This is a genomic window from Chromobacterium sp. ATCC 53434 (assembly GCF_002848345.1).
In the GTDB taxonomy this organism is placed as follows: domain Bacteria; phylum Pseudomonadota; class Gammaproteobacteria; order Burkholderiales; family Chromobacteriaceae; genus Chromobacterium.
The window spans coordinates 1,679,239-1,736,909 of record NZ_CP025429.1; the positions used below are offsets into that span (position 1 = coordinate 1,679,239).

The 57,671-nt window shown below is 66.8% G+C and carries 38 protein-coding genes (1 of these 38 running past the window's edge); 27 read left to right on the forward strand and 11 right to left on the reverse strand.

Going from position 1 to position 57,671, the window contains the following annotated elements; all coding sequences use genetic code 11:
- Nucleotides 1-20 precede the first annotated feature (20 nt).
- The 17 genes from leuC (at nt 21) to accD (ending at nt 17,673) form a co-directional block, all read left to right on the forward strand.
- Nucleotides 21-1,436 carry a 3-isopropylmalate dehydratase large subunit gene (gene leuC, locus CXB49_RS07830; protein ID WP_101707870.1) on the forward strand — a complete coding sequence of 472 codons (1,416 nt, stop codon included), beginning with the start codon at nt 21-23 and terminating at the stop codon, nt 1,434-1,436.
- A gap of 130 nt (nt 1,437-1,566) precedes the next feature.
- Nucleotides 1,567-1,752, forward strand: coding sequence for an entericidin EcnAB (locus CXB49_RS07835; RefSeq protein WP_101707871.1), 186 nt, complete (start codon nt 1,567-1,569; stop codon nt 1,750-1,752).
- 30 nt (nt 1,753-1,782) lie between these two features.
- Nucleotides 1,783-2,421 carry a 3-isopropylmalate dehydratase small subunit gene (gene leuD, locus CXB49_RS07840; RefSeq protein WP_101707872.1) on the forward strand — a complete coding sequence of 213 codons (639 nt, stop codon included), beginning with the start codon at nt 1,783-1,785 and terminating at the stop codon, nt 2,419-2,421.
- 30 nt (nt 2,422-2,451) lie between these two features.
- Nucleotides 2,452-3,033: a pyridoxamine 5'-phosphate oxidase family protein gene (locus CXB49_RS07845; RefSeq protein WP_101707873.1), complete on the forward strand. Its 582-nt coding sequence runs from the start codon at nt 2,452-2,454 to the stop codon at nt 3,031-3,033.
- Complete coding sequence (locus CXB49_RS07850; RefSeq protein WP_101707874.1) at nt 3,014-3,355, forward strand: hypothetical protein; 342 nt, start codon at nt 3,014-3,016, stop codon at nt 3,353-3,355. The genes CXB49_RS07845 and CXB49_RS07850 overlap by 20 nt, the downstream gene beginning before the upstream one ends.
- Before the next feature lie 12 nt (nt 3,356-3,367).
- Nucleotides 3,368-4,432, forward strand: coding sequence for a 3-isopropylmalate dehydrogenase (gene leuB / locus CXB49_RS07855; RefSeq protein WP_101707875.1), 1,065 nt, complete (start codon nt 3,368-3,370; stop codon nt 4,430-4,432).
- A 153-nt stretch (nt 4,433-4,585) separates the two neighbouring features.
- Nucleotides 4,586-4,816: a hypothetical protein gene (locus CXB49_RS07860; RefSeq protein WP_101707876.1), complete on the forward strand. Its 231-nt coding sequence runs from the start codon at nt 4,586-4,588 to the stop codon at nt 4,814-4,816.
- Between the two features lie 8 nt (nt 4,817-4,824).
- Nucleotides 4,825-5,271 (forward strand): methyl-accepting chemotaxis protein, encoded by a 447-nt coding sequence (locus tag CXB49_RS24340; RefSeq protein WP_369826573.1) that lies wholly within the window; start codon nt 4,825-4,827, stop codon nt 5,269-5,271.
- Nucleotides 5,272-5,525: 254 nt separating this feature from the next.
- Nucleotides 5,526-6,632 carry an aspartate-semialdehyde dehydrogenase gene (gene asd / locus CXB49_RS07870; RefSeq protein WP_101707878.1) on the forward strand — a complete coding sequence of 369 codons (1,107 nt, stop codon included), beginning with the start codon at nt 5,526-5,528 and terminating at the stop codon, nt 6,630-6,632.
- Between the two features lie 126 nt (nt 6,633-6,758).
- Entirely contained in the window at nt 6,759-7,769 is a 1,011-nt protein-coding gene (locus tag CXB49_RS07875) for an aspartate-semialdehyde dehydrogenase (RefSeq protein WP_101707879.1), read from the forward strand.
- 188 nt (nt 7,770-7,957) lie between these two features.
- The gene (locus CXB49_RS07880; protein ID WP_233492983.1) at nt 7,958-10,213 is read left to right on the forward strand and encodes a FimV/HubP family polar landmark protein; all 2,256 of its coding nucleotides are present in this window, start codon (nt 7,958-7,960) and stop codon (nt 10,211-10,213) included.
- A gap of 315 nt (nt 10,214-10,528) precedes the next feature.
- Complete coding sequence (locus CXB49_RS07885) at nt 10,529-12,961, forward strand: FimV family protein (RefSeq protein WP_158300669.1); 2,433 nt, start codon at nt 10,529-10,531, stop codon at nt 12,959-12,961.
- Nucleotides 12,962-13,117: 156 nt separating this feature from the next.
- The gene (gene truA / locus CXB49_RS07890) at nt 13,118-13,906 is read left to right on the forward strand and encodes a tRNA pseudouridine(38-40) synthase TruA (protein ID WP_101710650.1); all 789 of its coding nucleotides are present in this window, start codon (nt 13,118-13,120) and stop codon (nt 13,904-13,906) included.
- Nucleotides 13,907-14,114: 208 nt separating this feature from the next.
- Nucleotides 14,115-14,738, forward strand: a complete 624-nt coding sequence (locus CXB49_RS07895; RefSeq protein ID WP_101710651.1) for a phosphoribosylanthranilate isomerase — start codon at nt 14,115-14,117, stop codon at nt 14,736-14,738.
- A complete protein-coding gene (gene trpB / locus CXB49_RS07900) occupies nt 14,725-15,927 on the forward strand; it encodes a tryptophan synthase subunit beta (RefSeq protein WP_101707882.1) in 1,203 nt (400 codons plus the stop codon). Before CXB49_RS07895 ends, trpB begins: the two co-directional genes overlap by 14 nt.
- Before the next feature lie 10 nt (nt 15,928-15,937).
- Nucleotides 15,938-16,726, forward strand: a complete 789-nt coding sequence (gene trpA / locus CXB49_RS07905) for a tryptophan synthase subunit alpha (RefSeq protein ID WP_101707883.1) — start codon at nt 15,938-15,940, stop codon at nt 16,724-16,726.
- Nucleotides 16,727-16,803: 77 nt separating this feature from the next.
- Nucleotides 16,804-17,673 carry an acetyl-CoA carboxylase, carboxyltransferase subunit beta gene (gene accD / locus CXB49_RS07910; RefSeq protein WP_101707884.1) on the forward strand — a complete coding sequence of 290 codons (870 nt, stop codon included), beginning with the start codon at nt 16,804-16,806 and terminating at the stop codon, nt 17,671-17,673.
- A 48-nt stretch (nt 17,674-17,721) separates the two neighbouring features.
- Here accD and CXB49_RS07915 read toward each other — a convergent pair whose 3' ends face one another.
- Together CXB49_RS07915 and CXB49_RS23325 are read right to left on the reverse strand one after the other, a co-directional pair.
- The gene (locus tag CXB49_RS07915) at nt 17,722-18,432 is read right to left on the reverse strand and encodes an ABC transporter substrate-binding protein (protein ID WP_101707885.1); all 711 of its coding nucleotides are present in this window, start codon (nt 18,430-18,432) and stop codon (nt 17,722-17,724) included.
- A 106-nt stretch (nt 18,433-18,538) separates the two neighbouring features.
- Nucleotides 18,539-18,709 (reverse strand): hypothetical protein, encoded by a 171-nt coding sequence (locus tag CXB49_RS23325; RefSeq protein ID WP_158300670.1) that lies wholly within the window; start codon nt 18,707-18,709, stop codon nt 18,539-18,541.
- Between the two features lie 505 nt (nt 18,710-19,214).
- On the opposite strand from CXB49_RS23325, the gene CXB49_RS23330 reads away from it, so the two are divergent.
- The 7 genes from CXB49_RS23330 (at nt 19,215) to CXB49_RS07950 (ending at nt 31,950) form a co-directional block, all read left to right on the forward strand.
- Nucleotides 19,215-20,387 (forward strand): WD40 repeat domain-containing protein, encoded by a 1,173-nt coding sequence (locus tag CXB49_RS23330; RefSeq protein ID WP_158300671.1) that lies wholly within the window; start codon nt 19,215-19,217, stop codon nt 20,385-20,387.
- A 221-nt stretch (nt 20,388-20,608) separates the two neighbouring features.
- Complete coding sequence (locus CXB49_RS23335) at nt 20,609-22,984, forward strand: hypothetical protein (protein WP_158300672.1); 2,376 nt, start codon at nt 20,609-20,611, stop codon at nt 22,982-22,984.
- Nucleotides 22,933-23,979, forward strand: coding sequence for an IS630 family transposase (locus tag CXB49_RS07930; RefSeq protein WP_101706528.1), 1,047 nt, complete (start codon nt 22,933-22,935; stop codon nt 23,977-23,979). Before CXB49_RS23335 ends, CXB49_RS07930 begins: the two co-directional genes overlap by 52 nt.
- Nucleotides 23,980-24,078: 99 nt before the next feature.
- Complete coding sequence (locus CXB49_RS07935; RefSeq protein WP_101707887.1) at nt 24,079-26,709, forward strand: matrixin family metalloprotease; 2,631 nt, start codon at nt 24,079-24,081, stop codon at nt 26,707-26,709.
- A gap of 239 nt (nt 26,710-26,948) precedes the next feature.
- A complete protein-coding gene (locus CXB49_RS07940; RefSeq protein ID WP_304441844.1) occupies nt 26,949-29,084 on the forward strand; it encodes a type I secretion system permease/ATPase in 2,136 nt (711 codons plus the stop codon).
- A 3-nt stretch (nt 29,085-29,087) separates the two neighbouring features.
- Nucleotides 29,088-30,509, forward strand: coding sequence for an HlyD family type I secretion periplasmic adaptor subunit (locus CXB49_RS07945; protein ID WP_101707888.1), 1,422 nt, complete (start codon nt 29,088-29,090; stop codon nt 30,507-30,509).
- Nucleotides 30,499-31,950, forward strand: a complete 1,452-nt coding sequence (locus CXB49_RS07950) for a TolC family protein (RefSeq protein ID WP_199406804.1) — start codon at nt 30,499-30,501, stop codon at nt 31,948-31,950. Before CXB49_RS07945 ends, CXB49_RS07950 begins: the two co-directional genes overlap by 11 nt.
- 29 nt (nt 31,951-31,979) lie before the next feature.
- On the opposite strand, the gene CXB49_RS07955 is transcribed toward CXB49_RS07950, so the two are convergent.
- The gene (locus tag CXB49_RS07955; protein ID WP_101707889.1) at nt 31,980-33,875 is read right to left on the reverse strand and encodes an ATP-binding cassette domain-containing protein; all 1,896 of its coding nucleotides are present in this window, start codon (nt 33,873-33,875) and stop codon (nt 31,980-31,982) included.
- A gap of 45 nt (nt 33,876-33,920) precedes the next feature.
- Nucleotides 33,921-34,946 (reverse strand): tRNA (adenosine(37)-N6)-threonylcarbamoyltransferase complex transferase subunit TsaD, encoded by a 1,026-nt coding sequence (tsaD, locus tag CXB49_RS07960; RefSeq protein WP_101707890.1) that lies wholly within the window; start codon nt 34,944-34,946, stop codon nt 33,921-33,923.
- A 117-nt stretch (nt 34,947-35,063) separates the two neighbouring features.
- Here tsaD and CXB49_RS07965 point away from each other — a divergent pair, with 117 nt between their 5' ends.
- Nucleotides 35,064-35,480 carry an OsmC family protein gene (locus CXB49_RS07965; RefSeq protein ID WP_101707891.1) on the forward strand — a complete coding sequence of 139 codons (417 nt, stop codon included), beginning with the start codon at nt 35,064-35,066 and terminating at the stop codon, nt 35,478-35,480.
- Nucleotides 35,481-35,552: 72 nt separating this feature from the next.
- On the opposite strand, the gene CXB49_RS07970 is transcribed toward CXB49_RS07965, so the two are convergent.
- Complete coding sequence (locus CXB49_RS07970; RefSeq protein WP_158300673.1) at nt 35,553-36,755, reverse strand: aerolysin family beta-barrel pore-forming toxin; 1,203 nt, start codon at nt 36,753-36,755, stop codon at nt 35,553-35,555.
- Nucleotides 36,756-37,351: 596 nt separating this feature from the next.
- Here CXB49_RS07970 and CXB49_RS07975 point away from each other — a divergent pair.
- Nucleotides 37,352-38,881: a thioredoxin family protein gene (locus CXB49_RS07975; protein WP_101707893.1), complete on the forward strand. Its 1,530-nt coding sequence runs from the start codon at nt 37,352-37,354 to the stop codon at nt 38,879-38,881.
- 60 nt (nt 38,882-38,941) lie between these two features.
- On the opposite strand, the gene CXB49_RS07980 is transcribed toward CXB49_RS07975, so the two are convergent.
- From CXB49_RS07980 to CXB49_RS07990, 3 genes are all read right to left on the reverse strand, one after another.
- Entirely contained in the window at nt 38,942-39,721 is a 780-nt protein-coding gene (locus tag CXB49_RS07980; RefSeq protein WP_101707894.1) for a thioesterase II family protein, read from the reverse strand.
- Between the two features lie 4 nt (nt 39,722-39,725).
- Nucleotides 39,726-41,045, reverse strand: coding sequence for an MFS transporter (locus CXB49_RS07985; RefSeq protein ID WP_158300674.1), 1,320 nt, complete (start codon nt 41,043-41,045; stop codon nt 39,726-39,728).
- A gap of 70 nt (nt 41,046-41,115) precedes the next feature.
- A complete protein-coding gene (locus tag CXB49_RS07990; protein ID WP_101707896.1) occupies nt 41,116-49,563 on the reverse strand; it encodes a non-ribosomal peptide synthetase in 8,448 nt (2,815 codons plus the stop codon).
- A 230-nt stretch (nt 49,564-49,793) separates the two neighbouring features.
- Between CXB49_RS07990 and CXB49_RS07995 the strand changes: the two genes are divergently transcribed.
- Nucleotides 49,794-50,027, forward strand: coding sequence for an MbtH family NRPS accessory protein (locus tag CXB49_RS07995; RefSeq protein ID WP_101707897.1), 234 nt, complete (start codon nt 49,794-49,796; stop codon nt 50,025-50,027).
- Nucleotides 50,028-50,074: 47 nt separating this feature from the next.
- On the opposite strand, the gene CXB49_RS08000 is transcribed toward CXB49_RS07995, so the two are convergent.
- The 3 genes in view from CXB49_RS08000 to CXB49_RS08010 are tightly spaced (each overlapping or abutting the next) and all read right to left on the reverse strand, a layout consistent with a single transcriptional unit that may run on beyond the window.
- Nucleotides 50,075-50,842, reverse strand: a complete 768-nt coding sequence (locus CXB49_RS08000) for a glycosyltransferase family 32 protein (RefSeq protein ID WP_158300675.1) — start codon at nt 50,840-50,842, stop codon at nt 50,075-50,077.
- Nucleotides 50,839-51,609, reverse strand: coding sequence for an SDR family oxidoreductase (locus CXB49_RS08005; protein WP_101707899.1), 771 nt, complete (start codon nt 51,607-51,609; stop codon nt 50,839-50,841). Before CXB49_RS08005 ends, CXB49_RS08000 begins: the two co-directional genes overlap by 4 nt.
- Nucleotides 51,606-57,671 carry the 3' portion of a non-ribosomal peptide synthetase gene (locus CXB49_RS08010; protein ID WP_158300676.1) on the reverse strand. Its footprint extends 4,878 nt past the window's final position, so 6,066 of the gene's 10,944 nt are visible here — the last part of the coding sequence; its start codon lies off the right edge, out of view; the stop codon is at nt 51,606-51,608. The genes CXB49_RS08005 and CXB49_RS08010 overlap by 4 nt, the downstream gene beginning before the upstream one ends.

Genomic DNA, 57,671 nt, shown 5'->3' on the forward strand with positions numbered 1-57,671 from the left:
ACGACCGGAGGAAACGCAACATGACCGCGAAAACCTTGTACGACAAACTGTGGGACAGCCACGTGGTGCGCCAGGAGGCCGACGGCACCGCGCTGTTGTACATCGACCGCCACCTGGTGCACGAGGTGACCAGCCCGCAGGCCTTCGAGGGCCTGAAACTGGCTGGCCGCCCGCTGTGGCGCGTCGACTCGGTGGTGTCCACCGCCGACCACAACACGCCGACCGACCACTGGGACCGGGGCATCCAGGACCCGATCTCGCGACAGCAGGTGGAGACGCTGGACGCCAATATCCGCGAATTCGGCGCGCTGGCCTATTTCCCGTTCAAGGACAAGGGTCATGGCATCGTCCATGTGATGGGGCCGGAGCAGGGCGCCACGTTGCCGGGCATGACCGTGGTCTGCGGCGACAGCCATACCTCGACGCACGGCGCCTTCGGCGCGCTGGCGCACGGCATCGGCACCTCCGAGGTCGAGCATGTGATGGCCACCCAGTGCCTGGTGGCCAAGAAGTCCAAAAACATGTTGGTCCGGGTGGACGGGCGGCTGGGCGCGGGCGTCACCGCCAAGGACGTGGCCTTGGCCGTCATCGGCAAGATAGGCACGGCCGGCGGCACCGGCTACGCGATGGAGTTCGGCGGCGAGGCGATACGGAACCTGTCGATGGAAGGCCGGATGACGCTGTGCAATATGGCGATCGAGGGCGGCGCCCGCTCCGGCCTGGTGGCGGTGGACGACAAGACCATCGCCTATGTCGAAGGACGTCCGTTCGCGCCCAAGGCCGAGCAATGGCAACAAGCCGTCGCCTACTGGAACACGCTGCATTCCGACGACGGCGCGCATTTCGACGCGGTGGTGGCGCTGGACGCCGCCGACATCCAGCCGCAGGTCACCTGGGGCACGTCGCCGGAGATGGTGACGGCCGTCGGCGGCAAGGTGCCGAATCCCGCCGCCGAGAGCGACCCTGTCAAAAAGGCCGGCATCGAGCGCGCGCTGGCCTATATGGGTCTGGAGGCCGATACGCCGATAGCCGAGATTCCGGTGGACGTGGTCTTCATCGGCTCCTGTACCAACAGCCGCATCGAGGACCTGCGCGAGGCCGCCGCGGTGGCCCGCGGCCGCCGCAAGGCCGACAACGTCAAGCAGGTGCTGGTGGTGCCGGGCTCCGGCCTTGTCAAGGCGCAGGCCGAGGACGAGGGGCTGGACAGGATTTTCGTCGCCGCCGGCTTCGAATGGCGCGAGCCGGGCTGTTCGATGTGTCTGGCGATGAACGCCGACCGGCTGTTGCCGGGCGAGCGCTGCGCATCCACCTCCAACCGCAATTTCGAAGGTCGCCAGGGCCAGGGCGGACGCACCCATCTGGTGAGCCCGGCGATGGCGGCGGCGGCGGCGGTGGCCGGCCATTTCGTCGACGTGCGCCGGCTGGCGGACGGCTAGATCGCGACGGTGGGGAGCAAAATCCGGCGCGATATGTCAGACAGCAATGGGAAGGCATCCGGCAGTTCGCTAGAATGCCTGTTCATCATTGTCAGACAGCCCGGCTGTCACTCACTGGAGCGAAAATACCATGAATAAAGCGATTGTTTGTTTGAGCCTGGCCCTGTTGCTGGCCGGCTGCAATACCGTGCAGGGCGTCAAGGCCGATGCCAAGGAAGGCGGCCAGGCGGTCGGTCACGGTTTGCAGAGGGCGGGACAGGCGGTCGGCAACGCGGTGGAAAGAGGTGGCGAGGCGATAGAGCACGCCTCCCACTAAACGCCGCGCCATCCTTGACGGGAGCGCAATATGAAAGCATTCACCACTTTGGAAGGCCTGGTCTGCCCGCTGGACCGCGCCAATGTCGATACCGACGCCATCATTCCGAAGCAGTTCCTGAAGTCGGTCAAACGATCCGGCTTCGGCCCCAATCTGTTCGACGCGTGGCGCTATCTCGACCACGGCGAACCCGGCATGGACAACGCCAAGCGCCCGCTGAACCCGGACTTCGTGTTGAACCAGCCGCGTTATCAGGGCGCGCAGGTTCTGCTGGCGCGGGAGAACTTCGGTTGCGGTTCCAGCCGCGAACACGCGCCGTGGGCGCTGGACGACCAGGGCTTCCGCGCGGTGATCGCTCCCAGCTTCGCCGACATCTTCTTCAATAACTGCTACAAGAACGGCCTGCTGCCCATCGTGCTGGCGGCCGACATCGTCGACCAGCTGTTCCGCGAGTGCGAGGCGGCGCCGGGCTACAGTCTGAAGGTGGACCTGGCGGCGCAGACGGTGGCCACGCCGTCCGGCCAGGCCTTTCCCTTCGACATCACCGAGCATCGCAAGCATTGCCTGCTGGGCGGCCTGGACGAAATCGGCCTGACTTTGCGCCACGCCGACGAGATCAAGGCCTTCGAGGCCAGGCGCCGCGCCGCGCAGCCGTGGTTGTTCGGCTGATACGATCAGTCAACGCATGGGGGTAGCGAGATGGGACAGCGTTATCTGGAGCTTAAGGATTCGCACCGCGAGTTTATTGCTGGACAGAAACTGTTTTTCGTCGCAACCGCCATGCAGGACGGGCATGTCAACTTGTCGCCCAAGGGGATGGACTCGCTGAGGGTGTTGGGGTCGAGCCGGGTCGTTTGGCTGAACGTCACGGGCAGCGGCAACGAGACCGCCAGCCATATCGAACACCATCCCCGCATGACCTTGATGTTTTGCGCGTTTGAGGGCAAGCCGCTGATTCTGCGCCTTTATGGACAGGCGAGAGCGATTCATCGCGGCGATTCGGAGTGGGGCGACTATTACGATTTGTTCGAGCCTTTGCCGGGCTCCCGCCAAGTCTTTCTGCTGGACGTGGATCTGGTCCAAGTCTCTTGCGGCATGTCCGTCCCTTACTATCAGTATGTGGGCGAGCGGGAACAATTGAACGACTGGGCCCGCGCCAAGGGCGAGTCGGGTGTGCAGGCGTACTGGCGAAGCAAGAATGGCGTGAGCCTGGATGGCCTGCCGACCGGCATTATTGAAAAAAGCGGCCTGGTAAGCGCCGATGAAACCAGTCCGCAGTGACGACGACGGCGAGCAGGGCTCCGTGGCGCGGCGCGGCTGGATGGCGTGGCTGCATGGCCATCCGCTGGTGGCTTTTCTGCTGCTGGGCTTGAGTTTTCTGCTGTTCGGCGCCTCCACGGTCAATCTGGCTCTATTACTGCAGCTGAACCTCAAGCTGTGGCTGGACGTGGGTTGGCAGGCGGCGATGGACGGCGCGCTGCGCCAGCTGGGCGAGCTGCTGCTGTCCGGCTATGCCGCGATGGCGGCCTACATCGTGTTCAAGTGTTGCGAAAAGGCGCTGGTGGAGCGTTTGACCCGGCGCGACGAAGATAAACGGAAATAAGGAAAAAAAATCATGAAGATCGCCATCTTGCCGGGAGACGGCATCGGTCCGGAAATCATCGCCCAGGCCGAGCGGGTGCTGGAGGTGCTGCGCCGCGACGGCCTGCCGATCGAGACCGAACACGCGCCGCTGGGCGGCGCGGCCTACGACGCCTTCGGCCAGCCGTATCCGGACTTCACCCGCAAACTGTGCGGCGACGCCGACGCGGTGTTGCTGGGCGCCGTCGGCGGTCCGCAATACGACAAGCTGGAGCGGCCGTTGCGGCCGGAGCGCGGCCTGCTGGCGATCCGCAAGGACCTGGGCCTGTTCGCCAATCTGCGCCCGGCCATCCTGTATCCGGAGCTGGCCAACGCGTCGACGCTGAAGCCCGAGGTGGTGGCCGGACTGGACATCATGATCGTGCGCGAACTGACCGGCGACATCTATTTCGGCCAGCCGCGCGGCATCGCCGTCAACGAGCTGGGCGAGCGCGAGGCCTACAACACCATGCGTTACAGCGAGAGCGAGGTGCGCCGCATCGCCCACGTCGCCTTCGGCATCGCGATGAAGCGGGGCCGCAAGCTGTGCTCGGTGGACAAGGCCAATGTGCTGGAGACCACCGAGTTCTGGAAGGAAATCATGATAGACGTGGCGCGCGAGTACCCGGAAGTGACGCTCAGCCACATGTACGTCGACAACGCGGCGATGCAGCTGGTGCGCAATCCGAAGCAATTCGACGTAATGGTCACCGGCAATATCTTCGGCGACATCCTGTCCGACGAGGCCTCGATGCTGACCGGTTCGATAGGCATGCTGCCGTCGGCCTCGCTGGACGCCAACAACAAGGGCTTGTACGAACCCAGCCACGGCTCGGCGCCGGACATCGCCGGTCAGAACCTGGCCAATCCGCTGGCCACCATCCTGTCCGCCGCGATGATGCTGCGCTACAGCTTCGGCCAGGAAGACGCGGCGCGCCGCGTCGAGGACGCGGTCAAGAAAGTGCTGGCCCAGGGCTACCGCACTGGCGACATCCACGAGGCCGGCTGCGAGAAGGTCAGCTGCTCCGGCATGGGCGACGCGGTGGTGGCGGCGATGTAGGCCGTATCGTCTGCTTGAGGTATTGATGATGAAGCGGCACGGCTTTGAAAGAGGCTGTGCCGTTTTGTCGGCGGCGAAGGCGATGGCATCGATCATGCCGCCATCGGTTTTATGTGGCATGCTGTACTGGTTGAAATCTATGGGGCGCGTCTCATGGAATTTCTCAAGCACCTCGTCAAGATAATCGACAATCTGACGCTGGCAGTGCTGACAGGTGCGATTGCGCCTGCGGTGAAAAGCGTGATCGAAGGCAATCCGGTGCCTGCCTATTGGATAGTTTCGCTTGTGTGCGCATTTCTGTTTTATCTGCTTATGCAGGTTCTAAACCTCTGGCTGCTATATAATTTCATTGATTTCCCGCGCAAGACTAGCGGAGGTGGGTGATGACGGCGATGAGCGCATACTGGCTTGTGGTTTTTGGCGTTGCCGGGCTGGCAGTCTTTTTTGCCGTCGTGGCGGTGGTCTGCGCTTTTCGCGCCCGCTCGCGTTTGGCGGGCGAAGACGCGAGGCGGGAGGCCGACCGACCGGCTGCGGCAGATGTGGCATTGTCGATGCCGGCCACGATGTCCGACGATGAGGCCGGCTTGATTGTCGGCATGACCAGAAGTCTTGCAGCGCAGGCTAATCTGCTGGCGCTCAATGCGGCCATCGAAGCGGCGCGAGCCGGCGAGCAGGGCGGGGGGCTGAGCGAGGGATTGGTGGCCATATCCGAAGAGGCGCGTCGACTGTCCGAGCATGTCGCGCAAGTGTCCACAGAAGCTGCCGCTGCCATCGGCAAGGCGCAACGTTCAGCCAAGGCCGACTCTCCCGAGGCCCTTCATCCGCATGGCCCGGTTTAGGGCAAGGCATCTACTGGCTCCCCATCCGCGACGGCTAGACTTCAGGTATGTCCGCGCTGTTTGAAGCGGCCGCGCCGCCCGTTCATTCCCGCTAAATCCATTGTTCCGCTAACCTTCACAATAAAAACGATTTACCCCATTGCCTGCCGTGGTGGCGCGCTGCACAATGGGCTAAGAAAAATTCAAACGCCGCGTCGGCCTGGGCCGGGGCGGCGATCGCAATTCGGACTTAGGACAGACTCGGGAGATTTCCAGTGAGAGTAGGCTTTGTAGGCTGGCGCGGCATGGTGGGTTCCGTGCTGATGCAGCGGATGCGCGAGGAAAACGATTTCGCGGTCATCGCGGAACCGGTGTTCTTCACCACCTCCAATGTCGGCGGCAAGGCGCCGGACATCGGCCGCGACGTGCCGCCGTTGAAAGACGCCGGCGACATCGACGCGCTGAAGGCGATGGACGTGGTCGTCACCTGCCAGGGCGGCGAATATACCGGGGAGATTTATCCTCGCTTGCGCGCCGCCGGCTGGAAAGGCTACTGGATAGACGCGGCGTCGACGCTGCGGATGCAGGACGACGCCATCATCGTGCTGGACCCGGTCAACCGCAGCCTGATAGACCAGGGCCTGGCCAACGGCGTCAAGGACTACATCGGCGGCAACTGCACCAACTCCATCATGCTGATGGGCATCAACGGCCTGTTCCGCGAAGGCCTGGTCGACTGGGTGTCGTCGATGACCTACCAGGCGGCCTCCGGCGGCGGCGCCAATCACATGCGCGAACTGCTGAAGGGCATGGGCGCGATCCACGCCTCGGTGGCGGACGAGCTGGCCACGCCGTCGTCGGCCATCCTCGACATCGACCGCAAGGTCGCCCAGGCCATACGCGAGGACGTGCCGACCGAGTATTTCGGCGCGCCGCTGGCCGGCGGCCTGATTCCGTGGATAGACAAGCAGCTGGATAACGGCCAGTCCAAGGAAGAGTGGAAGGGCCAGGCCGAGGTCAACAAGATTCTCGGCACGTCCAGCGTGGTGCCGGTCGACGGCTTGTGCGTCCGCATCGGCGCGATGCGCTGCCACAGCCTGGCGCTGACGGTGAAACTGAACAAGGATCTGCCGCTGTCCGAGATCGAATCCATCATCAAGTCCGGCAACGACTGGGTGAAATGGGTGCCGAACGAGCGCGAGATCTCGGTGCGGGAACTGACCCCGGCCGCCGTCACCGGCGGGCTGGAAGTGGGCGTCGGCCGCGTGCGCAAGCTGAACATGGGCGGCGAGTACCTGTCGGCCTTCGTCATCGGCGACCAGTTGCTGTGGGGCGCCGCCGAGCCGCTGCGCCGCATGCTGCGTATCCTGATCGAGCGCTGACGGGTAGAATAGCGCCAAGCCTCGCTCCGGTCATGCCGGGGCCAAAAAACTCAAGGGCACTTCGGTGCCCTTTTCGCATTGCAATGCCGGCGTGGACGACGCCGGCGGTAACGATAGGAACAAGATATGTCGACTTCTCTGCAGATCGCCGTGGTGGGCGCAGCCGGCCTGGTGGGCCAGGCCGTGCTGGAACTGTTGGCCGAGCGCAACTTCCCGGCCGCCCGCGTGTTCGCGGTGGACGGCGCCGAGCACGACGGCGCCACCGTGTCTCTGGGCAATCTGGAGCTGGATGTTCATTCGGTCGACACGTTCAACTTCGAGAACGTCGGCCTGGCCATTTTCGCCGCCGGCGGCGATATGTCCCGGCAGTACGTGCCGCAGGCGCGCGATGCCGGCGCGGCGGTGGTGGATTTCAGTTCCGCCTTCCGCGGCGACGCCGGCGTGCCGCTGGTGGTGCCGGCGCTGAATGCCGCCGAGCTGGAGGAGTTGGGCCGCGCGCCGCTGGTGTCCGTGCCCAATTGCACGGTGACGCCGCTGGCGCTGGCATTGGCGCCGCTCGCGCCGCTGGGCATCGCCCGCGTGACCGTGGCCACTTACCAGGCGGTGTCCGGCAGCGGCCAGAAGGCGATGGAGGAGATGGCCGATCAGACCACCGCGCTGTTCTCGCAGCGCGAAGCGGAAAACCATGTCTACGCCAAGCGCATCGCCTTCAACGTGCTGCCGCAGATCGGCGACGTCGACGACAACGGCGATTCGGAAGAGGAGCGCTCGGTGCGCGACGAGACCGCGCGGCTGCTGAAGTTGAAGCCGGAACAGCTGGAAGTCACTTGCGCGCGGGTGCCGGTGTTCTTTGGCCATAGTTGGGCGATTCAAGTCGAATTGCATGAAGCCTTTGACCTCGAGCAAGTTCAGACGCGGCTGAAGGCCGCAGGATTGCAGCTGGTGGGCCGCGATAAGCATGGCGGCTACGTCACGCCTATGGAAGCCACCGGCAACGAGGGCGTCTGGATCAGCCGCCTGCGCCAGCATGGCAAGGTGCTGAGCCTGTGGCTGTCGGCCGACAATGTCAGGGCCGGCGCGGCCATTCATTGCGTGCGCATCGCCGAACTGCTTGCGGGGCAGAGCGCGCTGATGTGAGTACCCGGTCGGACTTCATGGCCGCTCATTGTCATGAAGTCTGGCTAAACGCCTTGCCAGGGCCTAAGATTGCAGCAGTTACCCAAGGGCTTTGAACAAGCTCTTGTCGGGTGCCCGTCGATAAGATTTCAGATAAAGACAGTACCGGAAGGTAGACAGTGAGAAATCAGGGAAAACTCAAACTTGGCGTGCTGTTGGTCGGTCTGGCGTGCTCTGCCGCCGCCTGGGCCGGGCTGGGGAAAATCTACGTCCGTTCGAATCTTGGGGAGACGCTGCGGGCCGACATCGAAATGACCGGGGTGCCGCCCGGCGAAATGGATGCGGTCCGGGTGGGGCTGGCCAGCATTGAAACCTTCCAGGCGCTGAACGTCGATTACGCCACTTCGCTGTCGTCGCTGCGCTTCGCGCTCAACGCCAGCGCCCGCGGCGCGATCATCCGCGTCAGCTCCACCCAGCCGATCAACGATCCCTATCTGCGCTTCGTCGTCGAGGCCAAGGCGCCGTCGGGCCGCTCGGTGCGCGAATACACGGTTCTGCTCGATCCGGCCAACTACGCGGCCGGCCAGAACATCGTGCAGGATGCGCCCAGCTATGCAGACAGCGACCAGGCCAGCCGCTATCAGGCGGCGCCGGCGGCCAGGCCCGTCCGCGCGGCGGCGCCGGCCGAGCTGCGCGTGCGCCAGGGCGCCACGCTGCGTTCTCTGGCGCAGCGGGTCAGGCCGAAAGGCGCTTCGCTGCGTCAGACGATGGCCGCGCTGGCCCAGGCCAATCCTGACGCTTTCTCCGGCGACGTCAACCATCCGCAGCCGGGCGCGGTGCTGAAAGTGCCGTCGGCGCGCAAGATCAAGTCCTTGTCGGCCGAGCAAGTGGCCGGCATTCTCGGCGACGCCGTCCCGGCGGCGCAGCCGGGCGCCTCAGCCGGCAGCCAGGCCGGCGCCGCGCCGACCGGCAAGGATGTGCTGAAGCTGGCGCCGGGGGATTCGCCCGACAATGCCAGGCTCAACGATCTGCAGCAGCAGATCAACGCGCGCGAGAAGGCGCTGCAGGACGCGACCACCCGCATCGCGGCGCTGGAGCAGCAGTTGCGGGCCATGCAGACCGGCAAGCCCTTGCCGCCGGCCGCGTCATCGGCAGCCGCGGTCGTCGCCGCGCCGGCTTCGGCGGCGGTGGCGGCGCCGGCCAGCGCGCCGGTCCAGGCCGCCAGCGCGCCGAAACCGCAGGCCAAACCGGCGGAAAAGCCCCACCACAAGCCGGCGCACGTGGCCTTGCCGCCGCCGGTGGCCAAGCCCTCGCTGCTTGACCGGGTGCTGGCTTATCTGCCGCTGGTCGGCGGCGGCATCGCCGCCATAGGCCTGTTGGCCTTGCTGGCTGTGATGATTGTTCGTCGCCGCGCCGCGGCGTCCTCGCTGATGGCCGGCAGCGGCAGCGCCACGCTTGGCCGCTCGCCCGCGGCGCCGGGACCGAACACCGCCGGCGCCGGCAATTCCTTCATGAGCAACTTCACCCAGGCCGCCGGTGCTATCGACGCCGGCGAAGTCGATCCGGTGGCCGAGGCCGAGGTTTACATCGCCTATGGCCGCGACCAGCAGGCCGAGGAAATCCTCAAGGACGCCTTGCTGAAGGATCCGTCGCGGCACGAGGTCAGAATGAAGCTGATGGAGGTGTACGCGGCCCGGCCGGACCCCGCCAGTTTCGAACGCCTGGCCAAGGAGATGCATGTCGCCTTCGACGGCAAGGGCGTGATGTGGGGCCGCACGGTGACGCTGGGCCGCGCGATCGATCCGGAGAACCCGCTGTATCAGACCGAGCCGGAGTCCGAGCAGGAACTGGCGCCGGCGACGCCGGGGGTGATGATAGACCTCGATCAGGAATTGTTCGGCGGCGACCAGCCGGCAGCTGCTCAGCCGGCCGAGGCGCCGGAAGCGGCCGCCGGCGCGCCGGAAGAGGAGGACCCGCTGGCGGCGCTGTTCGACACGCCGGCCGGCGGCGCCGAAGCGGCGGCGCCCGAAGCCAACGCGCTGGATTTCGACCTGGAGGCGATGCTGCCGGAGGAGGGTGCCGCGGCGGCCGAGGAAGCCGCGACGGAACCGGCGGCGGCGCCGGAGGCCAATCTGCTCGACTTCGATTTCAATCTCGACGGGGCGCCGGCGGAGGCGGCCAAGCCGGAGGCGGAGCAAGCCGAGGGGCTGGAGTCGCTGTACGCGGACATGCTGGCCGAGCCGGCGGAACCCGCCCAGGCCGCCGCCGAGCCGGAGGCCAAGGTCGAGGCCGAGGGCCTGTCGGTGCTCGACGACCCGCTGGCGACCAAGCTGGATCTGGCCAAGGTCTACCTCGACATGGGCGACCGGGAGGGCGCCCGCGAAGTCTTGCAGGATCTGCTGAGTGAGGCGCAGGGGCCGTTGCGGGACGAGGCCCAGGCTTTGCTGGACAAGATCAGCAGCTGATCGCGGACCTCGCGAAAAACCGGGTGTCGGATTAGGCGACGCCCGGTTTTTTTATGCCGCGGTCCGGCGATTTCAGTTTGCAAACCGTATCGGCATCGGCGTCGGTATAATCGTCGCCGGCACGACGGCGGGAATATTGGCACGGGCAATCGCAATTGATATGGGATTGCCAATCGAAAGTGCTATAAGGTTTAATTATATGAATCTGTAGAATGCCGGGCATTAGCGCCTGTTCCGGCTTTTAGGGCGAAATGACGGTTTGTTCCGTCGAATCCGGACGGAATCGTGTACGCGGTAAGATTGGGAACCTCAATGATGTCTGCAAATTTTCGCAAGGCGAGCCTGGCTCTGCTGTTGGCTGGTTTGGGCGGCATTTCCGCAGCGCATGCGGGGCTGGGCCCCATTCATGTGCTGTCGGCCGATGGCGAAGCGTTTGCCGCCGAAATACCGGTGGTGAACGAGGACGTCGAGGATTTCGCCCAGGCCAATCTGGCCGACCGCAATCATTACCCGCTGCTGTCGCCATACAGCACCTCGGCCTCGGTATTGCAGTTCAATCTGGTGCGCGGCGGCGACGGACATATCCAGAAAGTCCTGGTGAAGGGTCCGGCCAGTTTCAATGAGCCATTGCTGCGTTTCGCGGTCGAGGTGCATTGGCCGGCCGGCAGCCTGGTGCGCGAATTCGAGGTCGATTACAAACGCGACGGACCGCGCCGCAAGGCGCCCGTCCCGGCGGGCGGCGACGACGGCAAGCATCACGCGGCGACGCCGGACCAGGGTTCAAGGCTGGACGGCGCAGGCCTCGGCGATCTGCGCGTCAGCTCCCGGCTGGGCGAACCGCTGCTGGCGGAGTTGCCGTTGTTGGGCGGCGTGTTCGACAAGGCCGAGCAGGTGCAGGTGGCGATATCGGCCGATGTCGTGCAGAGCGCGGCGGCCAGGGAGCACCTGCAGCAGGTCGCGTCCATCGCCTACCGGCTGGAACGCTCGGCCGACGGCCGCCGCGTGCTGCAGTTGTCGTCGGCCTTGCCCATCACCATGCCGCGCCTGTCGTTCCGGCTGGAGGTCGCCGCCGGCAACGTCAAGGCGCAGAAAGTCTACGCGCTGGCCTTCGACAAGGCCGCGGCGTCGGCCCATGCGGAGCCGGCGCCGGCCGCGGCCGAAGCGTCCAGCCATTATGGTGTGCGCAAGGGCGACACCTTGTCCGGCATCGCCGCGCGCATGCACGGCCACGCCCGCGGCGAGGATGTCGCCGCCCGGTTGTTGAAGGACAATCCCGACGCCTTCATCCGCGGCGACGCCAACAAGCTGTTGGCCGGCGCCGAGCTGCGTTATCCGGCCAAGTGGCAGCTGCGGGACGGCGAGTCCCGCGAGGCCGCCAAGCCGGCGCAGGCCGAGTCCAAGCCCGGCTCGATGGCCAAGCTGCTCGCCGACGGCCGGCAGGCGGATCATGCCCAGCCGGCGACGGCCAAGCCGCCGGTCAAACCGGCAAGCAAGCCCGAGGCCAAGCCCGAAGCCAAGGCGGTCGCGAAGCCCGCCGCCAAGCCGCAGGCGAAGCCGGCCGCGTCGGCGACGGAACTGGCGGCGGAGCACCGGATGCGCAGCACGCTGCTGGCCCAGGACCAGGCGCTGAAAGCCACCGAGCAGCGGACCCGGGAGCTGGAACAGAAGCTTCGCGAGATCCAGCACGACAAGACCAAGTCCGCGTCCGCCCATCCGGCCGCGCCCGCGGCGGCGGCGCCGCCGGTGGACAAGAAGCCGGCCGAAACGACGAAGCCGGAGCCGGTCGCGATGGCCGAGCCGCCGAAGGCGCCGTCCAGGCCTTCCCGGCGCGACGAGCATGCCGGACCGCCCGCGGTGATCCGCGTGGAAACCGTCCCGGTCGCGCGGGCGGTGGCGCCGGGAGAGAAATCGCCGCCGAAGCCGGCGGCCAGGCCGGTCGGCATGGTCGACCAGACGCTGACGGCATTGAACGACCGCGATGTGCAGATCAAGTTGGGCGGCGCCGCGGCCGCGCTGGCGCTGGTGGCCTTGCTGCTGATGCGCCGCAAGCGCAGCGGTCCGGTCGACGAGGCCGAGCAGCCCGCCGGGGATCCCGAGAAGGGGGCGTCCGCGCTGTTGACGCTGGGGCCGCTGACGTCGCTGATGGGCTCGCTGAAGAAGGGCGACGGCATCGATCTGGGCTCGGTCGACGTGATGGCCGAGGCCGAGGTCTACCTGGCCTACGGCCGCGACGATCAGGTGATCGCCATTCTGCGCGAGGCGCTGGAAAAGGAGCCAATGCGGCAGGATCTGCGCTACAAGCTGCTGGAGGTGCTGGCGTCCCAGCCGGACAAGGAGCCCTTCGTCCGCGAGGCGACCGTCACCAAGGGCCTGTTCGATCCGAACGGCACGCTGTGGATGAGGGTGTGCGAGCTGGGGCGCGACAAGGTGCCGGGCCATCCGTTGTTCCAGGCCGAGGCGGCGCCGGAGACGACGGCGATGCCGGGCGTCGGCGTGCTGGAGCCGGTGCCGGCGGCGCGTCCCGCCATGCCGGAGGCCGAGCCGGCGCTCGAAGCGGCGCCCGCGCCGACGCCGGTTCCACCCGCGCCGACTCCGGCGCCGGCCGCGAAACCGCCGGCCCCGGCGGTCCAGCCGGCCGCCGCCGTCGAGCCGGACAGCGAGAAGATGGAGCTGGCCAAGCTCTATCTGGAGATGGGCGACAAGGAAACCGCGGACACCCTGATCCGCGAGGCGCAGCAGGGCCGCTGATCCGGCATGTCCGCGGGGCCGTTTCGGCCCCGCTTCCCCTCTGTATACGCTAGCCGGCGTTGCTGCCATAATAGGGCGATTCCCCGCCGCCCCGAGCGGGCGGCCCGTCGAATCGCAGTCCGAGATCGCAAAGCCTTCACATTGAGCAGTAACACTATTCGAATCGCGCTGGGTCTGGAGTACGATGGCCGCGTCTTCGCCGGCTGGCAGAGCCAGCCGCACGGCAACACGGTTCAGGACCGCTTGAACCAGGCGCTGAGCCGGATCGCCGGCGACAAGGACATCGTCACCACCGCGGCCGGCCGCACCGACGCCGGCGTGCACGCGGCGATGCAGGTGGTCCATTTCGATACCGACGCGTCCCGGCCGCTGAACGCCTGGGTCCGCGGCGTCAACGCGCTATTGCCCCCGGAAGTGGCGGTGGTGTGGGCGCGCCAGGTGGACGACGCGTTCCACGCCCGTTTTTCCGCCTTTTCCCGCAGCTACAGCTATTTTTTGCTGACCCACCCGGTGCGGTCCTGCCTGCTGGCGGGCAAGGTCGGCTGGTATCATCAGGCGCTGGACGTGGACGCGATGCGCGACGCGGCGGCGCGCCTGCTGGGCCGGCACGATTTTTCCAGCTTCCGCGCGTCGGAGTGCCAGGCGAAGTCGCCGGTCAAGGATTTGCAGCAGCTGGACATCGTCGAGGCGGACGGTTTGCTGCGCTTCGATCTGAACGCCGACGCCTTCCTGCACCACATGGTGCGGAATCTCGTCGGCGCGCTGTTGTATGTCGGCAAGGGCGCGCTGAGCCCGGCCGACATGCAGGCGCTGCTGGCCGCGCGCGACCGCACCAGCGCGCCGCCGACCTTCATGCCGGACGGGCTGTACCTGACCGGCGTAGGCTATCCGGAGACGTTCGCGCTGCCGTCGCGCTGCGAGGCGGCGCGCTTAAGATTACGCTGATGTTTTGATCGTGATTAAGCGTATGCGATGAGTTGTGGCCAGAATCACGATTTGCGGCATCATCCGGCGCGAAGACCGCGCCGAGGCGGCCTGCCGGACGCCGAGACCACCGGCCCGGCGTTCGACGGCAAAAGCCCGCGCAATGAGTGGGTGGAGCAGGCTCTGAGATGGCGCTGATGTTTTAATCGTTATCAAGCGGATGCGAGGAATTGTGGTCAGAATCAAGATTTGCGGCATCACCCGGCCCGAGGACGGCGTCGAGGCGGCCCGGCTGGGCGCCGACGCCATCGGCCTGGTATTTTACGAAAAAAGCCCGCGCAATGTGTCGATAGCCGGCGCGCGCGCGGTGATCGCCGCGCTGCCGCCCTTCGTCAGCGTGGTGGCCCTGTTCGTCAATCCCGAGCGCGAATGGGTGGACGAAGTGCTGGCCGGCTGCGCGATAGACGTGCTGCAGTTCCACGGCGAGGAGACGGCCGAGTTCTGCCGCTCCTTCCGCCGGCCCTATCTGAAGGCGGTGCGGGTGAAGCCGGGCGTGGACCTGATGGAGTGGGCGCGCCGCTACCCGGACGCGCGCGGGCTGCTGACCGACGCCTTCGTCGACGGCGCGCACGGCGGCACCGGCACCACCTTCGACTGGACGCTGTTGCCGGACGATCTGCCGCTGCCGCTGATCCTGTCCGGGGGGCTGGACGAAAACAACATCATCGAAGCCGTGCGCCGGGTGAAGCCGGCGGCGGTGGACGTCTCCAGCGGAGTGGAGGCGGGCAAGGGTATCAAAAATGCCGCCAGAATGGCGGCCTTCATATCAGGAGCAAGACATGGATCGGTATGATTTTCCGGATGCGCAGGGGCATTTCGGCCCCTATGGCGGTGTCTACGTCGCTGAAACCTTGATGGTGGCGCTGGACCAGTTGAAGCAGGAATACGCTCGCGTGAAGGCCGATCCGACGTTCTGGCAGGAGTTCCATCACGAGCTCAAGCACTATGTCGGTCGTCCGAGCCCGGTCTACCACGCCAAGCGCTGGTCCGAGCAGCTGGGCGGCGCGCAGATCTGGTTCAAGCGCGAAGACCTGAACCATACCGGCGCCCACAAGATCAACAACGCGATCGGCCAGGCGCTGCTGGCCCGCCGCATGGGCAAGAAGCGGGTGATCGCCGAGACCGGCGCCGGCCAGCACGGCGTGGCCACGGCCACCGTCGCCGCCCGCTACGGCATGGAGTGCGTCGTCTACATGGGTGCCGAGGACGTCAAGCGCCAGTCGCCCAACGTGTTCCGCATGAAGCTGTTGGGTGCCACCGTGGTGCCGGTGGAGTCCGGCTCCAAGACGCTGAAGGACGCGCTGAACGAGGCGATGCGCGACTGGGTGACCAATGTCGATTCCACCTTCTACATCCTGGGCACCGCCGCCGGTCCGCATCCGTATCCGATGCTGGTACGCGATTTCGTGTCGGTGATAGGCAGCGAGGCTAAGCTGCAGATGCCGGAAGTGATAGGCCGCCAGCCCGATGTGATCGTCGCCTGCGTCGGTGGCGGCTCCAACGCCATCGGCCTGTTCCATCCGTATATCGACGTGCCCGGCGTGCGCATGGTCGGCGTCGAGGCCGGCGGCCACGGCCTCGCCAGCGGCCGTCACGCCGCGCCGATCACCGCCGGCGCCAAGGTCGGCGTGCTGCACGGCTCCAAGAGCTATCTGATGCAGGACGAGGACGGCCAGATCGTTGAGACCCACTCGATCTCCGCCGGCCTCGACTATCCGGGCGTCGGTCCGGAGCACAGCTTCCTGAAGGACATCGGCCGCGCCGAGTACGCGGCGATAGACGACGACGAGGCCCTGCGCGCCTTCCACGACTGCTGTCACCTGGAAGGCATCATTCCGGCGCTGGAGTCCAGCCACGCGCTGGCCTGGGCCGCCAAGACCGCGCCGACGATGGGCAAGGACCAGGTGATACTGGTCAATCTGTCGGGCCGCGGCGACAAGGACATCAATACCGTGGCCGGCCTGTCCGGCATCACGCTGTAAGGGGGCGAGAATGTCACGCATTGCCAACTGTTTTGCCGAACTTGCGGGCAAGAAGGCCCTGATTCCGTTCATCACCGCCGGCGATCCGAATCCCGGCATGACCGTGTCGCTGATGCACGGTCTGGTGGACGGCGGCGCCGACATCATCGAGCTGGGCGTACCGTTCTCCGATCCGATGGCCGACGGCCCGGTGATCCAGCGCGCTTCCGAGCGCGCGCTGATCCACAAGGTGGGTCTGCGCCACGTGCTGGAGATGGTGGCCGAGTTCCGTCGCGACAACGCGAAGACGCCGGTGGTGCTGATGGGCTACCTGAATCCGCTGTGCGCGATGGGCTATGTCGAATTCGCCAAGCGGGCCAAGGCCGCCGGCGTGGACGGCGCGCTGACCGTCGACTGCCCGCCGGAAGAGGCCGCGGAGTTGCAGGCCGCGCTGGACGCCGAGGGTTTGGATACCGTGTTCCTGGTGGCGCCGACGACGCCGCCGGAGCGGGTGGCGGAAATTGCCCGCCTGGCGCGCGGTTACGTTTATTATGTGTCGCTGAAGGGCGTGACCGGCGCCGGACATCTGGACATTGATGACGTAGCGCGTAGAATTACTGCCCTCAGACAACAATTGCCGTTGCCGATAGGCGTCGGTTTTGGCATTCGCGACGCCGCGACCGCCAAGGCCATCGCGGTCACCGCGGACGCGGTGGTGGTCGGCAGCCGGCTGGTACAGGAAATCGAGGCGGCGACACCCGAAACTGCCAGAGAGCAGTTAACTCATCTGGTGGCCGAATTGAAGGCCGCCATCCGCTAGAACATCGACGGGGGCGCAGCGCCCCCGTTGCAATGTGTCGGGAAACATTCCCGGACACCCAGATTCAAGGAGTCAGCATGAGCTGGTTGAACAAGCTCCTTCCGCCGAAGATCAAGCGCGAGAATCGCGCCGACAAACCTTCCGCGGTACCCGAGGGGCTTTGGAGCAAATGCCCGGAGTGCGAAGCGGTGTTGTATTACACCGACTTGGAGAGCAATCTGCAGGTATGTCCCAAGTGCAGCCACCACCATCCCTTGTCGGCGCGCGAGCGCCTGAACCTGCTGCTGGACGAAGAAGGCCGGCGCGAGGTGGGCGAGGAGGTCAGGCCGGTTGACATACTCAAGTTCAAGGACAGCAAGAAGTACCCCGACCGGCTGTCCGCCGCCAAGAGCGACACCGGCGAGGACGACGCGCTGGTGGTGATGCAGGGCAGCATCCATTCGCTGCCGGCGGTGGTCGCGGCGTTCGAGTTCAAGTTCATCGGCGGTTCGATGGGTTCGGTGGTCGGAGAGCGCTTCGTGCGGGGCGTGCAGGCCGCCGTCGAGGCCAAGGCGCCGTTCGTCTGCGTGTCGGCCTCCGGCGGCGCGCGGATGCAGGAGGGCCTGAACTCGCTGATGCAGATGGCCAAGACCAGCGCCGCGCTGCAGTTGCTGAGCGAGCACAAGCTGCCGTTCATTTCCTTGCTGACCGATCCGACGATGGGCGGCGTGTCGGCCTCCTTCGCCTTCCTCGGCGACGTGGTGATGGCCGAGCCGAAGGCGCGCATCGGCTTCGCCGGCGCCCGCGTGATCGAGCAGACCGTGCGCGAGACCTTGCCGGAAGGCTTCCAGCGCGCCGAGTTCCTGTTGGAAAAGGGCGCGGTGGACATGGTGGTCGACCGGCGCGAGCTGAAGCGCAAGATCGCCGACCTGGTCACGCTGCTGATGCGGGAGCCGGCCGTCGTCTGAACGGCACCGTCCCCGCATTGTTAGAAACGCCGCCTTCGGGCGGCGTTTTCATTTGGGTCGGCAGCCTTGCAGCGCGCCGTTGAACTGCGGCAGGAATTGCGGGCCTTCGCGGGCGAGGAAAGCCTTGCCGAAATAGACGCCCATCGGCAGCGTTTCGGCCCGTTCGCTGCGGAGTTCCGCCTGCATGCCGAGCCGGGCGATCAGCGCGTCTATCGCGTAGCCGTTGCCGAGCACGGCGTCCACCCGCCGTGATTGCAGCATGCGCAGCAACAATTCGCTATTGGCCGGGGTGGCGGTCAGGTGGTAGCCGCGGTCCCGCAGCCAGCCGTCCATATTGGAACCGTTGAAGGCGCCGATGCGGGCCTGGCGCTTGAAGTCCGGGCTGGACGGGGACAGCGGGCTGCTTTTCAGCAGGTACCAGCGGCGCTCGTACGGTATCAGGGCGTCGGACAGGACGGCGTAGTCGTCCCGCTCCGCCGATGGCGTGGCGGCGAAAAAGCCGTCGGCCTGCTGCAGCTGGACCAGTAGTTGCGCGCGGGCCCAGGGCAGGACGTCGACGGTGTAGGGGCGCTGCATCTTGTTCAGCGCGCAGGCGACGATCTGCACGACCAGGCCGTCGGCATGGCCGTTGTCGCTGCGGGTGAACGATAGCGGGGGCTGCTGGTGGGTGGCGAGCCGGATGGCGTCCGCGGCGAAAACGCAGGGCGCGGCCAGCAGCAGGCTGGCCAGCAGGAGCTTGTGCGTGAGCGCGTGCGGCATGGTGCGTTCCGGTTGGCGGGGGAGCCCGGCTTCTTTTTAACGAAAGAGGACGGCGGCGGATATTACAAGTAATTTCTCGCCGCCCCGTGACGCGCTTCCGGCGCGCTCAGTCCGCCTGGGCCAGCGCCTCCAGCTGCTCCTGCACCTCCATCCATTCCTCCTCGACGGCTTCCAATCGGGAGGCCGTCCCTCTCTGTCGTTTGATGCTGTCGACCAGCTTCAGCCTCTTGGCGTCGCCGGTTGAACAGAAGGCCTCTGGAAGAGCGGTTGAGAGCAAGGCTGTGCTTTGGTCATGTGATTGCCGTCCATGGGATCTTGTCCCGGCGGGCATGTCGGTTGATCGGCGGCCGACATGGAGGGATTGCATTGATATCGAGGGCATTTTATGGCGTTGTGGCGCCTGTCATCCCTGCGCTCCTGCGTACATGCTCTTTTTGTAAAAGTTAATGTATTTGTTTCTTTTTATTTTCATTCCCCGTCGGCGCAACAATTATTCATATTCGACGGAACTTTTCATTGGCCTTGTCTGGTAATTTTCACACGCCCAGTGGATTGTTGGCGACAAATGCACAAATATAGCATTTGAGTTTGTTTTGTCTCAAATATACTCATTTGTAATTTATATCGAGATGCTGCCCTAACGCGCTGCCGCGCTATCAGTGCCACGGCTAGCGAGAGCGATGCTTGAAAATTTTCCAGAGCATATAAGTTCGCATGATATCGGCTTTTGATGTTGTTAAGTAGTAAAAATCTATGCGTATGTGAATATGGAGAGGGCCAAAATGATAAAGCCAGGAATGAAATCTTCATTGAGTTTCTTGTTAATCGTAATAACATCGTTCACATTAAGATCTATTGCTATGGCAGAGAGTGCTGGTGGAGTGCCGGCGGGCGAAATCCCTCATTTTGATAATGTCAAAGATGTTTCAGTTCCAAGGCCGAAAAGAATCATTGATTTGAGGAACTCTGAGATGAAATCACCTCAGATCCGGAAAATTAGTTTTAGTCCAGATGGCCGGTATCTTGGAATTGCAGTGAGCACTGACCGGATAAGGACTGATATTTTAGTGTGGGATCTGAAGAGTAATGGGCTGCAGTCTAGAATTCATTGCCCCTTTGATTATGGTGATATGCCCGATCATGATTTGCTGTGGAGTGCTGATGGGAAAGTAATTTCCTTTGGAGCTAAAAAGCAGTGGGATCCTCTGAGTGGCGATGCTCTGCCGGATAATCCAGCAATTGGACGTGGTGCAAGGCTAAATAAGGATGGAAGCAAAATGCTGACTATTGTCGGCATTATTGGTGAGCCATCCTACATTCATGTTTATGATACGAAAACCTGGGCGCTGCATCGAATATATGTTGATGGCCTGGCAGTTGTTATGGCTGCTTGGACTACCGATGATAAGATAGTTTCTAGTGCCACTGGCACGAGGGAGACATATGGTAAGGCTATTGATGGACATATTGTTCAGTTTAAAGATGCTGCAATCAGATTGCTAGATCCACTGGGTAAGGAAAAGACTAAGACCGTATGGTTTTCTGCGGAACCGACAGGTAATCCTATTTCGCCTTTGACTTATGGATTTGCAGTGGGGGCAGCAGGGAAAACTAACTTCGTTACTAATCAGATTTTCCTAAATACTGGTAGGGTGATTGATGGCGCTACCTTGTCAGTTCGCCGCTACCACTCTTTTGATGAGGGAAATGCCACTCCTGGGGCTTTTGGTATGGGCTTTAGCCGGAGTGGTAAATTTCTATATTTGAAAGGATCTTCTTTTCCGAGTGGAAGTGGACGAGTGTTAATTAATAATAGCATTGTGGATGTGGTGTCAGGAAAACCATTGGTTCAGTTTGGTGGTGGGCTGGATCATATGGGTGATTTGGCCGTTAGTCCAAATGGTGACATTTTGGCTTTAGGTGATGGCTATTCCGTCATTCTGTTTGATATTTAATAATAATTTGAAAATTACGGAGTCATTGGATGCCACAATCTGCACCGTCTGCACCGTCTGCACCGTCTGCACCGTCTGCACCGTCTGCACCGTCTGCACCGTCTGCACCGTCTGAACCGTCTGCACCGTCTGCAACGCTTAGTGATCTATTTGTCGCTGCGGCGGCTACTTATCATGATCCTAAAGGCCCTGTTTTAGGCAGTCAGTGGATGAGTATTTCAATGGAGGATATTCTGACTAATAATCCTACATTGGCTGACTCTATGGCGAAAGTCGGGTTTTATGGCGAAGTAAGCGTGAATCGGGAAACAGGGGAGGTTATAATTGCGGATCGTGGTACAACTAATGCGCAGAACTTAGTTACAGATACAGAGGTTGCTCTTGATGTATCGCGTGATGCGCAGCCTGTAGCTGATGCCTTTGCACTGGCTGGTTTGGCTGCTGCGATGCAGGACTTAGCTTTGAATGGAGTCGCAGTAAGCGCGATTTACACTACAGGACACTCTCTGGGTGGCGCTGATGCTCAGGGGCAGGCTGCTTTGTTAAGTAATCTTGGCGCTAGCCCGGATGGTACGTCAAATTTCCCCGCCGGTGTCCATATCACGAACGTGTCCCTTGATTCTCCCGGGATTGCCAATCTGACTAATTCAGGCACTGGCAGCAACTACACTAGCTATAATTTCTCTGCTCAGGGTGACTTGGTTCATTTTTCTGGAGGGAGTGATCTCGCGGGTACAACGGAAGTATCGCTGCCGGTCGGCCCCTCTATGTGGTCTACCGGCGGCCTCGTCGGCCTGGGGACCGTGGCGGCGTCAAGCGGCGTAGGCACGTTGTTCAGCGGCGCGCTCATTACTGCCGGCTTGGACAACGCCTTGTCTGCGCATTCCAGTTTGATTCTGTCCAATTCGATTTCGAACACGGCTTTGGGCAATATTCCTATCAGCCAGCTGAATAGCGCGTCGTTATCGGCAAATCAGATGCAGAATCTATTCTCGACGAGTCAGGATCAATACCAGGCCTTGACGCCGGTTCAGCAGGCTTCTTTGACCAATGCCGCCCCCCCCAATCCTGCCACGCCGGTTTATGACACGGCTGGCTATGATCAAAATGGGTATGATCAGAGCGGTTATGATATTTATGGCTTTGATAAGAGCGGAAATCGCAATCCGGCGATTGCGCAGAATGGCGGGCAAACCAATACCGACACATTTGCCGATGGCTCGGCGGTGAAGGTTGTCATCGCCGCGAATGGATCTTCCGTCGAAACGCTGAATTCTGCGGACGGCACGGTTTATACTTATAGCCGAGATGCATCCGGAAGCCTTACCAGCATCGTCACGCAAGGTAGCGATGGCACGGTAGTCACCGAAAGCGTGAATTCGGAAACGGGTGAGTTGACCCAGTCGGATACCCAGAATGGCGCTTTGGTGGAAAGCGGCGATGTCCAAATGGCGGCAGGGAGTGTCACTTCAGCCACTGATACGCTTTACTCGCCATCCGGAGCGATATCCTCGACAGACTCTATCGGCAAGTCCTCGGATGGCAGCAGCACGGAAGCGGTTGCCAGCTACGCTGATGGCGTGGCTACTGGCCAGGTAACAATTGAGACCGCCAGCAATGGCACGCAGGCAGTCAATGTTTCCGGTACAAACAATAATGTCGACGTCGATGGCGCGGTCATTACGCTTTCCTCCAATGCGAGCGCAATGATAGGCAGTAGCGCTGACACGATAGATGTCGACGGCAGCGGTGTCAGCGTGACGGCGATGAATGCCACGGTCAATCTGTCGGCGGGCGCCGGCCTGAATCTGTCCGGCGGCAGCGATGCCGTCAATATGAGCGGCAGCGGCGATTCGCTGGGCCTGCTGGGCGGCTCCAATTACACGGTCACCGGCAGCGGCGACACGATCAATACCTGGGGCGGCACCGGGCTGAGCCTGTCGGGCAGCAACGATGCGGTGGGTTTGGGAGGCGGCGCCGACACGCTGGCCCTGCAGGGCGGCGCCAATATTTCAGTGACCACCAATAGCGCCGCCGGCGATCAGATCAATCTGGCGGCGAAAACGCAGGCGAGCATTGCCGGTAGCGGCGATACGCTGCAGGTGAACGGCGCCGGCGTCGGCGTGGCGGCTTCCAACGATACCGTCGATCTGTCGGCGGGCGCGGGCCTGAACCTGTCCGGCGGCAGCGATGCCGTCAATATGAGCGGCACTGGCGATTCGCTGGGCCTGCTGGGCGGCTCCAACTACTCGGTCACCGGCAGCGGCGACACGATCAATACCTGGGGCGGTACCGGGCTGAGCCTGTCGGGCAGCAACGATGCGGTGGGTCTGGGCGGCGGTGCCGATACGCTGGGGCTACAAGGCGGCACCAATATCGCGGTGACCACCAATAGCGCGGCCGGCGACCAGATCAATCTGGCGGCGAATACGCAGGCGAGCATTGCCGGCAGCGGCGATACGCTGCAAGTGAACGGTGCCGGCGTCAGCGTGACGGCTGCTATTAATCCGGCAGTAATAATCCGTACAGATTGTATACTTCCGGCATGGAAAAAATCGATGTGCGCAAGCTTGAACTGGCCGCCCGTGAGCAGCTGAGGCGTACCGCTATCCGGATGTACAAGCGAGGCCGGTCTCAAGCCAGTATTGCCGAAGAACTCGGGCTGCGCCGCCCCACCATTTCCGCCTGGGTGGTGCGTGAGGCAGCACTAGGTGCGCAGGGATTCAAAGAACAGAAGCGCGGTCGCGCCGAAGGCACCGGCCGTCGGCTGACCGAGGCGCAGGAAGCCCGGATCAAGCAGGACATCGTGGATCGCACGCCAGACCAGATGAAGCTGAGGTTTGCCCTGTGGAGTGCTCAGGCGGTCAAGGCTGTAATCAAGCAGATGTTTCTGATCGATCTGCCGATCCGTACTGTCCGTCTGTACTTGGCCCGCTGGGGCTTTACGCCGCAGCGCCCGCTCAAACGCGCTTATGAGCAGCGACCGGCAGCAGTCGAGAAATGGCTCAAGGAGGAATACCCGGCTATCGTCGCGCGTGCCAAAGCGGAAATGGCTGAAATCAGCTGGGGCGACGAATCGGCGGTGTCGAGTGTTGAGCACTTTCCGCGTGGCTACGCCCCAAAAGGCCAAACCCCAGTTCTGGTGTTATCCCAATCGAAAAGAGCGCGCATCAACTTGATTTCGGCCATTACCAACCAAGGCAAGATGCGCTTCATGCTGTACCGGGAGACCTTGACGGCCCGGGTGCTGATCAAGTTTCTGATGCGGCTGATCCGTGATGCTGGCGGCAAGAAGGTGTTCTTGATCCTCGACAACTTGCGCGTGCATCACAGCAAGCTGGTGCAAGCATGGTTGGAGGAGGAAGAGAACAAGAAGGCGATTGAGTTGTTCTTCCTGCCCAGCTACTCACCGGAACTGAACCCGGATGAATACTTGAACGGCGACCTGAAGGCCAGAATGAGCGCAGGTGAGCCGGTTCGATCAGACGGTCAACTTCAAGGGAAAGTGCTGTCCCATTTACGCTCATTGCAGAAGCAGCCGGCCAGAATCCGGTCGTACTTCCGGCATGAAAAAATCCGCTACGCGGCATGAGCTTTCTGTACGGTATTTGACTGCCGGATTAATAATGATACCGTCGATCTGTCCGCGGGTGCCGGCCTGAACCTGTCCGGCGGCAGCGATGTCGTCAATATGAGTGGCACTGGTGATTCGCTGGGCCTGCTGGGCGGCTCCAACTACTCGGTCACCGGCAGCGGCGACACGATCAATACCTGGGGCGGCACCGGGCTGAGCCTGTCGGGCAGCAATGATGCGGTGGGCCTGGGCGGCGGCGCCGACACGCTGGGCCTGCAGGGCGGCGCCAATATCGCGGTGACCACCAATAGCGCGGCCGGCGACCAAATCAATCTGGCGGCGAACACGCAGGCGAGCATTACTGGCAGCGGCGATACGCTGCAAGTGAACGGCCCCGGCGTCAGCGTGACGGCTGCTAATGATACCGTCGATCTGTCGGCGGGCGCGGGTCTGAATCTGTCTGGCGGCAGCGATACCGTCAATATGAGCGGCGCCGGCGATATGCTGGGCCTGGTCGGCGGCAGTAATTACACCGTCAGCGGGACCGGCGACACGATCAGCACGGTCGGCGGCACGGCATTCAATCTGTCCGGCGGTGGCGATTCGGTGACCCTGGGCGGCAGCGGCGATTCGCTGGGCCTGCTGGGCGGCTCCAATTACTCGGTCACCGGCAGCGGCGACACGATCAATACCTGGGGCGGCACCGGGCTGAATCTGTCTGGCAGCAACGATGCGGTGGGACTGGGCGGCGGCGCCGACACGCTGGGCCTGCAGGGCGGCGCCAATATCGCGGTGACTACCAATAGCGCGGCCGGCGATCAGATCAATCTGGCGGCGAACACGCAGGCGAGCATTGCCGGCAGCGGCGATACGCTGCAGGTGAACGGCGCCGGCGTCGGCGTGACGGCTTCCAACGATACCGTCGATCTGTCGGCGGGCGCGGGCCTGAACCTGTCCGGCGGCAGCGATACCGTCAATATGAGCGGCGCTGGCGATACGCTGGGCCTGGTCGGCGGCAGTAATTACGCCGTCAGCGGGACCGGCGACACGATCAGCACGGTCGGCGGCACGGCATTCAATCTGTCCGGCGGCGGCGATTCGGTGACCCTGGGCGGCAGCGGCGATTCGCTGGGCCTGCTGGGCGGCTCCAACTATTTGGTCACCGGCAGCGGCGATACGATCAATACCTTGGCCGGCACGTCTCTTAATCTGTCTGGCGGCAACGATGCGGTGGCCTTGTCCGGCGGAGGCGACTCGCTGGGTCTGCTGAGCGGTTCCAACTACTCGGTCAGCGGGGACTATTCCGGATCGCTGACCCTGGACGCGGGCGCTGCGGCAACACTGAATGGCGCGAGCGTGCCGGGCCCCTCCCAGGCTGCCGAGACCCTGATGTATAACGGGGCGGGGCAGGTGAGCGAAACCATTACCGACTTCACCGCGGGCGGCTCGCAAGCGGTGATCACATCCGGTCTTGGCAGCGGCATCGCCGAGGAGTTCCAGAATTATACTGGGGTCAACGCTAGTGGTGCCGAGACGTCTCAGATCATCGATTATGTGTCCGGCAATTCACAAGTACAGACCTTGAGCGGTTTGCCAAACGAAGACGCTTCGATTACGCAAAGCTTTACCGGCAGCAATGGCACCGGGCTGGTGTCGGCCGAGTCTATCCGCGAGACCAACGGCGATACTGTCGATTATGCCTATTCCTACAACGCGGCCGGAGCTGAAACGTCTTATCAGGAAACCCTGTATGGCGGTAATGGCTCGGTACTTTCATCAGGGGATTTTCAACCAAATGGTAGTCCGGTTGTGGAGGGTTACGGCGGGGATCCTGGCGGAGATGATGGTGGCAATTCTGATGAGTATTCGGATGAGGATATGGGTGCCGACGACGGTGATGGTTTTGCCGGCTCGCAGTCGACGATCGCCGCCGCATTGGCTGGCGGCGTCGGATATGTCGCCCAATATGATCTGAGCCAGGGGGACGTGGTTGACGCGGCGGCCGCCGAGGCGGCGCTTCGACAGGCCGCGGCGGCCGCCGGCGCCTCCACGGCCGCAGGCGGCGGGACCGCGGTGCTGGCCGGGGCAAAGTGGGGCGGCGATGTCGTCACCTGGAGCCTCGCCGACAGCGTCGCCGCAGGCGGCATGCCGTTCAGCAGCTATATGAGCGGCGAGTACGAGGCTGCCGTCCAGCAGGCAATGGGCACCTGGTCTTCCGTCGCCGGCATCACCTTCGACGAAGTCTCGGACTCCTCGCAGTCGGATATCCGTTTGGGATGGGCGGATTTCAATACCGCCAGCAGCGGCGTCGTCGGTTTTACCAGCGCCCAATCACGGAATGGCCAGATGAGCGCCGGCGCAACCATCGAGTTGGAGGATCCGAGCCAGAATGCGCTGGTGCAGGGCGCGGATGGGCAACTGGGCTATTCGGGGACCGATGCCACGCTGGAGCAGGTCCTGCTGCATGAAATCGGCCATGCGCTTGGTTTTGCCGATAGTTCCGATCCCAGTTCCATCATGTATTACGAGCTGACGGCCAATAACCGGACGCTGGACGGCACGGACGCCGCCGGGGCGCAATTGCTGTATGGGCAGGACGCGGCGGCGGCGCCGACATCCGCCGATCAGATCCGCATCGGCCAGCTGGTTCAGGCGATGGCGGCTTACGATGTGCCTACTGCCGCATCCAGCGTTTTGTCCCAGGGCGGCAGCGCTGGTATTGAGCTGCAGATGGCTGCGGCGCATTAAGCCGGCGGGCCGGCCTTGCGGTCACGGCGAATTCGCCCGTCGGGCTCCACCGTGGCCATCGGGCTTGGCTGGCGGGAGCCCGCCTGCCGGTTTGCCCGCGCGATTCTAACTGTTATTACTTAACTGGCCCTGTCGTCGGAAAGACCCGCGCGCGATGGCCGCCGGCCGGCGAAGCGCGCCTGCGACGGCTGCGCGTATCCCGGGGCTTGGCTGGAAATGAAAGAATGAAGGGATGCGTGATGGAAGTCATGCAGGAGGCTGCCGGAGCGCAAAACCGCCGGGATCCGGGCCTGGCTGCCTTGGTGGCGATCGCTCGTTTTCACGGCATCGCCGTCGATGCCGGGCAATTGCAGCATGCCGCCGCGCTGGGCGGCTTGGCGTTCGATAGCGATGCCTTGGTATTGAGCGCGCGTTCCATCGGCTTGAAGGCGAGGGTGGTTCCGCTGAGAACGGAGCGCTTGAGCTTGGCGCCGCTGCCGGTCCTGGCATTGGATAGGGGGGGCATGCATTTCGTCATCGCCCGTTGCGACGGCAAGACCGCGCTTGTGCTTGAGGCGAACAAGGATGCTCCCAGCGTGCTGTCGCTAGAGGAGGTGGCGGAACGGTCAAGCGGGCGGATGATGCTGTTCGCCTCGCGGGCATCGCTGGCCGGAGAGCTGGCGCGCTTCGATTTCTCCTGGTTCATTCCGGCCATCATCAAGTACCGGCGGTTGCTGCTGGAGGTGCTGGCCATTTCCCTGGTGCTGCAGATTTTCGGCCTGGTTTCGCCGTTGATGTTCCAGGTGGTCATGGACAAGGTGCTGGTCAACCATACCTACAATACGCTGGTCGCCGTCGGGATGGCTCTTTTCATCGGCTCGACCTTCGAAGTTTTGCTGACCGGTCTGCGCAATTACATCTTTTCGCATACGACCAACCGGATCGACGTCGAACTCGGGGCGCGCTTGTTTCGGCATCTGGTGGCCTTGCCGCTTGCGTATTTTGCGCCGCGGCGGGTTGGCGATACCGTGGCCAGGGTGCGGGAGCTGGAGAATATCCGCAACTTTCTGACGGGCCAGGCGCTGACCGCCGTCATCGATCTATTGTTCTCCTTTGTCTTCCTCGCCGTGATGTGCATCTACAGCGTGTGGCTGACCCTGATCGTCGCGATGTCGCTGCCGGTTTATGCCGGAATTTCCGCCTTGCTGGTTCCGACGCTGCGGCAGCGGCTGAATGAGAAATTCGCTCGTGGGGCCGACAATCAATCGTTCCTGGTCGAGGCCGTGTCTGGCATCGAAACCGTGAAGTCCATGGCCGTCGAGCCGTATTTCGTGCAGAAGTGGCAATCGCAACTGGCCGCGTATGTCGCGGCGAGCTTTCGCGTGACGCAGCTTGGCAATGTCGGCCAACAGCTGATCCAGTATGTCGGCAAGCTGGTCACGCTGGCGACGCTGATGCTGGGGGCCAAGCTGGTGATGGACGGCCGGCTGACGGTGGGGGAGCTGATCGCCTTCAATATGATGTCCCAGCGCGTTGCCGCGCCAGTGCTGCGTCTGGCGCAGCTATGGCAGGACTTTCAGCAGATCGGCATTTCGATGAACCGCCTGGGCGATATTCTCAACGCCCGCAGCGAGCTGCCGTCGAGCAGGCAGGCCCTGCCGCAACTGGAAGGCAATATCCGCTTCGAGGACATCCGCTTCCGCTATCGGCCGGACGGTCCGGCGATTCTCGATGGGATATCGCTGGATATCCGCGCGGGCCAGGTCATAGGCATCGTCGGCCGCTCTGGCTCGGGCAAGAGCACGCTGACCAAGCTGCTGCAGCGGCTTTATCTGCCCGAACAGGGTACGGTGCGCATAGACGGCATCGATCTCTTGCTTGCCGATCCTTCATGGCTGCGCCGGCAGGTCGGCGTGGTGCTGCAGGAAAATCTGCTGTTCAACCGGTCGATACGCGAGAACATCGCCCTGACCGATCCCGGCGCGCCGTTTGAGACCGTGATGCAGGCGGCCAAGTTGGCCGGCGCGCATGATTTCATTTGCGAATTGCCGCAGGCCTACGACACCGCGGTCGAAGAGCACGGCGGCAACTTGTCCGGCGGGCAGCGGCAGCGGCTGGCCATCGCGCGGGCATTGCTGACCAATCCCCGCATTCTGATTTTCGACGAAGCCACCAGCGCGCTCGATTTTGAAACCGAGCGGATCATCCAAAACAATATGCGCGCGATTTGCGCCAGCCGCACGGTCATCATCATCGCGCACCGCCTGACCGCCGTGCGCCATGCCGACCAGATCGTCGCGATGGACAAGGGCAGGATAGTGGAGCGCGGCCTGCATGACGAATTGCTCGCACGAGGCGGCTATTATGCGCATCTCGTGTCCTTGCAGAATGGTTGAGCCATGAAATCACTCCGCTTTCAGGCCCTCGGCGATTTGGTTCGCCGCTATGCGGCCGTGTGGCGTGCCGGCTGGGCCGTCCGCGCCCAGTTGGACGCGCCGGAGAAGCTCGAATACGAATTGGCGTTCCAGGCCGCCCACCTCGAATTGCTTGAGACGCCGATCCACCCGGCGCCGCGCTGGACCGCCAGGATGATTGTCGCGCTCGCGGCCATCGCGCTGGCTGTGGCGTTGTTTGCCCAGCTCGATATCGTGGCGACGGCCAAGGGCAAGCTGGTGCCGGATGCCAGGGTCAAGGTCATCCAGCCTGCGATGAGCGGCGTGGTGCGGGCCATTGCCGTGCGCGACGGGCAGCGCGTTTCCGCCGGCGCATTGCTGATGAAGCTGGATACGGCCCAAGCCGAGGCCGACTCGGACAAGGCGAAATCCGCTCGCTTGGATGCGGCGCTGGCGGCTGCGCGCGCGCAGGCGCTGATCAATGCACAACGCGCCAATGGGCAGCCCAGGGTGGCGCTTGTCGACGGCGCGCCGCAGGGGCGGCAGCAGGAGGCGCAGCGGCTAGCCGAAGGCGCGTATCGCGAATTCCAGGACAAGCTCGCGGCGGCCCGAGCTGAGCTTGCCAAGAGGGAGGCCGAGCTTGGCAGCACGCGGCAGGAAATCGCCAAGTTGACGGCTATCGCACCGCTGGCCCGCGCGCAGGCGAATGCCTTCAAATCGCTGGCGGCGGGAAAATACGTCGCGCAGAACGATTATCTGGACAAGGAGCAGGCGGCATTGGACAAGGAGCACGAACTCGGCGCGCAACGCAGCCATGCCAGGGAGCTGGCGGCGGGTATTGCCGAGCAGCGCGCCGAGATCGGAGCGGCGGCCTCGCAGTTTGACCGCCAGCAATTGGACGAATTGGAGAGGGCCAGCGAGCAGTTGGCTCAGAGCCGCAACGACGAGGCCAAGGCGAAAACCCGGGAGTCGCTGCTGAGCCTGACCGCGCCTGTCGCCGGGACCGTGCAGCAGCTGTCGGTGCACACGCTTGGCGGCGTGGTCACGACGGCGCAGTCATTGATGGAGATCGTGCCGGACGATGCGCTGGAAGTCGAGGCCACCGTGGAAAACAAGGATGTCGGCTTCGTCAAAGTCGGCCAGCGGGCCGCCGTCAAGCTAGAGGCGTTTCCATTCTCGAGATACGGCATGCTGGAGGGGGAGGTGGTCAGCCTCGCCAATGACGCGGTTCAGGACAGGAAGATGGGCTTGGCATTCGTCGCCACCATACGCCTGAAAACCAATCGGATGCGGATAGACCGTCAATGGATCGCGCTGACTCCGGGCATGGCGGTTAGCGCCGAAATCAAGACCGGCAGGCAGAGCGTCGCGCAATACATACTGGGACCGCTGATCGAGGGCGCTCAGGAGAGTATGCGTGAACGCTAAGCAGGCGGCCGCGCGCGCGGGCTTGTTGGCGATGTTTTGCTACGCGCCTCCCGCTCTCGCTTTTGATCCCTTGTTTTCGCAGCAGGGCGTCTCCGCCGGTCCGGGCGGCAATCTCATTCCCGACGGGCAATCATGCGCCTTCGGCGCCTTGCGCGGCCCGCTGACGCTGGGCGAGGCCGTTGAACGGGCGCTATGCCACAATCCTAAGACGCGGGAGGCATGGGCGGATGTCAAAGCGCAGGCTGCGGCGCTTGGCGCGGCGCGCGCGGCATATCTGCCGACGCTTTCCGGCAGTTGGCAGGATGTGCGCGACAATTCCGTCAGCAATGTCACCGACCATCCGGCGCTGAGTTCGAATACGGCGGCCTCCGTGCGTTCGGAGAGCCTGTCATTGAGCTGGGTGCTGTTCGATTTCGGCAGTCGCGCGGCAGCGCTCAAAAACGCTTCGGCCTTGTTCGCGGCGGCCCGCGCGACTCAGGATGCGACGCTGCAGGCGGAGTTTTCGGCGGTCTCAAAGGACTATTACGCGGCGCAGGCGGCCAGGGGCGCGCTGGAGGCTGCGCGCGACATCGAGCGGGTGGCGGGCGATAGCATGGCGGCGGCCCAGGCTAGAGTCGATCAGGGGGCCGCTCCCATCACCGACGCCTTGCAGGCCGAAACCCAGCATGAGCAGGCCGTTTTCAATCTGACGAAGGCGGAAGGCGATGCGCAGGCGGCGCTGGGGACGCTGGCGTCCGAGATCGGCTTCGATCCCGATCTGGCCGTGTCCGTCCCGGCGGCAGGCGATGGCGACGCGCCGGACAAGGCCTTCAACGAGTCGATCGCGCAGTTGATCGACGATGTCAAACGCGCCCATCCCAGCGTGCTGGCGGCGCAGGCCCAGTTGGAGGCCGCACTGGCCAAGGCGGAGCAAACCAGGGCGGAGGGTCTGCCTAGCGTGAGCCTGGTCGGGAAATACAGCCGGAACAACCAGCCTGCCAGCCTGGGGCTGGGCATTCCGACCTATCCCGCGACGGGGCACGACGCCTATATCGGCATACAGGTGACGATTCCGATCTTCGAGGGGTGGGGCCGGCATTATCAGATACTGCAAGCCGAGGCCGAGGTGGAGCGCCAGCGGGCCGAGGTGGACAGGGTGGGGCAGCAGGTCGCGCTCGATGTCTGGACCAGCTATCAGGCCCTGCGCTCGGCCACGCAGAACGCGGCCCATAGCGCGACGATGCTGCAGATCGCGCGCCGCTCGTTCGATGCCGCCGAGCGCAGATACCAGGCCGGCGTCGGCAATATCCTGGAGCTGCTCAATACGCAGACGGCGCTTGCGACGGCCAGGCAGAGGCGGGTGCAGACGCTTGCCGACTGGCATGACGCGAAGCTGCAGCTCGCCTCCAGGCTGGGGCGTCTGGAAATGGGAGACACCGGGGTGCCGCCGGGATTGAAATGATGAGCGGCCCGATCCGTCCGCTGCCGGGCCTACTCCAGCGCCTCCAGCTGCTCCTGCACGTCCATCCATTCTTCTTCGACGAGGCCCAGCCGGCCGGCCACCTCGCCCTGGCGCCTGACGCTGTCGGCCAGCTTCTGGCGGTTGGCGTCGTCGTAGGCCTCGGACGAGGACAGGAAGGTGTCCAGCCGCGCCTTCTCCTCGTTCAACTTGTCCATTTCCTGTTCCAGCTTGGACAGGCGGTTCTGCAGCGGCTTGCGTTGCTTGGCCAGTTGCTGGCGGGCCTCGGCTTCCTGGCGTTTCTGCTCCTTGCGGTTGACGCCCTGGGCGTCGCCGTCGGACGGCTTGCCGGCTTCGGCCAGCTGGGCCAGGCGCCACTGGCGGTAGTCTTCCAGATCGCCGTCGAACGGTTGCACCTTGCCGCCGCTGACCAGCCAGAACACGTCGGTGGTGGATTCCAGCAGGCTGCGGTCGTGCGAGACCACGATCAGCGCGCCGCTGAAGTCTTGCAGCGCCAGCGTCAGCGCGTGGCGCATTTCCAGGTCCAGGTGGTTGGTCGGCTCGTCCAGCAGCAGGAGGTTGGGCTTTTGCCAGACTATCATCGCCAGCGCGAGGCGCGCTTTCTCGCCGCCGGACATCGGGCCGACCGGATCGGTGGCGGCGTCGCCGCGGAAGTTGAAGCCGCCGAGAAAGCTCCTGAGCTCCAGCTCGCGTGTCGTCGGCGCCAGCCTTTGCATGTGCTGCATCGGCGATTCGTCCGGCCGCAGCGTTTCCAGCGTGTGCTGGGCGAAATAGCCTATCTTCAGCATCTGCGCGTTGACGCGCTCGCCGGTCAGCGGCGCGAGGTCGCCGGACAGCAGTTTGACCAGCGTCGACTTGCCGGCGCCGTTGACGCCCAACAGGCCGATGCGCGCGCCGGCCTCCACCGACAGGCTGATGCCGGACAATATGGTCTTGTCGCCATAGCCGGCGTCGGCCTTGTCCAGCTTCAACAGCGGATTGGGCAGGTGTTCGGGGCTGTCGAAATGGAAGTCGAACGGCGAGGCGGAGTGGGCCGGGGCGATGCGCTCCAGCTTCTCCAGCGCCTTGACCCGGCTCTGCGCCTGGCGCGCCTTGCTGGCCTTGGCCTTGAAGCGGGTGATGAACGATTCCAGGTGGGCGATCTGGCGTTGCTGCTTCTCGAATTCGCCCTGTTGGCGCGCCAGCTTCTCGGCGCGCATCACTTCGAACTGGCTGTAGTTGCCGGTGTACAGCGTCAGCGTCTGACTGGCGACCTCGACGGTGTGGCTGCAGATGGCGTCCAGGAAGTCGCGGTCGTGCGAAATCACCAGCAGCGTGCCCGGATAGGCCTTCAGCCAGTCCTCCAGCCACAGCACCGTTTCCAGGTCCAGGTGGTTGGTCGGCTCGTCCAGCAGCAGCAGGTCGGAGCGGCACATCAGCGCCTGCGCCAGGTTCAGCCGCATCCGCCAGCCGCCGGAGAAGCTGGCCACCGGACGGCGTTGGCCGGCCTCGTCGAAGCCCAGGCCGGTCAACAGCTTGCCGGCGCGGGCCGGGGCGGAGTAGGCGTCGATATGGGCCAGCTCGCCGTGCAGATGGCCGATGGCGTTGCCGTCGTGCTTGTCTTCGGCGTCGGCTAGCCGGGCTTCCAGCGCGCGCAATTCCTTGTCGCCGTCCAGCACGTAGTCGAGCGCGCTGCGCTCCAGCGCCGGCGTCTCCTGCGCGACGTGGGCGACGGTCCAGTTCGGCGGCAGCAGCATGTCGCCGCCGTCGGCGTGCAATTCGCCGAGCAGCATCGCGAACAGGCTGGACTTGCCGACGCCGTTGGCGCCGGTCAGGCCGGCCTTGTAACCGGGGTTCAGCGTCAGATTGGCGCCGACCAGCAGTTCTTTCAGGCCGCGGCGCAGGTTCAGGTTCTTCAGTTGGATCATGTCGTTTTTCAGCCGCGCGGCCCGGGGCCGGCGGCGTGGATTCGTTTATACCGCCGGTAGGCTGGACAGGTCCCAGCGCGGCTTGATGGTGAAGCCGCCGGCCGGCTCGGCGTATTTGAGGCGCATCGCGCCGGCGAAGGCGATCATCGCGCCGTTGTCGGTGCACAGCGCCAACGGCGGATAGAACACCTCGAAACGCTTGCGGGCGGCTGCCTCGTCGAGCGCGGCGCGCAGCTGCTTGTTGGCGCCGACGCCGCCGGCTACCACCAGCCGCTTCATGCCGGCCTGCTTCATCGCCGCCAGCGATTTTCTGACCAGCACCTCGACGATGGCCTCCTGGAAGGCGCGGCAGATGTCCATCCGCGTCTCTTCGTCCAGCTCGCCCTGGGCGGACTCCTGCTGGCGCACCAGCGTCAGCACCGCGGTTTTCAGGCCGGAGAAGCTCATGTCCAGATTGCCGGAGTGCAGCATCGGGCGCGGCAGCGTGAAGCGGTCCGGACTGCCGGATTCGGCCAGACGGGACAGCAGCGGGCCGCCGGGATAGGGCAGGCCCAGCAATTTGGCGGTCTTGTCGAAGGCCTCGCCGGCGGCGTCGTCGACCGTCTCGCCGAGGATCTGGTAGTCGCCGACGCCGCGCACCGCCATCAACTGGGTGTGGCCGCCGGAAACCAGCAGCGCCAGGAAGGGGAATTCAGGTTTCGGATCGGCCAGCAGCGGAGACAGCAGATGGCCTTCCAGGTGATGGACCGGGATGACCGGGATGCCGAGGCCGAAGGCCAGCGCGTTGGCCATGCTGGCGCCTACCATCAGCGCGCCGCCGAGGCCGGGGCCCTGGGTGTAGGCGATGGCGTCCAGATCGGCCAGGCGCTTGCCGGCCTCGCGCAGGCAGGCCTCGGTCAGCGGGATGGCGCGGCGGATGTGGTCGCGGCTGGCCAGCTCGGGGACCACGCCGCCGTACTCGGCGTGCATCGCCATCTGAGTATGCAGCTGATGGGCCAGCAGGCCGCGTTCGGTGTCGTACAAAGCGACGCCGGTTTCGTCGCAGGAGGATTCAATGCCAAGTACCAGCATGGGTGCAGCTCGGAATATAACGGGACAATCTTTCTATTCTACCGGTGAATCTTTGTCCGCCCAAATCGGCAGTGTTAGGCTGATGAAGTTTTTTGATCAAAACGAGGGGACGGAACGATGCAGGCGAGGCTGAAATGGGTGGACGGCGTGTGTTTCATCGGCGAGACCGGCAGCGGCCACGCGGTGGTGATGGACGGCGCGCCCGAGGGCGGCGGCCGCAATCTGGGGCCGCGGCCGATGGAACTGGTGCTGCTGGGCACCGCCGGCTGCACCAGCTACGACGTGATCAACATCCTGAAAAAGTCCCGCCAGGACGTGCGCGACTGTTGGGTGGAAATCGAGGCCGACCGCGCCGACGTCGATCCCAAGGTGTTCACCCGCATCCATTTCCATTTCGTCGTGACCGGGCGCGATTTGAAGCCGGACGCGGTGGAGCGGGCGATCAAGCTGTCGGCTGAGAAATACTGTTCGGCGTCCATCATGCTGGGCAAGACCGCAGACATCATGCACGATTTCGAACTGCGCGAGGACTGAGGACGTCGCGCCCGGACGGCTATCCGGGCGCGGCACGTCAATGGCCGGGCGATGGCCGGCTAAGACAGGATGTCACCGGAGCGGCGACGCGGAGGACGGCGCGGCCTGCGGCTTGCCGACGCTGAAGCGCAGGTTCTTCAACTTGCCCGGCACGTCCTGCAGATCCCCGCCGACCACGCGGTACTGGATGCCGCCGGAGGCCGCCGCGCCCAGGCTGGCCGAGCGGGCTGCCTGCGCCTGCGAGCCCAGCGGCTCCACCGGTCCGGCGTTGATCGCGTAGGCGGTGGAATCCACCGCGCTGAACACGCCGGTGAATTGCTGCTTGAACTTCCGTTTGGCGATGGAGCCGATGTGGTACTCGATGGTGCTGCGCGGGTATTGGTTGGTCGCCCACGGCCAGTCCCATTTCGACGTCGCCGGATTCAGGTATTGCGACAGCAGATCCTGCGCGCCGTTCAGGCCGTCCTTGCCGCCGAACTTGGACAGGTAGAACGGCCGATCGGACGGATGGCCGTTCAGCGCGTTGTCGCTGTAGCGCAGGAAGTTGTACAGCTCCGCCTCGTAAGTCAGGAACATCTTAGAGGAGTAGGGGATGTTGGCCTTCTGCTCGAACAGCGTCAGCGTGATCAGCCGCTTGCTCTTGGCCGGCAGCACCGCCCGGTATTCCGCCGTCTGCGAGGTCGTGTTGCTGGTGCCGTTGGTCGTCGTCCAGTCGGCGCCGGAGGCGATTTCGACGGCCACCGACGTTTCGGCCCCGCCGATCAAGGGCAGGCCGCCGGTCCACTTATTGGTCATCGTCACCTTGCCGCTGACGGCGATCTTGTCGGCCTTGGACCAGCTGACCGTGGAGTCGTATTTCAGATTGGCCACGCCGGTGTCGGACTGGTCGCTGTGATTTTCCAGCACCACGGTCACCACTTTCAGCGGCTTCTTGTTGTACAGCTCCGGCGCGCCCAGCTTCATGTCGTCCGGTTCCATCATCCACTGGATATTGGAAAAGGCCATGCGGAAACGCTTGTCGGCCCAATAACCGCCCGGCCCCTTGGGATCGTATTTGGCGTTCATCATGTAGCGGTATTTGTTGTCGGGCATGGACAGGTTATCGAGCATGGTGTCGATGCGCCGGTATTCGAATTCGCTGCCCACGGCGGTATTGTTATTGGTATTGCCGCCGACCCAGCCATAGCCGAGATAATGGGCCAGCGAGGCCCATGGTTTGAAAAAAGCATCCGAGGTGAGGATTTTCCGGATGGTGGCCTCATTGTCGGCGGACATCTCCGTGTACACCACATCACTGAATTGCGGGACGGTATCCGCGGCCCATGCTTGCGTTTGGCAAGCAAGGAAAAGTACCGAGGTGGAAAGCGTGGTTTTTATAAACTTCATGCTTTATTCCCTGCGTAATTAAGATCAATCGATGCAAGTGCCGGTTATCCGATCTGCCAATCGGATAGGCCGGTTTTTACGTTGTCGCCAAGCAGATTAAAACTTTGCTTCGCATGAAGAATCCTAATGATCGGCACAGTCGGATCGCAATATGGTCCCAGGCCGCAGTTGTAAATATGCAGCGAACTTCATTTACATATTGCGCAGCAAAATAAATAATAAGTAAAAATGCTTATATCATGATTCCATGCGTGGCGCGGCCGGGATTGGCAACTGCCGAGCCGAGTTGATAGGCATTTCGCATATTGCAATGCAGCAAATCCTGATCTTTAGAACAGGTGCCGCGCATGCCACACCCGGCGCCGCGCAGACCGGCCGCGCGCGCTTGCGCAGGCGGTCGATAAGCTAATCGCCAATCCAGCTTTATGCACTTGGCTTGGGTGGGTTAGCATGTCGGCATAGCCATTGGAGAGAGAGGCCCAGACATGAAACAAACCTTATTGGCACTGACCCTGGCGCTGGCCGGCCTGATGCCGCTGGCGCATGCCGACGCCGTCGGCGGCCACGCGCTGCCGCCCGGTATCGCCTGGCAGCAGGGCGACGTGCCGGCCGCCTTCGCCCGCGCCCGCGCCGAGAACAAGCCGGTCTTCCTGTACTGGGGCGCGGTGTGGTGCCCGCCGTGCAATCAGGTCAAGGCGACCATCTTCAACCGCCCGGACTTCATCGCCGCGACCCGCCAGTTCGTGCCGGTGTATCTGGACGGCGACAGCGACAACGCCCAGCAGCTGGGCGAGAAGTTCAAGGTGCGCGGCTACCCGACGATGATATTGTTCCGTCCGGACGGGGCCGAGATCACCCGCCTGCCGGGCGAGGTCGATCCGCAGCGTTATCTGCGCACGCTGCAGCTGGGCCTGGCCGCGGTGAAGCCGGTGAAGGCCTTGCTGGCCGACGCGCTGGCCGGCAAGCCTCTGGCGGCCGGCGACTGGCAGCTGCTGGCCGACTACGCCTGGGACGTGGATCAGGGTCAGATCATCGAAGCCGACCAGGTGACGGCGACGCTGGTCCGCCTGGCGCAGCGGGTGCCGGCCGAGCAGCAGGCGACCGCGACCCGGCTGCAATTGAAGGCGCTGGCCGCGCTGGCCGGCGAGAAGCAGCCGCCGGCCTTCGACCGCGACCCGGCGCGCGCGCGCCTGCTGCAGCTGCTGGCCGACGACGGCTTGAGCCGCGCCAACGCCGACATCGTGATCTACGCCGCCGGCGACATCCTGAAGCTGCTCGGCGACGGCGGCGGGCTGTCGGCGGCCTTCGACCGTCAGCTGGCGAAGCTGGCCAACGACGACACGCTGGCCTGGAGCGACCGCCTGGGCGCCGAGTCGGCCGCGCTCGATCTGTACAAGCAGCGCCACGCCGACCAGCCGCTGCCGGTCCCGCTGCTGGCCGACATCCGCGCGAAGGCGGCGGCGGCGGATCAGGCCAGCGTCAATCCCTACCAGCGCCAGGCGGTGATCACCGCCGCCGGCGAGCTGCTGGCCGACGCCGGCCTGCTGGACGAGTCGGACAAGCTGTTGCAGGGCGAGCTGAAGACTTCGCACGCGCCGTACTATCACATGTTGATCCTGGCCTCCAACGCCAAGGCGCGCGGCGACAAGGCGGCGGCGCTGGACTGGTACCAGAAGGCCTACCAGGCGGCCGAAGGGCAGGCGACGCGCTTGCAATGGGGCGCCAGCTACGTCGGCGGCGCGGTGGAATTGGCGCCGCAGGACGCGGCCCGCGTCGAGGCGGCCGCCAGCGCGGTGTTCGCCGACGCGGCCAAGTCGGACAGCGCCTTCTACGAGCGCAGCCGCCGCTCGCTGGAGAAGGTGGCCGCCCGTCTGAAAGCCTGGAACCAGGACGGCGCGCATGCCGCCGCCATCGGCCGGCTGGCCGGCCAGCTGGACGGCGTCTGCGGCAAGCTGCCGTCCGGCGACGCCCAGAAGCCGGTGTGCGACAAGCTGGTCAGCACCATCCGCTCCTGAGCGGCTTTTGCCATCGTCGGACAGGGCCCGCCGGTTTCGCCGGCGGGCTTTTTCGCGAACTCAGAGCAGCGCGACCGGGCGGGGGGCGGCCGGCAGCAGCTCGGCCAGCTCGGCGTTGACGCGGGCCAGCACCGCTTCGCGGGCGCTGGCGATGAAGAAATGGCCGCCGTCGAACCAGTGGACGCGGGACGGGCCCGTCGTTTCCCGCTGCCAGCCCTCGGTCTGTTCCGGCAGCCGCTGGCGGTCGTCGCGCCCGGCCAGCACGGTGGTCGGCATCGTCAGCGGCGCGCCGGGATGGTAGCGATAGCTTTCGACCAGCTGGAAGTCGTCGCGCAGCGACGGCAGCAGCAATTCCATCAATTCCCGATTGGCCAGAATTTCCGCCGGCGTGCCCTGGTAGTCGCGCAGCGCCTCGATGAAGCCGGCGTCGTCCAGTTGGTGCAGGCCGCGCGGCGCTTGGCGGTGCTGGGGGGCGTCGCAGCCGGACACGAACAGCCGCCGGGGCAGCGGCCGTCCCAGCGTCTGCAGCCGGCGCGCCAGCTCGAAGGCGATCAGGCTGCCCATGCTGTGGCCGAAGAAGGCGAAGGGGACGGCGCCGTCCAGCGGCAACTCGCGGGCCAGCTCCTCGATCAGCGGCGGCAGCGATTTGAAGCCGGGGTCGCGGAAGCGGGCGCCGCGGCCCGGCAGCTGCACCGCGCAGATTTCGACGTCCGGATGCAGCTTGCCCTGCCAGGGGGTGTAGATCCCGGCGTGGCCGCCGGCATACGGGAAGCAGTACAGCCGCAGCCGGGGACGGGGGCCGCCGCCGTGGCGCAGAATCCAGGGGGAGGGGTGGTGCATCGCTTCAATCTCCGGTTTGAAGGGAATGGACGGGGCGGACGTCGCCGGTCTTCTCCGGCGCGCCTATGCCGCGCAGCCGCGCGCTGGACAGCGCGAGCACGGCGATGGCCATCAACGCCAGGCCGGCGCCGGCGTACAGGCCGCGCACCGGCGCCGACGCCAGGATCAGCCCGGCCAGGGTGGTCGACAGCGGCGTCACCGCCGCCATCATGAACATCAGGAAGCTCATCACGCGGCCGCGCATGTCCGACGGGATGCGCGACTGTATCCAGGCCATCAGCCTGACCTGGACCAGGCCGCCCAGCAGGCCGATCAGGCACATCATCGCCGAGCTGGCGACGAAGTCGCCGGACAGTCCCAGGCCTATGATCAACGCGCCCATCAGGCCGTCGACGCAGAACACCATCCAGCCCAGCCTGCCCAGCGCCCTGGCCGGCAGCGCGGCGAGCAGGGCCATGCCCAGCAGGCTGCCGGCGGCCTGGGACGACAGCAGCGTGCCGAAATGGCCGGCGTCCAGCCGCAACGCGTCCCTGACCAGTAGCGGCAGCCCGATCTGGATCGGGCCGGCGGTCAGGAAGGCGATCACCGCCCAGTAGAAGAACAGCGCGCGCAGCGTGGCGTCGCCCCAGGTCCAGGCGGCGCCGCGGCCTATCGCGCGCAGGATGCCGGCGGCGGACTGGCGGGGCGGGGCGTCGGCGGGCCGGCTGACCGGCAGCCGGGTCAACAGCAGGCTGCCGGCCAGGAAGCAGGCGGCGCCGAGCAGGAAGGCCAGGCCGAGGCCGTCGCCGGCGCGGACGCCGGGCATCGCGATCAGCGCGCCGGCCAGCGCCGGCCCGGCCAGCAGCGTCAGCTGGTTGACGGCCATGAAGCAGGAGTTGGCCTGCTGCAGCTGCGCCTCCGGCACGGTGTTGGGCAGCAGCGCGGCGGCGGACGGACCGGTGAAGGCGGCGATGACGCCCATGGCCGCGGCGAACGGATACAGCAGCGCCAGCGGCAGGCCGCCGCCATGGGTGGCGAGGCCGAGAGCCGCGAGCAGCGCGGCGCAGCACAGCAGCGAGCACTGGAATACCCGGCGCGGCGAGTGGCGGTCGGCGACGGCGCCGCCGACGATGATGAAGACGGCGCGCGGCAGCTCCATCGCGGTGACGATCAGGCCCAGGGCCAGGCCGTCGCCGCCCAGTTGCAGCACCAGCCAGGGCAGCGCGATCAGCGCCGTCTGCTGCCCCAGTATCGAGCAGAACCAGGCGGCGCAGAGCCAGAGGAAGCGGCGGTCGCGCCATAGCGCGGGCCGCTTGGGCGGGAGGGCGGATTCGGTAGTCTGCATCGGTATCGATTCAATGGTTGGATCGCAAGGCGCCGTTCCGCGGCCGTCGGGCCGCGGAACGGCGGGCTCGTCACACGGCGGACACGGCGCGCGCCAGGCTGTCGGCCAGGCTGGCGACATGCGGTTCGCGCAGCATGTCGCTGTGCCCGCCGGCGGCCTGGAACACCCGCACCGGGCCGGCGGCGTAGCCGGACCAGCCGAGGTCGGCCGCGAGGTCTTCACGTCCGGTCTGGGCCGAGGCGGTCCAGACGCCGACCGGGCACGGCACCGGCCGCGGCGCATGGCTGCGCAGGCTGGTGAGATTGGCGCGGTAGACGTCGAACATCGCCTCGATCCGGCGCGGACTCAGCCCCTGCGGGAACAGGCCGGAGGCCAGCACCCGTTCGGCCAGCAGCGCGAAGCGGCCGGCGCGGTCGAGGGACGCCAATTCGGCCTCGGCGACGGCGATGGGCTTGCCGGTGGCGATTTCGACGGTGCGCGCCATATAGCGCATCAGCCCGGCCTCGTCCCTGGGCAGGTTTTGCAGGAAGGCGGCGTCGGGGGCCGGGGCGCCGTCCAGCGCGGCCAGCAGCCTGACGTCGGCGCCGGCCTGGTGCAGCCGGCGCGCCAATTCGGCGGCGACGGCGGCGCCGAAGGAGTGGCCGGCGACGACCAGCGGGCCCGGCAGGCCGGCCGCCAGCACCGCGTCGGCGTAGCGTTCCGCCATCGCCGCCACCGTCTCGTCGGCCGCGACCGACGGGTCAAGCCCGGCCGCCTGCAGGCCATAGACGCGCCAGCGCGCCGGCAGCGTCTCCGCCAGTTGCCGGTAGCCGATGATCTGGCCGGAACCGTCGTGAACCAGCAGCAGCGTCAGGTCGGCGCCGTCCGGCCGGAGCGGCACCAGCACCGCCGGCGCGGCGTCGGTCTGGCCGGCGGCCACCAAGGGCGCCAGTCCGGCGACGGTGCCGGCGGTGAACAGCGCGGCCAGCGGCAGCGTCGCGCCCAGCTCGGTCTGGATGCGGGACAGCAGTTGCAGCGTCAGCAGCGAGTGGCCGCCCATGTCGAAGAAGCCGTCGTCCAGGCCGATGCGCGCGAGGCCCAGCGTCTCGGCGAGCAGCGCCGCCAGCTTTTCCTCCAGCGCGTCGCGCGGCGCGCGGTAGGCGCGGGCGGCCGGCTCGGGCGCCGGCAATGCGCCGCGGTCCAGCTTGCCGTTCGGCGTCGACGGCAGCGCGCTCAGCGTCACCCAGGCGGTCGGCACCATGTATTCCGGCAGCCGCTCGGCCAGCGCGCGGCGCAGCTCGGCCACGGCCGGCTCGCCGGCCGACGGCACCAGATAGCCGACCAGCCGCGCCGCGCCGGGCGCGTCCTCGCGCAGCGCCACCGCGGCCGCGGCGACGCCGGGCTGTTCGGCCAGCGCCGCCTCGATCTCGCCGAGCTCGATGCGGAAGCCGCGCAGCTTCAGCTGGCCGTCGTCGCGGCCCAGGTATTCGATGCGGCCGTCCGGTAGCCGGCGCGCGCGGTCGCCGCTGCGGTACATCCGCTCGCCGTCGCGGAAGGGGCTGCCGACGAAGCGTTCGGCGCTGAGCCGCGGCCGGCGCAGATAGCCGCGCGCGACGCCGGGGCCGGCGATGCAGAGCTCGCCGGCGAGGCCGATCGGAGCCGGCTGGCCCGCTTCGTCGACGATGTAGACCCGGTAGCCGGGGATGGCGCGGCCTATGTCTATGTTCCGGCCGTCGCCGACGGCGAGCTCGGTCGCCGTGCTCCAGACCGCGGCCTCGGTCGGGCCGTATTCGTTGAAGAAGCGCCGCGGCGTGCCGGCGACCAGGTCGCGCGGCGACACCGCCTCGCCGCCGAACAGCACGGCGCGCAGCGACGCGCCCCAGCCGGCAGGCTGGGACTGGGCCACCGCGCGGTACAGCGACGGCACGCTGAGCCAGACCTCGGCCCGCTCGCGCTCGACAAGGCCGGCCAGATAGCCCGGCTCCAGCTGGCCGCCGGCGCGGCTGACGATCAGCCGCCCGCCGCAGGCCAGCGACCAGAACAGCAGCGCCACCGAGCTGTCGAAGGCGAACGACGGCAGCAGCAGGAAGGCTGTGCCCGGCCGCGACAGCTCGGCCGGGTAGAAGGCCAGCCGGGCGGTGGTCGACGCGTGAAGATTGTCGTGCTGGATCAGCACGCCCTTGGGCTGGCCGGTGGAGCCCGAGGTGTAGATCACATAGGCGGGATGGTTCGGCCGCAGCGGGCAGACGCGTTCGGCGTCGGCGAGGTCGCCGTCCGGCAGCGCGGCCAGTTCCTCGCGCAGCGCCGCGTCGTCCAGATCCAGTCTGACGACGCCCGGCGGCAATTCGACGCCGGCATGGCTGAGCACGCAGCGCGGCTCGGCGTCGGCCAGCATGTAGGCGAGGCGGGCCGGCGGGTAGTCCAGGTCCAGCGGCAGATAGGCGGCGCCGGCCTTCAGCGCCGCCAGTAGGGCCACCACCGTCTCGGCCAAGCGCGGTAGCGCGACGGCGACGATGTCCTCGGGGCCGACACCCAGCGCGACCAATCGGCGCGCCAGCCGGTTGGCGCGGCGGTTCAGCTCGGCGTAGCTCAGGCTTTGTCCGTCGTCGCCGACGGCCGCCGCGTCCGGCGTCGCCGCGGCGCGGCTTTCGATCAAGGGCAGCAGCGTCGCCGGCGCCGGCGCTTCGCCGGCGTCGTTCCAGCCGTCGACCAGCAGGCGGCGTTCTTCTGCGTCCAGCAGGTCCAGCCGCGGCAGCGGCGATTCCGGCCGGGCAGCCATGCCCAGCAGCAGCCGCTTCAACCGAGCGGCCAGCCGTTCGGCGCCGGCCGGCTCGAACAGGTCCAGATCGTATTCCAGCATCGCCTGCAGGCCGCCGTCGCGCTCGTGCAGCGTCAGCGTCAGGTCGAAGCGCGGCGAGGTGTCGTCGCTGGACAGCGCTTCCAGCGCCAGTTCCGGCAGCCGCAGCGCGTCCAGCGGCGCGTTCTGCAGCACCAGCATGGTCTGGAACAGCGGATTGCGCGACAGAGAGCGTTCGAGCTTCAGCGAGTCGACTACGGTTTCGAACGGCATGTCCTGCAATTCGTAGGCTTCCAGCACCGTATCGCGCACCCGTGCCAGCAGTTGCAGCGCGTTCGGTTCGCCGTCAACGCAGACGCGCAGCGCCAGCGTGTTGACGAAGCAGCCTATCAGGCCTTCCAGGTCGACGTGGTTGCGGTTGGCGATCGGGCTGCCGACTACCAGCTCCCGCTGGCCGCTGTAGCGCGACAGCAGCGCGGCGTAGCCGGCCAGCAGCACCATGAACAGCGTGCCGCCGGCGCGATCGGCCAGCCGGCGCAGGCTGGCGGTTTCGCCGCGGTCCAGGCTGAAGCGCATGATGCGCCCGCGGCGCGGACCGGCGCCGCCGCGGCGCGGCTTGTCGCCCAGCAGGTCCAGCGCGGCCGGGGCGCCGGCCAGGCGCGTCTGCCAGCGCCGCAGCAGCGTGTCGAAGCGCTCGCCGGCCAGCGTCTGCCGCTGCCACTGGGCGAAGTCGCCGTACTGTATCGCCAGCGCCGGCAGGCTGGCTTGCCGGCCTTCGACGGCGGCGGCGTACAGCTCGCCGAACTCCCGCACCAGCACGCCGAAGGACCAGCCGTCGGACAGCGAGTGGTGCATCGCGATCAGCAGCGCGGCGTCGTCCGGGCCGATGTCCAGCAGCGCGAAGCGCAGCGGCGGGGCGGCCTCCAGATCGAACTTCGGCCGGGCGAAGGCCTCCGCGGCGCGGGCCAGCGCCGCGTCCACGCTGTCGCCGGCCTCGACGTTCAACGTCATCTCCGGCAGCCCCGGGCCGTCGCCGGCCTCGACGATCTGCCGCAGCTCGCCGCCGCGCAGCGCGAAACGGGTGCGCAGCGATTCGTGGCGGCGCACCACGCCGGCCAGCGCGGCGCGCAGCGCATGCCGGTCCAGGCGGCCGCGCAGCCGCAGGCCCTGGGCGATGTTGTAGACGCCGACGCCGCTCTGGTCCAGCCGCTCCAGGAACCAGAAGCGCTGTTGGGCGAACGACGACGGCAGCGGCTGGCCGCGGTCGGCCAGCGGGATGCGGCGTTCCGGCGCCGCCGCCGGCTGGTCTTCCAGATCGGCCCGTTCGGCCAGCGCGGCGGCGAATTCGGCCACCGTCGGGTGCTCGAACAGCGTGCGCAGCGGCAGCTCGACGCCGAAGTCGGCGCGCAGCCGCGACATCACCTGGGTGGCCAGCAGCGAGTGGCCGCCGGCCTCGAAGAAGTTCTGTTCGCGGGCGAGAGCGGCGGCGCCGAGCACCTCGCCCCAGATCCGGGCCACTTCGCGCTCGGCGCGGGTCTGCGGCGGGGAGCCGGCGCCGCCGCCGCGCCGTTCGGCCTGGCTGGGTTCGGGCAGCGCGCGCGCGTCCAGCTTGCCGCTGTTGTTCAGCGGCAGTTTGTCCAGCAGCACGAAGGCGGCCGGCAGCATGTATTCCGGCAGCCTGGTCGCCAGGTGGCGGCGCAGCTCGGGCCCCAGCGTGTCGCGGGGCTGGCTCTGCGCCGGCGTGTTGAAGCAATCGGCGAGCTCGCCGCCGTCGTCGGCCAGCCGTTCCAGAGTCAGCGTCGGCAGCGCCGTCTCGGCGTCGGCCAGCGCCAGGTCGAAGCGGCCGTCGGCGGCGTTCTCGCTCCAGCTGATCCGGGCCGCGAGGCTTGCGGCGCGGGCCTCGGCCAGCAGCTCGGCCGGCTCGGCGGCATCGTGCGTCGCGCCGGCGAGCCACGGTTGGGCGGCGGCGCTGGCGTCGCCGGCCTCGTCGCGGTCCAGCCAGGCGAGGAAGCGCTCGACCGCGGCGGCGCGGCGGTTGGCCAGCCCGGTCCACAGGCCGGGCGCCGCCAGCGGACGCGGCGGGGGCGCGGTGTCCGGCGGGACGGCGGCGGCGGCGCGGGCCTGGCCCTTGGTCAGCACCACGTCGTAGCGGTAGGTGGTCAGCTCGCAGTCGCCGCCGTCCTCCTTCAGGCGGATGTCGACGGCGCCGATGTCGCCGCGGCGCAGCGCCAGCCGGCGGAACAGCGCCGGGTTGACCAGCAGCTCCTTTTCCTCGGCGATCAGCGCGTCCAGCTCGCGGCGCAGCCCGGCGCGCGTGGGCTCGGCGACGCCGGGCAGCCGGTGCAGCAGGCGGCTGGCCTGGAAGTGGCGCAACAGGCCGAGGTGGCGCAGATCGCCCAGCAGCAGCCGGCCGCCGGGGGCGAGCCGCGCCAGCGCCTGCTCGACCACGGCCAGGAAATAGTCGGCGTCCGGGAAGTATTGCGCGACAGAGTTGACGATCACGGTGTCGAAGTCGGTCGGCAGACCGTCGAGATCGCGGGCCTCGCGCCGCTCCAGCGAAACGCGTTCCAGGCCGCGGGCCGCGACGGTGCGCCCCAGCCGTTCCAGCGCGCGCTCGGAGAAGTCCAGGCCGTGGTAATGCTCGGTCTCGGGCGCGATGGCCAGCAGCAGCATGCCGCTGCCGCTGCCGATCTCCAGCACGCGCCGCGGCCGCAGCGCGCGGATGCGGGCCAGGATCTCGTCGCGCCAGCGCCGCATGTGGGCGGCCGGAATCGGCGCGTTGTCGTAGGAATCGGTCCAGCCGACCAGGTCGAGCTCGGCGTCGTCGGCCGCCGCGTCCTCGTAGATCATGTCGAAGGCCGGCAGCCAGCCGCCGGCCTGATCGGCCCCGTCGAGGCCGGGGCGCTTGGCGACATAGGCGACCAGCCGCGCCTGCTCGCCTTCGCCGCGCACCACGACGGCGGCCTCGGCGACGGCGGGATGTTCGCTGAGCAGCGCCTGTATCTCGGCGGTCTCGATGCGGAAGCCGCGCAGCTTGACCTGCTGGTCGGCCCGGCCGCGGTATTCCAGGTCGCCGCGCGGGGTGACGCGGGCCAGGTCGCCGCTGCGGTAGAAGCCGAGGCCGCTATCCAGATGCGGGTCGGCGATGAAGCGCTGCGCCGTCAGTTCGGGCTGATTGACATAGCCCAGTGCGACGCCGGCGCCGCCGACGTAGATTTCGCCGACCATGCCGGGCGGCACCGGCTGTCGCAGCGGGTCCAGCAGCCGTATGCACAGATCGGGCAGCGCCGCGCCTATCACGCTGCCCAGCTTGCGCTTGACCTCGGCCAGGCCGATGCGGCGGAAGGTGACGTGGACGGTGGTTTCGGTGATGCCGTACATATTGATCAATCGCGGGTAGTCGTCGCCATGGCGGTCCAGCCAGGTCTCCAGGCTGCTCAGGTCCAGCGCCTCGCCGCCGAACACCACATAGCGCAGCGCCAGGTCGCCTTCGCGCGGATTCAGCTCCTCGGCCGCCATCAGCTGGCGGAAGGCCGACGGCGTCTGGTTCAGCACCGTCACCTTTTCGTCGCACAAGAGCTGGTAGAAGGCGTCGGACGAGCGGGCCAGCAGCGGCGGCACGATCAGCAGCGCGCCGCCGTGGGCCAGCGCGCCCCAGATTTCCCAGACCGAGAAGTCGAAGGCGTAGGAGTGGAACAGCGTCCACACGTCGCGCGGTCCGAAGTCGAACAGGCCGGCGCTGGCGGCGAACAGCCGCGCGGCGTTGCGGTGGCTGACGGCGACGCCCTTAGGGCGGCCGGTGGAGCCGGAGGTGTAGATGATGTAAGCCAGGCCGTCCGGCGCGTCATGCGCCGGCAGCTCGGCCGCCGGCGCCGCGTCGCCGCCGTCCAGCGTCAGCGTCGCGCCGGAGAACGGCGGCAGCGTCGGCGCCAGCGCCGCGGTGGAGAGCACCGCCCGCGCGCCGCTGTCGTCCAGGATGTAGCGTATGCGGTCGGCCGGATAGGCCGGATCCATCGGCACATAGCCGGCGCCGGCCTTCAGCACGGCCAGCACGCCGACCAGCATCTCGAACGACGGCGTCAGCCACAGGCCCACCGGCTCGCCGGGCCGGACGCCGGCGGCGACCAGCCGCCGCGCGGCATGGTCGGCCAGGCGGTCCAGCTCGCCGTAAGACAGGGTCAGGCCTTCGCAGCGCAGCGCGACGGCGTCGGGCTGCTCGGCGGCCAGCCGCGCGAAGGCGCGGTGCACCGGCTCGCAGTCGGCGGGGGCCGGCTGCCTGGGCAGCGCCAGCAAGGCGGCGGTCTGTTCGGCCGTCATCAGCGGCAGCGCGGCCAGCGGCGCGTTGGGCGCGCGGCCGGCGCCGTCCAGTAATATCGCCAGTTGTTCGGCCATCCGCTCCACCGACGCGCGCTCGAACAAGGCGGTGTTGTAGCTGAAGGCGCCGGACAGGCCGTCGTCGGTTTCGCGCATGAACAGTTCGAGGTCGAAGCGGGCGGCTTCCTGGCTCAGCACCGGCGTCAGCCGCAGCCCGTCGAGAGACGGCGGCGCGGCCGGGATGTTCAGCAAGGTGAAGGCCACCTGGAACAGCGGGTTGCGGCTAGGATCGCGCGCCTCCAGCTCCAGCGCGTTGACCAGGCGGTCGTACGGCAGCGACGCGTGCTCGACGGCGTCGCGTATCGTTTCCGACTGCCGGCGGACGAGGTCGCGGAAACTGTCGTCGGCGCCGATCTCGGCGCGGATCACCAGCATATTGGCGAAGAAGCCGATCAGCGGCTCGGTCTCCACCTGTTCGCGGCCGGCCAGCGAGGTGCCGATGGCCAGGTCGTCCTGGCGGGCGTGGCGGGCCAGCAGCGCCTGGAAGGCCGACAGCAGCAGGCAGAACAGCGTGGTGCGCTCGGCCGAGGCCAGCCGGCGCAGCCTGTCGGCGCTGGCGGCGTCTATCTCGAAGCCGACGGTGGCGCCGTCGAAGGTCTGCACCGGCGGACGCGGCTTGTCGGTTGGCAGCTCCAGCACCGGCAGGCCGGCGAGCTGGTTTTTCCAATAGGCGAGGTCGGCGTCCCAGCGCAGCTGCTGGCCCGATTCGCGTTGCCAGCGCGCGTAGTCCAGATACTGTATCGGCAGCTCGGGCAGCGCCGGTTCGCGGCCGCGGCTCAGTTCGGCGTAGGCATGGGCGACTTCGCCCATCAGCACCGCCAGCGACCAGGCGTCGCCGACGATGTGGTGCAGCGTCAGCACCACGGCGTGCTCGTCGGCCGAGAGCCGCGCCAGCGCGATGCGCAGTGGCCGGCCGGCGGACAGATCGAAGCAGTGGGCGCTTTCGCGGCGGGCCAACGCTTCCAGCCGCGCGGCGGCGTCGTCCGGCGCCAGGTCCGACCAGTCCAGGTGTTCGATGGCCGCCGGGCCGGGCGGCAGCGCGGTCTGCTCCGGCTCGCCGTTCACATTGCGGATGGCGGTGCGCAGCGAGGCGTGGCGCGCGACCACGCAGTCGAAAGCCCGGCCCAGCGCCGCCAGCTGCATGTCGCCGCTCAGGCGGAAGGCGGAGCAGATATTGTAGGCGGCGGCGCCGGCGGTGAATTCGTGCAGGAACCACAGCCGCTGCTGCTGGAAGGACAGCGGGCCGGAGACGGCGCCGCTGTTGGCGATGCGCCCGCCGTCGGCGGCGGGAGGCGGGGCGTCCAGTTCCTGCTCCAGCAGATGATCGAGTAGATCCAAATCGTTGTCGTTCCAGTCGCTAGCGCTCATTTTCTGTGGCTTTCAATGGTGATTTGACGCGTCGGCCATATTGGCGTGGCCGTGTTGCCGATTTTGAATATTTTTGTCTGTGCTGAAAAAGATTAATTTGTGCGGTATATTCTTTGTCAGGCTTTACTAGTCGGTATTCTCTTTGTGAACAATACCTATTAGTAATGTTTTATTGATTTGATAAATACTCGGCTACCGCCGTAGTTTCTAGTCACAGCATGGAGATGGATATGGCGCAGGATGCGATCAGCGAAGCGAAATACCTCGTTGTGGTGAATCACGAGGAACAATACTCGATATGGCCGGATTATCGCGAGATTCCCGTTGGTTGGCGCTCTGCAGGCGTCAGTGGCAGCGAAAAGGAATGCCTGGACCATATTGAAAAAACCTGGACGGACATGCGGCCGCTTAGCCTGAGAAAATTCATGCAGGAAAATCAAACTGCGTCCCCTTTGACTGAATGATTGTTTCAGGTGTTTTAAAGTCGCCGCACAGCGGCGACTTTTTTATTTCATCGTTGCGGCAACAGACGCGATACCAGGGGCAATAACAGCCGGTTGATTCGGGACAAGATCCGGTGGCGCGCGTCCAGCCAGTTCAGGTCCATGTCGTGGCGGGCATAGGAGCGGTCGCCGCGCGGCGGCTGCGAGCGGCCGTCCGGCGTCGGCGAGCCGGGTTCGAAGTAATAGCCCGGGCACGGCAGCGTGGACGGCAGCGCCAGGCAGCCGCTTTCCTCGACGCACATGGTGAAGAAGCGCGGCCCGACGGTGACGGCGGTGCGCATCGCCGGTGAATCGCGCAGCCTGGCCGGCAGCGTCGGATCCAGCGGCGCCGAGCGGCCGGCGGCCAGATTGGCGTGCACCGTCGCCCACAGCGGATGGCCGGGCGCGCTGCCTATCAGCGCGTTGTTGAAACCGTGGGTGCGCGACAGGATCAGGCTGCGTTCCGGCAGCAGCGGGTCTATCGGGCGCAGGCTCTCGATGTCCATGTCGATGTAGAAGCCGCCGTGCAGGGCCAGGAACAGGTAGCGCGACGCGTCTATGCGCTGGATGTCGCGCTCGAAGGCGGCGTAGCGGGCGGCGAACCACGGGTAGTGCTCGTCGACCAGCGCCTGCAGCATGGCCGCGTCCCACAGCGTGAATTCCCAGTCCGGATGGTTGCGCATCCAGCCGTCGCGGTAGCGGCGGTATTTGTCCGGCAGCGCCGCCGCGCCCTGATACCAGATCTGGTGGACGCGGCGCGGTATCCCGGCGCTTTGTTCGATGATGATGTCGTTCATGAGAAGGTCGCCCCGCCGTCTATCGCGATGATGCGGCCGTTGAAGTAATCGCATTCGACGATGAAGCGCAGCCCCTGCCAGATTTCATGAGGCTCGGCCATGCGCTTCAGCGGCACCTGGGCGACCAGCTCGTCGCGGGTGGCCTGGGCCAGGCCGGCCGCCATCGGCGTGTCGGTCAGTCCGGGCGCCAGGCCGGCGACGCGGATGCCGAACGGCGCCAGCTCCAGCGCCCAGGTGCGGGTCAGCGCGTCCAGGCCGGCCTTGGACGCGGCGTAGTTGGACTGGCCGGGGTTGCCGGCGCTGGTGACCGAGGAGACGTTGACGATCAGCGCCGGGTCGTCGCGGCCGGCCTCGACGCGGGCGGCGGCGAATTCGCGGCTCAGCAGATAGGGGGCGGTCAGATTGGTTTCCAGCACCGCCCGCCACTGCGCCGTCGGCAGCTTGCGGGCGAAGCCCTCGACGTCCAGCCGGACCAGCCAGCCGTCGCGCAGGATGCCGGCGTTGTTGACCAGCAGATTGGCCGGCGCCGGGCCATCCGACACCGTTTTCAGCAGCGCGCGCACCGCCGCCTCCTGGCTGATGTCGAGCACGGCGGCCTCGATGGCGCCGGGCAGGCCGGCGGCGTCCTGTTCCAGCTGGCGCAGGCCGGCGGCGTCCAGGTCCACGGCGTGGACCCGCGCCCCGGCGCGGGCCAGCTCCAGCGAGAAGGCGCGGCCTATGCCGCTGGCGGCGCCGCTGACGATGGCGTTGATGTGTTCCAGTTTCATTCTGCGGTTTCCGTGGTGGTGGGGCGTTGGGCGGCGGCCCGGCGCAGCGCTTCGCGCTCGGCGTCGGACATGCCGCGCAGTTTCAAATAGACGGCGGCGATCTTGGCGGCCAGGCCGGGCGAGGCTTCGCGCTCGCCTAGCAGCGCGGCCAGCGCGCGCGGCGTCTGGGCGTGGAACACCGCCCGCAGCGGCAATTCCAGCCGGAAGATCTTGTTGACGCGGACGTGGATGCGGGTGGCCAGCAGCGAATGGCCGCCGAGATCGAAGAAGTCGTCGTCGACGGCGATGCCGCCGCGTTCGAACACCTCCTCCCAAATCGCGCACACCGCGTGCTCCAGCGGTCCTTGCGGCGCCGCGCCGGCGGCCGGCGAGGCGGCTTCGGCCGGGTCCGGCAGCGCCTTGCGGTCCAGCTTGCGGTTGGGCGTCAGCGGCAGCGCGTCCAGCGTGACGAACAGGCTGGGCACCATATAGCTGGGCAGCGCGGCGGCCAGTTCGGCGCGGACGCGGCGCAGCGCGGCCGGATCAGCCTCGTCGCCGGCGCGCCAGGCGCCGCCGTCGTCCGGCAGCAGATAGCCGATCAGGCGGGCGTTGCCCTGGCGGTCGCGGCGTATCGCCGCGGCGGCCTGGCGCACGCCGGGCAGCAGCCTCAGCCTGGCCTCCACTTCCTCCAACTCCAGCCGGAAGCCGTTCAGTTTGGCCTGGCCGTCCATCCGTCCCAGCACCCGCACGCCGCCGTCGCTGAGCAGGCAGGCCAGATCGCCGCTCTGGTAGACGCGGGCGCCGGGCCGGCCGGCCAGCGGGTCGGGGCGGAAGCGGGCGGCGGTCTGCGCCGGCTGGCCCAGATAGCCCAGCGCCAGGCCGTCGCCGCCTATCTGCAGCTCGCCGGCCAGATGCGGCGGCAATGGCTGGCCGTGATGGTCGGCCACCCACAGCGTTGTGTGGCGTATCGCGTGGCCGGCCGGCGGCGGCAGCTCGCCGCCGTCGACGCGGTGGACCGCCGACCAGATCGTCGTCTCGGTCGGGCCGTAGACGTTCCACAGCGTCAGGCCGGCGTCCAGCAGCGCGCGGGCCAGGTCGGCCGGCAGCGCCTCGCCGCCGCACCAGGCCCTGAGGCCCGGCGCCGGCTTCCAGCCAGCCTCCAGCAGCATGCGCCAGCTGGCCGGCGTCGCCTGGATCACGGTGGCGCCGCAGCGCGCCGCCTCGGCGGCCAGCGCCACGCCGTCGCCGCCGACCGAGGCCGGCGCGATGGCGAGGCGGGCGCCTCGGCTCAGCGGCAACAGCAGCTCCAGCGTGGCGATGTCGAAGGACCAGGTGGTGACCGACAGCAGCACGTCGTCCGGCGCCAGACCCGGTTCGACGGCGAAATGCCGCAGGATGTTGGCCAGCGAGCGGTGGGCCACCTGCACGCCTTTCGGACGCCCGGTGCTGCCCGAGGTGAATAGCGTGTAGGCCGGCGCCTCCGGATGCGGCGCGTCGCCGGGCAGCGGGCCGTCGACGAGGCCGTCCTCCAGCGGCGGCAGCGGCGCCGGCAGCGTCAGCCGCGCGGCGCCGGCCGGCCAGTCCGGGCCGACGCCGTCGTCGACGACGATCAGCTCGGGGCGGGCATCCTCCAGGATGGCGGCCAGCCGCAAGGGCGGCAGCGCCGGGTCCAGCGGCAGGTATTGCGCGCCGGACCACAAGGTCGCCAGCAGCGCCGTCAGCGCGCGGGCGTCCGGCGCCAGCGCCAGCGCCACCGTGCTGCCGGGGCCGATGCCGAGGCCGGCCAGCCGGCGCGCCAGCGCGCGCGACTGCGCGACGAGCTCGCGGTAGCTGAGGCTGCCGTCGGCCGCCGTCACCGCGGTCTTGTCCGGATGGCGCCGCGCGGCCTCGGCCAGCATGCCCAGCGCGGTGTCGCCGGATGCCGGCGCGAAGGCGGCCGGGGCTTGCGGCGCGGCCAGCGCGAGCTCGCCGACGCGGGCGGCGCCGGCGGCGATCTGCGACAACAGCCGCGGCAGCGCCTGCAGCAGGGCCTCGGCACGGGCAGGCTCAAGGCGGGCGGCGTCGAAGGCGCAGTCCAGTTCTATGCCGTTCGGGCCCGGTTTGACGTACAGCGTCAGCGGGTAGTTGGACTGCTCGCGGGCCGAGGCGGCGCCGACTCGCAACTCTTGGGCGTAGCCGCCGACGGCGGCGTTGATCGGGTAGTTTTCGTAGATCAGCACCGCGTCGAACAGCGGCTGGCGGGCCGGCAGGCCGCTCCAGCCGTGGATGTCGACCAGGCGGCTGGTCTCGAACGGCGCCAGCCGGCCCTGGCTGTCCTGCAGCCGGCGCAGGAAATCGTCCAGCGGCAAGGCGGCGTCGCAGTCGGCGCGCAGCGGCACGGTGGCGATGAACAGGCCGACGGTGGTCTCGATGGCCGGCAGCGCGTCGGGGCGGCCGGCGACGGTGACGCCGAAGACCACGTCGTCGGCGCGGCCGATGCGCGACAGCGCCACCGCCAGCGCGCCCTGGAACAGCGTGTTCAGCGTGATCCGCCGCGCGCGCGCGGTCCGCCGCAGCGCGTCGGCCAGTTCCGGCGCCAGCGTCAGCGTCAGATTGCGCGGTTCGGGCGCCTTGCCTGCCGGGATCAGCCCCAGGTCGGCGTCGGCGGCGTAGCCGGCGAAATAGCCGCGCCAGAAGGCTTCCTGCGCCGCGCGGTCGCGCTGCTCGCGCTGCCACTTGATAAAGCGGCCGAACGACGGCGCCGGCGGCAGCGCGGCCGGGCGGCCGGCGCGCAGGCCGCTGTACAGCGCCAGCACTTCCTCGAAGATCACCGCCATCGACCAGCCGTCCAGCAGCGCGTGATGATGGGTCCACACCATGCGCCACGGCGCGCCGCCTCGGGTCAGCAGCGCGACGCGCAGCAGCGGCGGCGAGACCGGATCGAAGCCGGCGGCGCGGTCGTCGGCGAGGAAACGCTCAAGTTCGGCTTCGCCGGCCAGTTCGACGATGGAGAACGGCAGTCTGGGCGCGGCGTGCACCCGTTGCAGCGGCGAGGCCAGGCCTTCCCAGGCGAAGCTGACGCGCAGCGCGTCGTGGCGCGTCAGCGCCTGGCCCCAGGCCTGCTCCAGCAGGACCGCGTCGACGGCGCCGTCCAGTTCGGCCACCACCTGTTCGATGTAGACGCCGGCCGGGCCGTTGTCGTCCTCCAGCCTGCTGTGGAACAGCATGCCTTCCTGCACCGGGGTCGGGTCCCACAGGTCGACGATGTCGCCGTGGCCGCCCAGCGCCGTCGGCAGCGCGTCCTCGTCCAGCGTCGCCAGCGGGAAGTCGTCGGCCGCCAGCGCGTCGACCGCCGCGTCGGCGTCCAGTCGCAGCAGCGCCAGCAGGTTTTGCCGCATGCCTTGCGCCAGCGTCTCCACCGTCGCGCGCGGCAGCGCGTCGCGGCCGTAGTTCCAGCGCATCGACAGCCGTCCGTCGCTGACCAGCGCGACGATGTCGATCAGCCGCGGGCGCAGGCCGTCCGGGTCCTCCATCGCGCCGGCGGATTCGGCGGCCGGCGCCAGCGGGCCGCCGGCCGGCAGGCTGCCGTCGAACTGGCCCAGATAGTTGAAGGCGATCTGCGGTTCCGGCAGCGCGGCCAGCGCGCGGGCGTCGGCGTCGCCGGCCAGGTGGCGCAGCGCGCCGTAGCCGGCGCCGCCGGCGGGCACCGCGCGCAGCGTCCGCTTGGCCAGCCGCAGCAGCCGTTGCGGCGAGGCGCCGGCCAGGCCGGCCACCGCCAGCGGATACATCGCGGTGAACCAGCCGACGGTGTCGGACACGTCCAGCGCGTCGCCGTCGCGGCCGTGGCCTTCCATCGTCAGCGCCAGCGTGTCGGCGTCCAGCCAGTCGCGCAGCGCGCCCAGCGCCGCCGCCAGCAGCGTTTCCTCGGCGCTGGCGCGCAGCGGCCGGCCCTGGCGCAGCAGCGCCGCGGTCGGGCCGGCTTCCAGCACGGCCTCGACGGTGTCGGTCGCGCCATAGAGATTGCGGTCCTCGGCCTCGGCCGACAGCGGGACGCGGGCGGCGGCGGCGGCCAGCTGGGCCTGGTCCAGCCAGTAGGCGCGCTCACCGGCGTCCGGCAGCGCGTCCCGCCGAGCCAGCGCCCAGTGGCCGAAGCCGGCGCGCGGGGCGGATGGACGGCCGCCGGCCAGCAGCCGGGCCAGGTCCTGCAGCAGCACGCGCCAGGACACGCCGTCGACGATCAGATGGTGGATGACCAGCAGCAACCGGCCAGCCTCGCCGGCACCCAGGTCGAAGTGGACGGCGCGCAGCAGCGGGCCGTTTTCCAGGTCCAGGCCGCGCTGGGCGGCCTCGGCCGCGGTCGCTATCGCCTCGGCGCGCGCGCCGGCAGCCGTCGTCGACAGGTCGAAATATCGCAGCCAGCCAGCGTCCTGAAGCGCCTCGGCCGGCGCGTAGCGCTGGAACCAGCCGTCGTCGCCGCGCGCGAAGCGCAACCGGAACGCGTCATGGGCGCCGACGAGGTCTTGCAGGGCTTTCCGCAGCGCGGCCGCGTCTATGCCGGCGGCCACCGTCAGCAACAGCGCCTGGTTCCAGTGGCCGGGCCGCGGCAGCGTGTCCAGCCTGTCGAAGAACCAGCGCTGGGCCGGCGTCAGCGGCAGCGGCTGCCCCGGCGCGATGTCGGGCAGCGCGGCGGCCGGCGCGGCTTCGTCGGCATGGGCCGCCAGCTCGGCCACGGTCGGATGACCGAAGATGTCGCGCGCGGCCAGCGCCAGGCCGGCCTGGCGGGCCTGGGCGACGATTTGCAGGCCGAGTATCGAGTCGCCGCCCAGTTGGAAGAAGTTGTCGTCCAGGCCGATGTCGTCGCGTTGCAGCACCTGGCTCCAGATCGCCGCCAATGTCTTTTGCTGCGGCGTGTCCGGCGCGCGGCGCGGCCGCCGGGCGGCCGCCTCGTCGGTTCGCGGCGCCGGCAGCGCGGCGCGGTCGGTCTTGCCGCTGGCGTTCAGCGGCCACGACTCCAGCGCGATCAGCTGGGTCGGCAGCATGTAGTCGGGCAGCCGCGGTCTCAGCTCGTCCAGCAGCGCGCCGCGCCAGTCGCCGGTCTCGCGGCCGGCTTCCAGCCTGATGTAGCCGGCCAGCTTTTCGGCGCCGGACGGGTCGCGGTAGCCGGCGACGGCGGCCTGCAGCACGCCGGGGCAGGCGGCCAGCCTGGCCTCGATCTCGCCGATTTCGACCCGTTGGCCGCGCAGCTTGATCTGGCCGTCGGCGCGACCGAGGTATTCCAGCACGCCGCCGGGCAGCAGGCGCACGATGTCGCCGCTGCGGTACAGACGGCCGCCGGGCAGCGTGGACAGCGGATCGGGCACGAAGCGGGCCGCGGTCAGCGCCGGCTGGTGCAGATAGCCGCGCGCCAGGCCGGGGCCGGCGATGTAGAGCTCGCCGCAGACGCCTTCCGGCACCGGGTTGAGGCGGGCGTCCAGCACGCGGAAGGCCATGCCGTCTATCGGCCGGCCCAGGCCGACGGCCGGCGTCGGCGCCGCGCCGCGGAGGTATTCGGCGCTGGAGGCGTCTATCGTCGTCTCGGTCGGGCCGTACAGATTGACCAGCGGGATGTCCAGCGCCTGGTGGAAGCGCTGGACGGCGGCGGCCGGCAGCGCCTCGCCGCCGGCGAACACCCGGCGCAGCGAGTGGCAGTCGGCGAAGCCCGGCGTCGCCAGCAGCACCGTCAGCAGGCTGGGCACCAGCTGCAGCACGGTGACGCCGTGTTCGCGCACCGCGCCGATCAGATAGTCCGGATCGCGGTAGCCGCCGTCGGCGGCCAGCTGCAGCCGCGCGCCCTGCATCAGCGGCGCCCAGAATTCCCAGACCGAGGCGTCGAAACCGACCGGCGTCTTCTGCAGCACCACGTCGTTCCCGGCCAGCGGATAGCGGCCGTTCATCCACGCCATGTGGTTGTCGAGCGCCGCGCGGCCGACGGCGACGCCCTTGGGCCGGCCGCTGGAGCCGGAGGTGAACAGCAGATAGGCCAGCGCGTCGCCGTGCGCCGCGGCGGCCGGCATGTCGCCGGCGGGTTCCGGCGGCGGCGCGTCCAGGTCCAGCGCCGCGCAGCC

Excerpts from the sequence above, each read along its gene's own strand:
- leuC (WP_101707870.1), top strand. The coding sequence starts at position 21 with ATGACCGCGAAAACCTTGTACGACAAACTGTGGGACAGCCACGTGGTG.
- CXB49_RS07835 (WP_101707871.1), top strand. The coding sequence starts at position 1,567 with ATGAATAAAGCGATTGTTTGTTTGAGCCTGGCCCTGTTGCTGGCCGGC.
- leuD (WP_101707872.1), top strand. The coding sequence starts at position 1,783 with ATGAAAGCATTCACCACTTTGGAAGGCCTGGTCTGCCCGCTGGACCGC.
- CXB49_RS07845 (WP_101707873.1), top strand. The coding sequence starts at position 2,452 with ATGGGACAGCGTTATCTGGAGCTTAAGGATTCGCACCGCGAGTTTATT.
- CXB49_RS07850 (WP_101707874.1), top strand. The coding sequence starts at position 3,014 with ATGAAACCAGTCCGCAGTGACGACGACGGCGAGCAGGGCTCCGTGGCG.
- leuB (WP_101707875.1), top strand. The coding sequence starts at position 3,368 with ATGAAGATCGCCATCTTGCCGGGAGACGGCATCGGTCCGGAAATCATC.
- CXB49_RS07860 (WP_101707876.1), top strand. The coding sequence starts at position 4,586 with ATGGAATTTCTCAAGCACCTCGTCAAGATAATCGACAATCTGACGCTG.
- CXB49_RS24340 (WP_369826573.1), top strand. The coding sequence starts at position 4,825 with ATGAGCGCATACTGGCTTGTGGTTTTTGGCGTTGCCGGGCTGGCAGTC.
- CXB49_RS07875 (WP_101707879.1), top strand. The coding sequence starts at position 6,759 with ATGTCGACTTCTCTGCAGATCGCCGTGGTGGGCGCAGCCGGCCTGGTG.
- CXB49_RS07885 (WP_158300669.1), top strand. The coding sequence starts at position 10,529 with ATGTCTGCAAATTTTCGCAAGGCGAGCCTGGCTCTGCTGTTGGCTGGT.
- trpB (WP_101707882.1), top strand. The coding sequence starts at position 14,725 with ATGGATCGGTATGATTTTCCGGATGCGCAGGGGCATTTCGGCCCCTAT.
- trpA (WP_101707883.1), top strand. The coding sequence starts at position 15,938 with ATGTCACGCATTGCCAACTGTTTTGCCGAACTTGCGGGCAAGAAGGCC.
- accD (WP_101707884.1), top strand. The coding sequence starts at position 16,804 with ATGAGCTGGTTGAACAAGCTCCTTCCGCCGAAGATCAAGCGCGAGAAT.
- CXB49_RS07915 (WP_101707885.1), bottom strand. The coding sequence starts at position 18,432 with ATGCCGCACGCGCTCACGCACAAGCTCCTGCTGGCCAGCCTGCTGCTG.
- CXB49_RS23330 (WP_158300671.1), top strand. The coding sequence starts at position 19,215 with ATGATAAAGCCAGGAATGAAATCTTCATTGAGTTTCTTGTTAATCGTA.
- CXB49_RS23335 (WP_158300672.1), top strand. The coding sequence starts at position 20,609 with ATGGAGGATATTCTGACTAATAATCCTACATTGGCTGACTCTATGGCG.
- CXB49_RS07930 (WP_101706528.1), top strand. The coding sequence starts at position 22,933 with ATGGAAAAAATCGATGTGCGCAAGCTTGAACTGGCCGCCCGTGAGCAG.
- CXB49_RS07935 (WP_101707887.1), top strand. The coding sequence starts at position 24,079 with ATGAGTGGCACTGGTGATTCGCTGGGCCTGCTGGGCGGCTCCAACTAC.
- CXB49_RS07940 (WP_304441844.1), top strand. The coding sequence starts at position 26,949 with ATGGAAGTCATGCAGGAGGCTGCCGGAGCGCAAAACCGCCGGGATCCG.
- CXB49_RS07945 (WP_101707888.1), top strand. The coding sequence starts at position 29,088 with ATGAAATCACTCCGCTTTCAGGCCCTCGGCGATTTGGTTCGCCGCTAT.
- CXB49_RS07955 (WP_101707889.1), bottom strand. The coding sequence starts at position 33,875 with ATGATCCAACTGAAGAACCTGAACCTGCGCCGCGGCCTGAAAGAACTG.
- tsaD (WP_101707890.1), bottom strand. The coding sequence starts at position 34,946 with ATGCTGGTACTTGGCATTGAATCCTCCTGCGACGAAACCGGCGTCGCT.
- CXB49_RS07965 (WP_101707891.1), top strand. The coding sequence starts at position 35,064 with ATGCAGGCGAGGCTGAAATGGGTGGACGGCGTGTGTTTCATCGGCGAG.
- CXB49_RS07970 (WP_158300673.1), bottom strand. The coding sequence starts at position 36,755 with ATGTCCGCCGACAATGAGGCCACCATCCGGAAAATCCTCACCTCGGAT.
- CXB49_RS07975 (WP_101707893.1), top strand. The coding sequence starts at position 37,352 with ATGAAACAAACCTTATTGGCACTGACCCTGGCGCTGGCCGGCCTGATG.
- CXB49_RS07980 (WP_101707894.1), bottom strand. The coding sequence starts at position 39,721 with ATGCACCACCCCTCCCCCTGGATTCTGCGCCACGGCGGCGGCCCCCGT.
- CXB49_RS07985 (WP_158300674.1), bottom strand. The coding sequence starts at position 41,045 with ATGCAGACTACCGAATCCGCCCTCCCGCCCAAGCGGCCCGCGCTATGG.
- CXB49_RS07990 (WP_101707896.1), bottom strand. The coding sequence starts at position 49,563 with ATGAGCGCTAGCGACTGGAACGACAACGATTTGGATCTACTCGATCAT.
- CXB49_RS07995 (WP_101707897.1), top strand. The coding sequence starts at position 49,794 with ATGGCGCAGGATGCGATCAGCGAAGCGAAATACCTCGTTGTGGTGAAT.
- CXB49_RS08000 (WP_158300675.1), bottom strand. The coding sequence starts at position 50,842 with ATGAACGACATCATCATCGAACAAAGCGCCGGGATACCGCGCCGCGTC.
- CXB49_RS08005 (WP_101707899.1), bottom strand. The coding sequence starts at position 51,609 with ATGAAACTGGAACACATCAACGCCATCGTCAGCGGCGCCGCCAGCGGC.